Below are 53,849 nucleotides of genomic sequence, written 5' to 3' on the forward strand. Positions count from 1 at the left end.
GTGCCTGCTGCTGCAGATCGAGAACCTAGAAGGCCTGGCCAACCTGGATGCCATCGCTGCCCTTGATGGAGTCGATGGCCTGTTTATCGGCCCGGCCGACCTCTCGGCGTCCATGGGCCATCGCGGCAACCCGGGGCATCCCGAGGTGGTCGCGGCGATCGAGGACGCCATCGCGCGCATCCGCAAAGCCGACAAGGCGGCCGGCATCCTCAGCGCCGACCGCACATTGGCGCAGCGCTATATCGAGCTGGGGGCGAACTTCGTCGCCGTGGGGGTAGATACCACTGTGCTGATGAAGGGCTTGCAGGGGTTGCTGGGGCAGTACAAGGAGGTGGCGGCGCCTACCTCGGGTGGCGGGGTCTACTAACCCCTGTAGCCGCTGCCGAGCCCGCGAGGCTGCGATCGACTGCGCAGCAGGCGCAAAACCTGAGATTCGCGTTGGGTCTGGATAACCGCGTTGGCCCCGTTGCGGCCGCTACGCGACCGATCGCAGCCTCGCAGGCTCGGCAGCGGCTACGGGGCTACGGGCCTCAGCCCTGGCGCGCCGCCAGGCGCCAGACCCGGGCGATGTCCGCGGCCCTGTCGCGCAACAAGCGCGGCGCCTCGGCACAGGCCTGCTCCAGGGTCATGGGGCCGCTGGCCAGGGCAAAGGCCGCATCCACCCCGTGCTCATACATCTGCTCGTAGCCCTCGCCCAGGGTCCCGGCGATCACGATCACCGGCACCTGGTGTTGCTTGGCGATGCGCGCCACGCCAAAGGGGGTCTTGCCGCGCAGGGTCTGGGCGTCGAAGCGACCTTCGCCGGTAATCACCAGGTCCGCGCCCTGCACGGCTTCGGCCAGCCCCACCAGCTCGGCCACCACTTCCACCCCTGGACGAAACCGCGCGCCGAGGAACGCCTTGGCGGCGAACCCCAGGCCACCGGCGGCGCCGCTGCCCGGCTCGTCGCGCACGTCCTTGCCCAGCACCCGCGCGGCCTGGTCGGCGAACTGGCCGAGGGCGCGGTCCAGTTGTTCGACCTGCTGCGGCGACGCGCCCTTCTGCGGGCCGAAAATCGCCGAGGCGCCGTGAGGACCACAGAGCGGGTTGTCGACGTCGGCGGCGATCTCGAAACGCACCTCGGCCAGGCGCGGATCGAGGTGGCTCAGGTCGACCCGCGCGACCCGCGCCAGGGCCAGGCCGCCCAGGGGCAAGGCCTGGCCATCGCGATCCAGCAGGCGCACGCCCAGCGCCTGCAAGGCACCGCTGCCGGCGTCGTTGGTGGCGCTGCCGCCAATGGCCAGGATCACCCGCCGCGCGCCGGCATCCAGGGCCGCGCGGATCAGCTCGCCGGTGCCGAGGGTGCTGCTGGTGCAGGCATCGCGCTGGCCCGGCGGCACCAGTTGCAGGCCACTGGCCTCGGCCATTTCGATGATCGCGGTGTGGCTCTGCGGCAGCCAGCCCCAGCGCGCCTCCACCGGCGCGCCCAGCGGTCCCTGGACCCGGGTGGTGCGCAACTGGCCCTCGCAGGCATCGAGGATCGACTCCACGGTGCCTTCGCCGCCGTCCGCCATCGGGCACTGGATCAGCTGCGCGTCCGGCCACACCCGCGCCAGGCCGTCGGCGATGGCGCTGGCCACGCCAGAGGCACTCAGGCTGTCCTTGAAGGAGTCGGGGGCGATGATGATTTTCATGGGCTATCTCCGGTTCTTATGGCGCCCATGCTGCCAGTTGGCCGCGACCTTGACCCCGGTCCGCTGCACAAGTGCGGGGCGGCTTTATTGTTCATTTTCACAATAGCTGCATCGCACGCGTCTGTAGCCGCTGTCGAGCCCTGGCGAGGCTGCGCACGACCGCGCAGCGGTCGCAGAACCGCGCCACACCGATAGACAGACATACCGCGTCGCCGGGTTTACGGGGCGCTGCCCCGATCGCAGCCTACGGCAGCGGCTACAGGGCCTGGCATTACAACGGGGATGGCTCGGTCTGCGGCAACAGTTGCACCCCCAGGTACAGCGCCAGCATGCCGTCGAGCTTGAGCGGGTCGACGCCGCTGAGTTCGGCGATGCGTTCCATGCGGTAGCGCAGGCTGTTGCGGTGGATGCCCAGTGCGTCGGCACAGGCCTGGCTCTGGCCGTCGTGGTCGCACCAACTGCGCAGGGTCGCCAGCAGCTGGCCATTGGCATCCTTGGCGATAACCTTGCGCAAGGGGTTGAGCAACTCGTCCAGGGCATCGTCATTGCGGTGGCGCCAGAGCATCACCGGCAGGCGGAAACGATTGAGGGTCAGCAAGCGCGACTGGGGCAGCACGTCGCGGCCATAGGCGAGCAGGTCGCCGACCCGCCGGTAGCAACGGCGCAGCCCCGCCAGCCCGTCGGCCTGGCCGCCCACGGCGATACGCAGGATGTTCCAGCCCAGGCTGTCGAGTTTCTCCAGCAGCCGTGGGTTGTCGACGCTCAGGGTCGCCGGCCGGCACCACAGCAACGAGGACTTGGCCGAGCTGACGCACCAGCTGTCCGGGTAACGGGACATCAGCCAGGCACTCAGGGCCTCGACGGTCTGCGCCCCGCCCTCCTGGGATGGGCCCAGTTCGAACAGATAGGGCGTGCGCGGCAGCTGCGGCTTGAGGCCCATCTGCTGCGCCTCATCCACCAGCCGCGGCGAATCCCCGCTGTCGCTGAGCAGCAGCGCCAGCAAGTCGTCGCAACGCTGGCGGCGCCATTGCTGTTCGGCCTGCTGGTGGCGCTGGCCCACCAGCATCTCGGCGGTCATGCGCACCAGCTCGGCATAGGTGCGCAGCAGTTCCGGCTCGCCGGTGATGCCCAGCACGCCGATCAGCCGCTGGTCGTGCAGCAGCGGCAGGTTGATCCCCGGCTGCACGCCCTTGAGGTGCTTGGCGGTCTGCGCGTCGATCTCCACCACCCGGCCGTTGGCCAGCACCAGTTGTGCGCCTTCATGGCGAGTGTTGATGCGCTCGGGCTCGCCGCTGCCAAGGATCAGGCCCTGGCTGTCCATGACGTTGACGTTGTAGGGCAGGATGGCCATCGTCCGGTCGACAATGTCCTGCGCCAGGTCGTGATCGAGTTCGAACATAGCGGCGTGTTCCTAGGAAAGCGGGCTCGGGGCGATGACAAAGGCTTGTTCACCGGCACAGGGGATGCCGGCAAAGCCTGTGCGCCGGCACAAAGACAGCGGCCCATGGGGTGACCGAGACTCTCGGGGCGATCAACGTTAACCTCGCATCGCAAAAAATCATAATAAAGAGAGACACACCATGTCACAGAGCGCCGCTGCCACCCTGGCCACCGATGACGATAAAAACGCCGTCTACAAGCGCATCACCCTGCGCCTGATCCCCTTCATCTTCATCTGCTACCTGTTCAACTACCTGGACCGGGTAAACGTCGGCTTTGCCAAGCTGCAGATGCTCGATGCCCTGAAATTCAGCGAAACCGTCTACGGCCTGGGTGCCGGGATCTTCTTCATCGGCTACGTGCTGTGCGGCGTGCCGAGCAACCTGGCGCTGAACAAGTTCGGCCCGCGGCGCTGGATCGCGCTGATGATGATCGCCTGGGGCACGTTGTCGACCTGCCTGCTGTTCGTCACCACCCCGACCCAGTTCTACAGCCTGCGCCTGCTCACCGGCGCCGCCGAAGCCGGCTTCTTCCCCGGCGTGGTGCTGTACCTCTCGCAGTGGTTCCCGAGCTTTCGCCGCGGGCGCATCATGGCCCTGTTCATGTCGGCGATCCCGGTGTCCGGCCTGCTCGGCAGCCCGTTCTCCGGCTGGATCCTCAACCACTTCGCCGCGGGCCAGGGCGGCATGGCCGGCTGGCAGTGGATGTTCCTGCTGCAGGGCATCCCCACGGTGATCCTCGGCGCCCTGGCGTACTTCCTGCTCAATGACAACTTCGCCCACGCCAAGTGGCTGAGCCCGCAGGAACGCGCGCTGCTGGAAGCCGACCAGGCCGAAGACGCCGCGAGCAAGCCACGCACCAGCGGCGACTCCCTGGCGGCGGTGTTCAAGAACCCGGCCATCTGGGCGTTCGGCCTGATCTACTTCTGCATCCAGAGTGGCGTGTACGCCATCAACTTCTGGCTGCCGTCGATCATCAAGAACCTCGGCTTCAGTGACAACCTGGTGATCGGCTGGCTCAGCGCCATTCCCTATCTGCTGGCGGCGCTGTTCATGCTGATGGTCGGTCGCTCGGCCGACCTGCGCCAGGAACGCCGCTGGCATTTGGTGGTACCGATGCTGATGGGCGCCATCGGCCTGCTGATCGCGGTCAACTTCGCCGCCAACCCGACCCTCGCCATCCTCGGCCTGACCCTCGCCACCATGGGCGCCCTCACCGGCCTGCCGATGTTCTGGCCGGTGCCGACCGCGCTACTCAGCGCCGGCGCCGCCGCGGGGGGCCTGGCGCTGATCAACTCCATGGGCCAGATGGCCGGCTTCCTCAGCCCCTACATCGTCGGCTGGGTCAAGGACAGCACCGGCTCCACCGATGCCGCGCTGTACCTGCTGGCCGGTGTCATCGTCGCGGGTAGCCTGCTGGCGCTGCGCATGACCCGCACGCTGAAACGCTGAGCCATACCTCCGAGCCTGCCTCCGAGCCCGCCCTCTGGCGGGCCCGGCTTCCCGGGACAAACCGCGGGTTTGTCACCGCCTCGCTACAAAAAGCAACAGCCCACCCGAGCACACCCGTGGTATATCGGACAGACATCCGGCCGCGGCAGTTTTCCATTGGCTGGATCGATTGATGACTCCCTCGCAGACCTTACCGAAGGAAGACCCACACGATCATGACCGCGCCCATCTCCCTCGCCCGCCTCAGCGATATCCAAGCCCTCGAACAACAGCAGCCCCTGGCCCGGCGCAATCTTCCCGCCAGCACCTATGAACTGTTGCAACGCTCGGCCAGCCGTTTCGGCGAGCGCACCGCCCTGACCTTCCTGCCCCAGGGCAGCATCCAGGACCAGCCCTGGAACATCGGCTACGCCGAGTTGTTCGCCCAGGTCACCCGTACCGCCAACGCCCTGCACCGGCTGGGCATCCGCCCGGGCAAGGCGGTGTCGTTCCTGTTGCCCAACCTGCCGCAGACCCATTACGTGATCTGGGGCGGCGAGGCCGCCGGGATTGTCAACGCCATCAACCCGCTGCTGGAGCCTGCGCACATCGCCGAACTGGTCCGCGCCTCGCGCACCACGGTGCTGGTGACCCTGGCGCCCTTCCCCGGCACCGACCTCTGGCAAAAGGTCGCCAACCTGCGCGAACGCCTGCCGGAGCTGGAGGCCATAGTCACCATCGACCTGGCCAACCTGCTGCCCGAGCCGCAACGCAGCGCGATCAAGAGTCAGCGCCCGGCGATGCCGGAAGGCGTGCTGGACTTCGACAGCCTGCTGGCCGCCTGCCCCGCCGACCACCTGGAAAGCGGCCGGGTGATCCAGCCGGACGACATTGCCTCGTACTTCCACACCGGCGGCACCACCGGCACGCCGAAACTGGCGCCCCACAGCCACCTCAATGAAGTGGCGATGGCCGAGATCATCGGTCTGCACGGCGACTACGACCAGCGGGACGTGCTGCTCTGCGGGCTGCCGCTGTTCCATGTCAACGGGGTGATGGTCACCGGCCTGTCCGCCTTCCACCGCGGCGCCCAGGTGCTGCTGGCCGGCCCCCAGGGCTACCGCAACCCGACCCTGATCAAGGATTTCTGGCAGTTGGTGGAGCGTTATCGGGTCAGCTGTTTCAGCGGCGTACCGACCATCTATGCGGCCTTGCTGCAAGTGCCCAATGACGGCATCGATGTCTCCAGCCTGCGTTTTGCCGTGTGTGGCGCCGCGCCCATGCCGGTGGAACTGATCCGTCAGTTCGAAGCGCGTTCGGGGCTGAAGATCATCGAAGGCTACGGCCTCACCGAAGGCACCTGTGCCACCAGTTGCAACCCCCAGGACGGCGAGCGCCGCCCCGGTTCCATCGGCCTGCGCCTGCCGTACTGCGAGGTCAAGATCGCCGTGCTCGACAGCGACGGCCATTACCTGCGCGACGCCGCCACCGACGAACCCGGCAACATCTGCCTGCGCGGGCCGACGGTGTTCAAGGGTTATCTGCAGGCCGACAAGAACCAGGGCCTGTGGCTCGACGGCGGCTGGTTCAACACCGGTGACCTGGGGCGCATCGACCGGGATGGCTACATCTGGCTGACCGGGCGCAGCAAGGACCTGATCATCCGCGGCGGCCACAATATCGACCCGCAGATGATCGAAGAAGCCCTGCATCGCCATCCGGCCGTGGCCATGGCCGCGGCGGTGGGCAAGCCGGATATCAAGGCCGGCGAGCTGCCGGTGGTGTACGTCCAGCTCAAGGCCGGCACCAGCGCCGACCCGGCCGAATTGCTGGAGCACGCCGCGCGGCATATCCATGAACGGGCCGCGCTGCCCAAGGACGTCTGGCTGCTCGAGCAGATCCCCTTGACGGCCGTGGGCAAGACCTTCAAGCCGGCCCTGCGCCTGGACGCCATTCGCCGGGTGTTCGAAGACGAGGTGCGCCAGGTTGCCGAGGGCATCCGCGTCGAAGCCGTCAGCGACGATCGCCACGGGCAACGGGTGGACATCCATGTGCCCGGCCTGGACGCCACCCGCCGCGCGGCCCTGGAGCAGCGCCTGAGCGGTTATGCGGTGCGCTACCAGTTGCATTCGGCCTGAATTGCCGGCGGCCCCGGCCATCGGGGTCGCCGCGCTTCAAGGCATTCACCTGTAGCCGCTGCCGCAGGCTGCGTACGACCGCGCAGCGGGCGCCGCTCTCGAGATCGCAGGAGGTCCTGCGGACCTTGCGCAGCCTTCGGCAGCGGCTACATCGTCAGGTGTCGGGCGCCAGCGTGCAGTACACCGCGATACCCGTAGCCGCTGCCGCAGGCTGCGCACGACCGCGCAGCGGGCGCCGCCCTTAAGGCCGCAGCTACAGTCTCAAGCCGGCGCTCCGCCGTCGGCCTTGTAACGGTAATCGGCGTCCAGCTGCCCGCCCGCCGGTGCATCCAGCTCCAGCACCAGGCCACCCGGTATCCGCACGAAAATCTGCCAGGTGCCGTCCTGCGGTACTTGCGCCACCTGATGTGGCAGGCCGCTGGCCTGGGCCCGCTGCAATAGCTGCGCGGCATCCTCCTCGGTCCTGAAAGCGATATGGCTGAGCGCGGTCTCGGCGAAGGTCGGTTGTTCGATCACATGCACCAGCGCCTGCCCGTCCTGGTACAGCCAGCGTCCGGGAAAGGGAAACGGCGGGCGCCGTCCAGCCTGCAGCCCAAGCAGGGCCTGGAATGCCTGCTGCAAGGCATCGCCCTCGGCGGTGTTGAAGGCCAGATGGTCGAAGTGCCAGGTCATGACACACCTCCGCCACCGATGACGGCGGTGCGATCCGGCAAGAACGTACTGAGCGTTTTCATGGGGTCACCCTGGTGCGATGGAAGTGACTGCATATTCTCAGCTTGATAATCGAGGAAAAATCCCGGTAAAACGCAAGGATCTTTAAAGGATTTTTAGCAATGAGCTCGATTCTCGACCTTGAAGTCTTCGTCCGCACCGCCGATTCCGGCAGCATTTCCGCCGCCGCCCGCAGCCTGGAGTTGACCCCCGCCGCCGCCAGCATCGCCCTCAAGCGCCTGGAAACCCGCCTGGGCATGCGCTTGCTGGCGCGTTCGACCCGCAGCATGCGCCTTACCGAAGAAGGCCGGCGCTACCTGGACAGCGTGCGCGTGGCGCTGGCGGCCCTGGCGGAGGGCGAACAGGCGTTGAAGCAACAGAGCCAGGGCCTCAGCGGCGTGCTGCAACTGGCGGCGCCGTCGGACTTCGGGCGCAACCTGCTGCTGCCCTGGCTGGACGACTTCAAGCGCGAACACCCGCATATCCGCCTGCAACTGTTGCTCAACGACCGGCACAGCGACCTGTTCCGCGAGACCGTCGACGTCGCCCTGCGCTTCGGCGTGCCCAGCGATTCCAGCCTGGTGGCCCTGCCGATCCTGCCGCGGCATCACCGGCTGGCCTGCGCCAGCCCCGACTACCTGGCGCGCCACGGCACCCCGCAGACGCCCGCCGAACTGGGCGAGCACAGTGCCCTGATCTATCTGCGCAACGGTCGCCCCTACAACAGCTGGCATTTCAGCCGCGACGGCGAGGTGCAGGAGGTCCAGGTGCGCGGCGACTACCTCAGCGACGACGGTGAAGTGGCGCGGCGCTGGGCCCTGGCCGGCCATGGCATCGCCTACAAGGCCTGGCTGGATGTGGCCAGCGATATCCGCGCCGGGCGCCTGGTACCCCTGCTCAGCGACTGGCAAGGCGAAAGCGTGCCGCTCAACCTGCTGTGCCCGCACCGTTTGCAGGTCTCGGAACGGGTGAAGGTACTGCAACGCTTTTTGCAGGCCCGCTGCCAGTTGCTGGCGGGATAATTCAGATTGCCCCCTACGCCCGTTCTGGTATTTGATGGGCGTCCCATGACCGGTCGCTGGCCGTTGTCGCGCCGGCCTTACCTCACGCACAAGGATTTCGTACATGAGCTATCGCATCCTCGGCCATTCCGGGCTGCACGTGTCCCCCCTGACCCTCGGCACCATGATGTTCGGCGAACAGACCAGCACCGAGGACTCCCTGCGCATCATCGACAAGGCCTGGGACCAGGGCATCAATTTCATCGACACCGCCGACGTCTACACCAGCGGCCGCTCCGAAGAGATCGTCGGCGAAGCCATCGCCAGCCAGCGTGACCAATGGGTGCTGGCGACCAAGGTCGGCTTCGGCCCCGTCGATGGCGTGCCCAACCGCAGCGGCCTGAGCCGCAAGCACATGTTCAATGGCATCGACGCCAGCCTGACCCGCCTGGGCACCGATTACATCGACATCTACTACCTGCACCGCGAAGACCACAACACGCCGCTGGAAGTCACGGTGTCGGCCATCGGCGACCTGCTGCGCCAGGGCAAGATCCGCTACTGGGGCCTGTCCAACTACCGCGGCTGGCGCATCGCCGAGGTGATCCGCGTCGCCGACCGGCTCGGCGTCGACCGGCCGGTGATCAGCCAACCGCTGTACAACATCGTCAACCGCCAGGCCGAGACCGAACAGATCACCGCGGCCCAGGCCTACGGGCTGGGCGTGGTGCCCTACAGCCCGCTGGCCCGTGGCGTGCTCAGCGGCAAGTACGCGCCGGATGTCGCCCCCGACAGCAACAGCCGCGCCGGGCGCCAGGACAAACGCATCCTGGAAACCGAATGGCGCGTCGAGTCGCTGCGCATTGCCCAGCAGATCCAGCAGTACACCCAGGGCCGTGGGGTCGGCATCGTCGAGTTCGCCATCGCCTGGGTGCTGAACAATGCCGCGGTCAGCTCGGCGATCGTCGGCCCGCGCACCGAGGAACAGTGGGACGCCTACACCAAGGCGCTGGACGTGAAGATCAGCGCCGAGGATGAAGCCTTCATCGATTCGCTGGTCACTCCGGGGCATGCCTCGACCCCGGGCTTCAACGACGTCAGCCACTTCGTCTCCGGACGCACGCCGCGCTGACCTCCCCCACAGCGGTGGCCCCTTCCGCGGGCCACCTGCTGCCGCGCTACCCGTCAGTGGCGGCAAACGGGATATTTTCCCGTAACTTGCGATAAATCCGAGTAAACGTCTCGCGCCAAACCCTCTATATTCCCCGCAGTTTTCCCACCATCCCATTTGCCTGGTTCAGGTCACACGAGGACAGCTTGTCTAAAGGTATTGCTCTATCGGTCTTGGCGTCGGTGCTGTTTGCCGTCATGTATTTCTACACCTCCTTGCTGGCCCCGCTGACCGGGGTGGAGATTTTCGGCTGGCGCATGCTGCTTACCGCCCCATGCATGACGGTATTCATGCTGGTGAGCGGCGAATGGCGGCATGTCGGCGCCATCCTCAAGAGACTGCTGGGCCAACCGCTTCTGCTGCTGGCGCTGCCGCTGTCTGCGGCGCTGCTCGGGGTGCAGCTGTGGCTGTTCATGTGGGCGCCGTTGAATGGCTACAGCCTGGATGTGTCGCTGGGGTATTTTTTGCTGCCGCTGACCATGGTCCTGACCGGGCGCATCGTCTATGGCGAACAGCTGTCGCGGCTGCAGAAGATCGCCGCCGGCCTGGCGACCCTGGGGGTGCTCAACGAGTTGTATCAGGTGGGCAGTTTTTCCTGGGCGACGCTCGTGGTGGCCATCGGTTATCCCGTCTATTTCGTGCTGCGCAAACGCCTGGCCGCCGACAACCTGGGCGGCCTGTGGCTCGATATGGCCCTGCTGTTGCCGATCGCGCTGTGGTTCGTGCAAGGCGGCGAGCAGGGTTTTGCCGTGGTCGATCAACACCCCTGGCTCTACCTGCTGATTCCGTTGCTGGGGTTGATCAGTGCTTCGGCGCTGGTGGCCTATATTATCGCCAGCCGTCTGCTGCCCTTCAGCCTGTTCGGCTTGTTGAGCTATGTCGAACCGGTGTTGCTGCTGGCCGTGGCCCTGCTGCTGGGGGAAAGCATCAAGGCCGGGGAATGGCTGACCTACCTGCCGATCTGGCTGGCGGTGCTGGTGCTGGTGTACGAGGGGTTCAAGCACTTGATGCGTCAGCGCAGAAGCTGACGCTAGACCTGTAGCCGCTGCCGCAGGCTGCGATCGGTCTGGGCGGCACTCCGTGCGAAGCGGCCGCGACAGAAGACGCGGCTCCCCACAGATCGCATCAAGGCCGATGGCGAGTCCTGCGGCCTCGTTCGCAGCCTGCGGCAGCGGCTACCGGTCCGCGTTGGGGGTCAGGGTTTGATCTGCTTCAGTTCGTTGAGCAGGGCCAGCAAGGCCTGCATCTTCTCCTCGCCGAACTGCTGCTGGATGCGCTGGTAGTTGATTTCCATGTCGCCGCTCATGGACTCGAAACAGGCCTCGCCCTTTTCCGTCAGGGTGATGAACAGCCGGCGCTGGTCCTCGGGGGATTTGCGTCGGCTGACGTATTCGTCGCGCTCCAGGCGGGTCAGCACGCCGGTCATGCTCGGCGGCAGGATGCAGGCCATTTTCGCCAGTTGATGACTTTCCAGTTCGCCGTTCTGGCGCAGGATGCGGATCACCCGCCACTGCTGCTCGGTCAGGTCGTGCTGGTTGAGGGATGGGCGAAAAAACGCCATGGCCGCTTCGCGGGCCTGGAGCAGGGTCAATGTCAGGGAAGGTCTTGGGTTGGTCATGTGCGGGTCGTTCACAGGGCTGGATGGCGACGCGGAGCGTCACAAAGGCCGAACATTAACACATTCACAATCGCCAACCGACAGGCAAGAAAAAGCCCGGTCGAGAATGCCCCGACCGGGCTCGATTGTCAGGCAGGCCGCGACTTAGTCGGTGGAGAGCACGCCACGACGGACCTGGTCGCGCTCGATCGATTCGAACAGCGCCTTGAAATTGCCTTCGCCGAAACCATCGTCGCCTTTACGCTGGATGAATTCGAAGAACACCGGGCCCATCAGGGTTTCCGAGAAGATCTGCAGCAGCAGGCGCTTGTCGCCCTCTTCCGAGGAGCCGTCCAGCAGGATGCCCCGCGACTGCAGCTCGTTCACCGGCTCACCGTGGTTCGGCAGGCGGCCTTCGAGCATTTCGTAGTAGGTATCCGGTGGCGCGGTCATGAAGCGCATGCCGATCTTCTTCAACTGATCCCAGGTCTTGATCAGGTCGTCGGTGAGGAAGGCCACGTGCTGGATGCCCTCGCCGTTGAACTGCATCAGGAACTCTTCGATCTGCCCGGCGCCCTTGGACGACTCTTCGTTCAGCGGGATGCGGATCATGCCATCGGGCGCGGTCATGGCCTTGGAAGTCAGGCCGGTGTATTCGCCCTTGATGTCGAAGTAACGGATCTCGCGGAAGTTGAACAGCTTCTCGTAGAAGCCGGCCCAGTAAGCCATGCGCCCGCGGTACACGTTGTGGGTCAGGTGGTCGATGATCTTCAGGCCGGCGCCTTTTGGATGACGGTCGACGCCTTCCAGGAACACGAAGTCGATGTCATAGATCGAGCTGCCTTCGCCGAAGCGGTCGATCAGGTACAGCGGCGCGCCGCCGATGCCTTTGATCGCCGGCAGGTTCAGCTCCATCGGGCCGGTTTCGATGTGGATCGGCTGGGCGCCGAGTTCCAGGGCACGCTTGTAGGCCTTTTGCGAATCCTTGACGCGGAACGCCATGCCGCACACCGACGGACCGTGCTCGGCGGCGAAGTACGAAGCGACGCTGTGGGGCTCGTTGTTGAGGATCAGGTTGATCGCACCCTGGCGATACAGGTGCACGTCTTTGGACCTATGGGTCGCGACTTTGCTGAAACCCATGATCTCGAAGATTGGCTCGAGGGTATTGGGGGTCGGCGATGCGAATTCGATGAATTCAAAGCCCATCAGGCCCATCGGGTTTTCGAAGATATCTGCCATGGTTTGGCGCCTCATCATTGCTTTTGGAATTAACGGATCGTCAGTGGCTGGCAATGCTGAGGAAGGCAGGTGGCGCGCAGGAGATGCCCCGCACGCTGCGCGCGAGGAAGTCACCGTAAATCAGTTGAAACCCGAGAATCTTCATGTCGACCCTTGTCTTACCGGCTGGGGGGCGAGGCTTCTGCTGCCAGAAGACTTTATTATTGTATGCGTAACCAGATTCTACACAGCGTAAAACTGTTTGTCCGCACTCTCTATAAAATCCGCTTTTTTTCCAGGCCCGCAAGGGGTTTGTTGCACTGGTAAATGCCCCACAGGATCAGCCCGCCGCCCAGGCACATGGCCAGGCTCAGGCGTTCGTCCAGCAGCAGCGCGCCAAGGATCACCGCGGTCAGCGGATTGAGCGCGATAAACACCCCCGAGCGGGTCGCGCCGATCTTGCGCAGGCCGTCGTAATACCAGATATAAGCCAGGGCCGAACCCAGCACGCCGAGGTACAACAAGCTCAGACCCTGCTCCAGGGTCAGGCTCGCCAGCGCCTCGAGGCGCACCTGGCCGCGCAGGGCCGCGGTGCTCCAGAGCATCGCCGTGCCCAGCAGGATCGAATAGGTCACGGTCTGCAAGGGGCCCAGGGTCTGGTTCAGGGTGCGCGAAAACAACGAATAGACGCCCCAGCCCAGCACGCAGCCGAAAATCAGCAGGTCCCCGCGCCAACTGCCCGGCCCGCTGGACAAGGCCCCAGGATCGCGACTGAGGATCACCACCCCCGCTCCCACCAGGCACAAGGCAATGCCGAACAGTTTGGCGCCACTCAAGCGCTCCTTGAACAGCGCCCAGGATGCCAGGGCGATCACCGCCGGATTGAGGGCGACAATCAACGAGGCACGCGAAGCATTGATCGACTGCAGGCCCTCGAAGAAACACAGGTTGTAGAAAAAGATCCCGAAAAACCCCAGCAGCGCCAGCTGGGCGAACTGCGCCAGGCTCGGGCGCACCAGGGCAATCCGGGCGATCGCCATGAACAGCAGCAAGGCCAGGCTGGCCAGGAGAAAGCGCAGGCTGGCGGCCAGCAAAGGCTCCAGGGTGCCGGCCAACAGGCGCCCGGCGACAAAGGTGCCGCCCCAGATCATGGTGACCGCCGCCAGTTTGCAATACACCGGCCAATCGGAAGGCCCGGCACAGGTTTGATCGACAGTTTTCATAAGGCCCCGAGGCGCGGATAAAGGAAGGTTCGGGTATTCTTCGACTAATGCCCGATCATCGTAAAATGAGCTTTTACTCATGACCCTGAGCCAACTGCAGATCTTCTCCCTGGTGGCCGAGCTGCGCGGTTTCACCAGCGCCGCCAGCCGGCTGGGCATCAGCCAGTCCGCGGTGTCCCACGCGCTCAAGTCCCTGGAGCAGGAGTTGGGGGTCGAGCTGATCCGCCGGCATCAGTCGCTGGTGGAACTCACCGATATCGGCCAGCAATTGTTGCTGCGGGCCCGCGCCATCCTCGGCCTGGCCGCCACCATGGAACAGGAAGCCGCCGACGCCCGCGGCATGAAACGCGGCACCTTGCGCATCGGCTCGTTCGGCCCGACTTCGTCGATGAAACTGCTGCCGGCGATCCTCCAGCGTTACCGCGCGGCTCATCCCGGTATCGAGGTGCACATCGACGAGGGGCCCGACCGCCAGGTACTGCAATGGCTGGAGGAACGGCGCATCGATGTCGGTTTCGTGGTACTGCCCCAGGAACGCTTCGACTGCTTCGCCCTGGTGGAAGACCAGATGGTGGCGCTGATCCCCAGCCAGCATGGGCTGGCCAGCAAGGATTCGGTGAGTCTCGCCGAGCTGTGCGACGACCCGTTCATCCTCACCGAGGCCGGTTCCGCCGAGCTGGTTTCCCGGCTGTTCCTCGCGGCCAGGCTCAGCCCCAACATCCGCTATCGCAGCTCGCAACTGCTCAGCACCCTGGAGACCGTGGCCCGCGGCGAGGCCCTGACCCTGGTCGCACAATTGTCGCTGCCCGAGGCCAGCGACCCGCGCTACCAGATCAAGCCGCTGTCACCTCCCGCCCGGCGCCAGGTAGGGCTGGCGGTGCTGGACCGGCGGCAAGCGTCACCAGCGACCCTGGCCTTTATCGAGCAGGCACGGAGTCTGTATCGCGGTGACTGAGCGCAACCCGGAGGCGCCGTCTATCATGCCCATGGACCGGATGCCGCCGGACCTGCCGCCATACCGCCCAGCGGCTTTTAAGCGTTCTCTGGCCCCCACTTCGCCACAGGTTTTTCCTCCATGCCATTGACCGCCAAAGGCCCGTTGAAACGCTCCACCCGCAACCTGCGAACCCTGCTGATCGGCTTGCTGCCGGTGGTACTGGGCGTGGCGATCCTTTATATGCAGGCCGAGCGCGCGCTGACTCACAGCAGCCAGCAGACTGCCGAGGAAGCGATCCGCCAGTTCGACCTGATGCTCGATAACGCCGACCTCGCCGCCCGGGCACTGATGGCGCAAGTCGGCCAGCCCTGCGACGACTTCCGGCAACTGGCCCTGCGCGAACAGGTGACCCGCCGCCCGTTCGTGCGCTCGACCAATCTGGTGTGGCGCAATGACAATTACTGCAGCTCGCTGCTCGGCCAATCCTCGTTCCTACTGGACCCGGCGGACTATGTCGACGGCAAGTTGTGGTTGATGGACGGCAACCAGGTCACGCCCAACACCGCGCTGCTGGTCTATCGCCTGCAAGAGGGTGAACGCGCGGTCCTGGCCACCATCGACGGCTATCACCTGAGCAACGCCTTGCGCCTGATCAGCCGCTTTGCCGAACTGCAACTGCAAGTCGGCCCCTACTGGCTGGCCGACGATGGCCAGGTCCATGAATCCATCGCTCCGCCGCCCCCGGTCACCCCTTATCAGATGGCCTCTTCGCGCTACCCCTACAGCGTCAACGCGGGGTTCCCCGAAGGCGATATCTGGCTCTACATGAAGTCCCAGTACCCTGCCCTGTTCAGCCTGCTGATCTTCTTCGGGGTGCTGGCGGCGGCCCTTGGCCACTGGCTGCAAAAACGCTCGTCGTCGCCCAGCCATGAACTGCAGCGCGCCCTGGAAGCGGCGGAGTTCGTCCCGTACTTCCAGCCCGTGGTGCGCGGCGACACGAAACAGTGGGCCGGCATCGAAGTGCTGATGCGCTGGAAACATCCCCGGGAAGGCCTGGTGCGTCCGGACCTGTTCATTCCCTTCGCCGAGCACTCCGGCCTGATCGTGCCCATGACCCGTTCGCTGATGCAGCAGACCGCCCTGCTGCTGGCGCCCCACGCCCCGGCCTTCATCGACGACTTTCATATCGGCATCAATATCACCGCCAGCCATTGCCAGGACCTGGAGTTGCTGGAGGACTGCCGGCAGTTTCTCGGCATGTTCCCGCCGGGCAAGGTGAGGCTGGTCCTGGAACTGACCGAACGCGAACTGATAGAACCGACCGCGATCACCCACAGCCTGTTCGAGGAACTGCACAAGTTGGGGGTAATGATCGCCATCGACGACTTCGGTACCGGCCATTCAAGCCTGGGTTACTTGCGCAAGTTCAATGTCGATTACCTGAAGATCGACCAGAGCTTCGTGGCCATGATTGGAGTCGATGCCCTGTCCCGGCACATACTCGATAGCATCATCGAACTCTCGGGCAAACTCGAACTGGGGATAGTCGCCGAGGGCGTGGAAACAGTGGAACAACAGGACTATCTGGCCGCCCATGGCGTCGACTTCCTGCAGGGCTACTTATTCGGCAGGCCAATGCCCGGGGAAGAATTCCTACAAGCACTGGCGCGCCACTAAATAGCCATTTCTCATGAAGATTTATTGAACTCGGTAATTGTTTCGCGCACCAATTTGAATCAGAAGATGACAAATTGCGTGCATCAACAACGACGTGATTTACTTGCGCCAGATTAACTACTACAATTTTTCAAGCCTGTACAAGATTCACAGGTGGGCCATTATAATCGAGTCGTTCTAAGGCTCTTGGCTTATAGCTTTGTTTGCGGTTGGTATCAGCCAAATACACTATTGGAGTAAAGATATTGTCCAGACTCGCTGAATTTCGTGCAGCAGAAAAGGCCCTTCAAGAACAGCTCGCCCAGCTGGAATCCCTGAAGAACGACGCCGGACTCAAGAAAGAAATCGAGTTCGAAGAAAAGCTCCAGGGCCTGATGAAGACCTACGGCAAAAGCCTGCGCGACATTATCGCCATTCTCGATCCTAATCCGGGCAAATCCGCTCTGCCGCTCTCGGGCGCGCCGAAAACCCGTCGTGCACGCGTGGTCAAGGTTTACCAGAACCCGCACACCGGCGAGTTGATCGAAACCAAGGGCGGCAATCACCGTGGCCTTAAAGCCTGGAAAGAACAGTACGGCGCCGCCACTGTAGATTCCTGGCTGCGCGGTTAAGCAACCGATGTATATAAAAGACCCTGCCAATGCAGGGTCTTTACCTTTAAGCCAAGGCTCTTTGTTTCGAAATCGAATAAGTTGCAACCCCTAGATTGCCTGAGCGGCCATAAACACCCAGCCTGAACTGCAGCGACGCACCCAATCCCGCGCTCGACCCTACAACTTTGTACTTAGTTCAAATGCACGAGTCGTGCTGGCCGACGTAGCACAATCGCACCCCGCTAAAGTTTCAGGCTACTTCTCACCCCGCGGATTTCCTCCTGACTTTCGGCATAAACCGCAGCCTGTCCGGCATAAGACAATACATAGGCCTTATCGCCATCGACAGCCGCCACCAGTGTTTGCGACAACACATGACGGCCGTTTTCGGTAATGGTGCAAGTGGTTTCCAGCGCCACCAGACGACTCAATGTCGTGTCATGAATACGCGTGCATACACTTTGATAACCGCTGCGCCCGAAGTCCTTCTGCACCGACTTGCGCATTTCCAGCAAGACCGCCTGCAGATTGACCTGATGTCCGCTTTCAACTTGAGTCATGGTCAACTCCATGACCATCAGCGGCGTGCCGCCGGCATCGTTCTTCACCGCGCGCTGACGGAATACCTTGGCCTGTTGTTCTTGCGCCTGTGGCAACTCTTCGATCTGCCAGCCGCTGGGCCAGGTGATCACCGGGTCCGCCGCCTCGGCCAGGGCCGGAACCAGAAGCCAGGGTGCAAGCAGACACAGGGTTTTGAACGATAAGCGCATGGTCATGAACACGTAAGGGACGAGCCTTGAAGTCTGAGGCTGGCACGAGTATCGAGCAACAGATTCGTAGCTTTGTGTTTGGTGCGCCCTGCCGCTCTTGCGTATTATTGGCCGACCGCAAGGACGCCCGAAGCCCTGCAAGCCAAGGGGCTCATTAGCATGAGTATTCTTGCCCACTTCTTTTCCGGAGGGCCCATGAGCCTGCACGAACTCAATACTTTCCCCGGCGTAACCGCCCAGCCTGACACCGCCACCGCCAACTTCGTGTTCAACCACACCATGCTGCGGGTCAAGGACATCACCAGGTCCCTGGACTTCTACACCCGGGTCCTGGGTTTCTCGCTGGTGGAAAAACGCGACTTCCCCGAAGCCGAATTCAGCCTGTACTTCCTCGCCCTGGTGGACAAGGCGCAGATCCCGGCCGACGCCGCGGCCCGTACCGAGTGGATGAAGTCGATCCCCGGCATCCTCGAGCTGACCCACAACCACGGCACCGAGAACGATGCGGACTTCGCCTATCACAACGGCAACACCGACCCGCGCGGCTTTGGCCATATCTGCATTTCGGTGCCGGATATCGTCGCCGCCTGCGAGCGCTTCGAAGCCCTGGGCTGCGATTTCCAGAAGCGCCTGAACGACGGCCGCATGAAGAGCCTGGCCTTTATCAAGGACCCGGACGGCTACTGGGTTGAAATCATCCAGCCGGCACCGCTGTAACTTGCGCTTCCTGCGGGAGCGGGACGCGCCCACGGTAGGCAGCGACTTGGCTGATCCAGCGCGTCATCCTTGATCGCGAGCAAGCTTCGCTCCTACAGAAGCCACCAACAAAAAACCCCATGAGCCAAGGCTCATGGGGTTTTGTTTTTTCCGCGGTCGGCTCAGGCCGGCGCGGAGGTGCGGATCAGGTGGTCGAAGGCGCTCAGCGAGGCCTTGGCGCCCTCGCCTACCGCGATCACGATCTGCTTGTACGGCACGGTGGTCACGTCACCGGCGGCAAACACGCCGGGCAGCGAAGTCTCGCCACGGGCATCGACAATGATCTCGCCACGAGGCGACAGCTCGACGGTGCCCTTGAGCCAGTCGGTGTTCGGTAGCAGGCCGATCTGCACGAAGATGCCTTCCAGGTCGACGGTGTTGAACTCGCCCGAATCGCGGTCCTTGTACACCAGGCCGGTGACCTTCTGGCCGTCACCCTTGACTTCGCTGGTCAGCGCACTGGTGATCACGTTGACGTTCGCCAGGCTGTACAGCTTGCGTTGCAGCACGGCATCGGCGCGCAACTTGCTGTCGAACTCCAGCAGGGTCACGTGGCTGACGATACCCGCCAGGTCGATGGCCGCTTCGACGCCGGAGTTACCGCCACCGATCACCGCCACGCGCTTGCCCTTGAACAGCGGACCGTCGCAGTGCGGGCAGAAGCACACGCCCTTGGCCTTGTATTCCTGCTCGCCGGGCACACCCATCTCGCGCCAGCGGGCACCGGTGGCCAGGATCAGCGACTTGGCCTTGAGGCTCGCGCCGCTTTCGAAACGCACTTCGTGCAGGCCGCCGACTTCCTTGGCCGGCACCAGCGCACTGGCACGCTGCAGGTTCATGATGTCGACGTCGTACTGGCGAACGTGCTCTTCCAGGGCGCTGGCCAGTTTCGGCCCTTCGGTTTCCTGGACCGAGACAAAGTTCTCGATGGCCATGGTGTCCAGCACCTGGCCGCCGAAACGCTCGGCCGCGACACCGGTACGGATGCCTTTGCGGGCCGCGTAGATCGCCGCCGACGCACCAGCCGGGCCACCGCCGACCACCAGGACGTCGAAGGCGTCCTTGGCACTGATTTTTTCCGCCTGTTTCTCGATGGCCCCGGTGTCGAGCTTGCCGAGGATCTCTTCCAGGCCCATGCGGCCCTGGCCGAAGTTCACGCCATTGAGGTAGACACTGGGGACCGCCATGATCTTGCGATCGTTGACTTCGTCCTGGAACAGCGCGCCGTCGATGGCGACGTGGCGGATGTTCGGGTTCAGCACCGCCATCAGGTTCAGCGCCTGGACCACGTCCGGGCAGTTCTGGCAGGACAGCGAAAAGTAAGTCTCGAAGTTGAACTCGCCTTGGAGGGCGCGGATCTGTTCGATCACTTCGACACTGGCTTTCGAGGGGTGGCCGCCGACTTGCAGCAAGGCCAGCACCAGGGAAGTGAATTCGTGGCCCATGGGGATGCCGGCGAAACGCAGGCTGATGTCGCTTCCCGGGCGATTGATCGAGAACGATGGTTTACGCCCATCGTTACCGTTATCGAGCAAGGTAATCTGGCTGGAAAGACTGGCAACGTCTTTCAGCAATTCGAGCATTTCCTGGGATTTCGCACCGTCGTCGAGAGAGGCAACGATCTCGATCGGCTGGGTGACCCGTTCCAGGTATGACTTCAACTGGGCTTTAAGATTGGCGTCCAACATACGGGCGATTTCCTTTTATTCAGATCGAAAAAAAACGCCCGAGCGAATCTCGCCCGGGCGTTCTTGGGGGCGGTGCAGCTGACTTAGGTGCGGCGGTCCGCCCTGCTGTAGCGAGTCACTGGCTTAGATCTTGCCGACCAGGTCCAGGGAAGGAGCCAGGGTGGCCTCGCCTTCTTTCCACTTGGCTGGGCAGACTTCGCCTGGGTGGGCAGCGACGTATTGAGCGGCCTTGATCTTGCGCAGCAGCTCGGAAGCGTCACGACCAACACCGCCGTCGTTGATTTCAACGATCTTGATCTGGCCTTCAGGGTTGATCACGAAGGTGCCACGGTCAGCCAGACCGGCTTCTTCGATCAGCACGTCGAAGTTGCGGGAGATGGCCAGGGTCGGGTCGCCGATCATGGTGTAGCGGATCTTGCCGATGGCTGGCGAAGTGTTGTGCCAGGCAGCGTGGGCGAAGTGGGTGTCGGTCGAAACGCTGTAGATTTCCACGCCCAGTTTCTGGAATTCGGCGTAGTTGTCTGCCAGGTCTTCCAGCTCGGTTGGGCAAACGAAGGTGAAGTCAGCCGGGTAGAAGAACACGACGGACCATTTGCCTTTCAGGGTGGCGTCCGACACTTCGATGAACTCGCCATTCTTGAAGGCGGTTGCTTTGAACGGTTTGACTTGGCTGTTGATGATAGGCATCGGTGATTCTCCATCAGTGGGTAAAAACTTGGGTTGAAAACTTGATGGGGAGAATCCTAACCAATGCCCCCAGCCAAGGCTCATTGGCAAAGCTGATGCTGCTGATTAGGTTTGGCTATTAGCGCGCAGTATTAATAGAAGAAATGCGTATTTACTCGCCGACCGGCTTCTCCTGGGTCAGGGCCATGCCGAGAAACGGGCTGGCCTCGACGTAACGCATAGCCGACTTGATGTCCTTCCAGCCGACATAGCTCATCAGCGACTTGAGGTCCCAGCCGCTGCGATGGGCCCAGGTGGCAAAACCGCGGCGCAGGGAGTGGCTGGTGTATTGCTCGGCGGCGACCCCGGCGCGCTCCAGCGCCTGGCGCAATAACGGAATCACACTGTTGGCGTGCAGCCCCTCCTCGCCCAGATGGCCCCAGCGGTCGATGCCGCGAAACACCGGCCCACGCACCAGAGCGGCGACGTTGATCCACTCGATATAGGCCTGGACCGGGCACAGCCGGCACAACGCCGGGGTGTGCCAGGTCTTGCCGAGGTTGTCGCGGTCGCTCTTGCTGCGGGGCAGATACAGGCTGATGCCGGCACCCGCCACCGCCTGCACATGCTCGATCCGTAGCCGGCACAACTCGTCGCTGCGAAAGCCGCGCCAGAATCCCAGGAGAATCAGCGCGCTGTCACGCCGCGCCCGCAGCAGCGCCGGCTGATTGTCATCGAGCCGGGCCTGGGTGGCTTCGTGTTCCAGCCAGGCGATTACCTGCTCCAGATGCTGCAACTGCAAAGGCTCGGCCTGTTTCTCCTGCGCCGGGTGCAGCGCACGAATGCCCTTGAACACCTGGCGCACCACCGGGGCCTTGGTCGGGTCGGCGAAACCCTGGCTGTTGTGCCACTGGGCCAGGGCCGAGAGCCGCAGCTTCAGGGTGTTGATCGACAGCTCCCCCGCATACGCCACCAGATAACGCGCCACGCTGTCGCTGGTCGCCGGCAGAAACCCGCCCCAGGTGACCTCGAAATGCTCGATGGCCGCCCGGTAACTGCGTCGGGTGTTGTCGCGGGTCGCGGCGTGCAGATAACGATCCAGATCACTCATGGCTTGCTCGACTCGTCTTGCGTACGGAAATGGCGGGTTGCAGCAGAGCGTTCTGGTCATGACACGGGGTAATACCAGTATATCCCATGTCAATAATTCGAATATTTATCTTTGATTTTATTGTACAATTACACTTTATACATACCACGTAAAAAAGTACGTAATCGTAGGAGATCCCATGGCTCGTGGCGGCGTTAACAAGGCGGTGGTGCAAATCGCCCGCTCGGCAATCCTCGCTCGCGGCGAACACCCCAGCATCGATGCGGTGCGCATCGAAATGGGCAATACCGGCTCGAAAACCACCATTCACCGCTACCTGAAGGAGCTGGAGCAAAGCGAAGCCCGCCGCGCCGCGCCACAGGAAGCCCTGGAAGAAGAACTGACGGAACTGATCCAGCGCATGGCCCAGCGCCTGCGCGAACAGGCTCAGGAGCCCGTGGCGCAGGCCCAGGCGCAAGTGGAGGAAATGAACCAGGAACTGGCGGCGCAGCAGGCCGCGTCCGAGCAGGCACAGGCCCAGTTGCGGCAGCAATTGCAGACCCAGGCTGCAGCCCTGGCCAGCGAAAGCACGCTGCTGCAGGAAACCCGCTCCATCCTGCAGAGCGAACAGACGCGCAATGCCGGACTGAACCAGGCCCTGGCCGACTTCGAATTGCGCCTGAAAGACAAGGACGAGCAGATTCGTTCACTGGAAGAAAAGCACCTGCACGCCCGGGACGCCCTCGAGCATTACCGCAGTGCGGTCAAGGAGCAGCGCGAGCAGGACCAGCGCCGCCATGAAGGCCAGCTGCAGCAAGCGCAACAGGAACTGCGCCAGGCCCAGCAAAGCGCATTGGTGCGCCAGGACGAGATCACCCAACTGCACCGCGACAACGAACGCCTGACCAGCGAGCAACGCGCCACCCAGAAAGAGTTGCGCCAGGCACAGGAGCAGGCACAGAAAACCGACAGCAAGCTTGGCCAGTTGCTGGAGCAATCCACTCGCCTGAACAGCGAACACACCCTCCTCCAGGAACGCCTGCGCGTCGCCTTGCTGGAAAGTCATGAGTTCAAGCAGAACCTGGAGCAGCAGCTGCAGGACAATCGACAACTGGAACTGCGCGCCGCCAAGGCCGAGGCCAGCCTGGAGGCCCTGCAACTGGCTGCCGCCGCGAAGACCGAGGCGCAGCCAGAAACAGAAGAGCAGCGGCCGGAGCCGCCAGAGCAAGCTTAACCGGCGACCGGCGTGCGCATGGTGACGAACTCTTCGGCGGCCGTCGGGTGCACCCCGATGGTTTCGTCGAAGTCACGCTTGGTGGCGCCGGCCTTCAAGGCAATCGCCAGGCCCTGGACGATCTCGCCGGCGTCGGGGCCGACCATATGGCAGCCCAGCACCTTGTCGGTCTCGGCATCCACCACCAGCTTCATCAGCGTGCGCTCCTGGCACTCGGTCAGGGTCAGCTTCATCGGCCGGAAGCGGCTTTCGAAGATCTGCACGTTGTGCCCGGCTTCCCGCGCCTGCTCCTCAGTCAGGCCAACGGTGCCGATATTCGGCAGGCTGAACACCGCGGTCGGGATCATGTTGTAGTCCACCGGACGATACTGTTCCGGCTTGAACAGACGCCGCGCCACAGCCATGCCTTCGGCCAGGGCCACCGGCGTCAACTGCACACGCCCGATCACATCGCCAATCGCCAGGATCGACGGCTCGGCGCTCTGGTACTGCTCATCGACCTCGATGAAGCCACGCTTGTCGAGCTTCACCCCGGTATTTTCCAGCCCCAGGTTGTCGAGCATCGGCCGCCGGCCGGTGGCGTAGAACACGCAATCGGTGGCCAGCTCGCGACCATCCTTGAGCGTGACCTTCAGGCTCCCGTCGGCCTGCTTTTCGATGCGCTCGATATCGGCATTGAACTGCAGGTCGAGCCCACGCTTGGTCAGTTCTTCCTGCAAGTGCTTGCGCACCGCACCGTCGAAGCCACGCAGGAACAGTTCGCCGCGATACAGCAACTTGGTGTCCGCGCCCAGGCCATGGAAGATCCCGGCGAACTCCACCGCGATATAACCGCCGCCCACCACCAGGATGCGTTTGGGCAGTTCCTTGAGGAAAAACGCCTCGTTGGAGCTGATGGCGTGTTCGCGCCCCGGAATGTCCGGGATCTGCGGCCAGCCGCCGGTGGCGATCAGGATGTGCCTGGCTGTGTATCGCTGGCCATTGACCTCCACCTGATGCGGGTCGATCAGCCTGGCGTGGCCTTCGTGCAAGGTCACGCCGCTGTTGAGCAGCAGATTGCGATAGATGCCGTTCAGGCGATTGATCTCGCGATCCTTGTTGGCAATCAGCGTGGCCCAGTCAAAGTCGGCTTCGCCCAGGCTCCAGCCGAAGCCAGCGGACTGCTCGAAGTCTTCGGCGAAGTGGGCGCCGTACACCAGCAGTTTTTTCGGCACGCAGCCGACGTTGACACAGGTACCGCCCAGATAGCGGCTTTCGGCGACCGCGACTTTCGCGCCAAAACCCGCGGCGAACCGCGCCGAACGCACACCGCCGGAACCGGCGCCAATTACATAAAGATCAAAATCGTAGGCCATTTCACTCTCCCAGGCAGGCTGACAGCATAACCGCAGATACGTATCCGGTCAGCGCTAGAGGATTTACATAGGGGCATAAAACGAAAAAGCCACCCGAAGGTGGCTTTTCAGTACAAGGACCAAGCGGGCTATCAGTAAGCCTTGCCAGTCTTGTAGAAGTTCTCGAAGCAGAAGTTGGTCGCGTCGATGTAGCCTTCGGCGCCACCGCAGTCGAAACGCTTGCCCTTGAACTTGTAGGCAATCACGCAGCCGTCCTGGGCCTGCTTCATCAGGGCATCGGTGATCTGGATCTCGCCACCCTTGCCCGGCTCGGTTTCTTCGATCAGCTTGAAGATGTCCGGGGTCATGATGTAGCGACCGATGATCGCCAGGTTCGACGGCGCATCTTCCGGCTTCGGCTTCTCAACCATGTTGCGTACGCGGTACAGGTCGTCGCCGATCAGGTCGCCGGCAATCACCCCGTACTTGCTGGTTTCTTGCGGGTCGACTTCCATGATTGCGACGATAGTGCAGCGGTACTGCTTGTACAGCTTGACCATCTGCTTCAGCACGCCGTCACCTTCGAGGTTGACGCACAGGTCGTCCGCCAGCACCACGGCGAACGGCTCGTCACCGATCAGCGGACGGCCGGTCAGGATCGCGTGACCCAGGCCTTTCATTTCGGTCTGGCGGGTGTAGGAGAACGAGCACTCGTCCAGCAGACGGCGGATACCGACCAGGTATTTTTCCTTGTCGGTGCCCTTGATCTGGTTTTCCAGCTCGTAGCTGATGTCGAAGTGGTCTTCCAGGGCGCGCTTGCCGCGACCGGTGACGATGGAGATTTCGTTCAGACCGGCATCCAGCGCTTCTTCAACGCCGTACTGGATCAGTGGCTTGTTCACCACCGGCAGCATTTCTTTAGGCATGGCTTTAGTCGCTGGCAGGAAGCGAGTACCGTAACCGGCTGCTGGGAACAAGCATTTCTTGATCATATGAGTCCTTAAAAGGGCTGTACGTACGAATTTCGGCGCAGTCTAATCAGGCCGCGTGCGCCTTACAATGGGTCGCAGTGGCTAACCGCTGCCATCTAAGAGAAATATTGCCGCGGATAGTTCCCCACATAGCTCCCCACCTTGTTCTGCACGCTCCGCACATAGTTTCGAACAGGCTTGCAAACATGGCCTTGCAGCATCGTACAGATAGCCCGCGCCGTAAACCGCCATCTGGCTGCAAAGCCTTAATTTTCTGCGTCCCGCCCTTGTCCGCACTCTTACAGGAACTCGTTTACCGCTATCATGGCGCCCTTGAATCCCGCCAACGAGGCAGATAGATGTCGGCAACAAAAAGCGTAAACGGTTACCAGATCAAGCAGTTGAAAGACGGCCAGTGGTGGTTGGTCAGCGCCCAGGGCGAGAACGTCGCGGGACCTTTCGCCAGCGAGGCGATGGCGGTCGAAGTGGCATCGGTGTTCGAGGATTCCGCAGGCCACGCGTCGGCACGTCGCAGTCCCAAGTCCTGAGACGGCCTCTGCACCGAAGAGCCCTGCCCCGCGCAGGGCTTTTTCATGCCGACCTATACCGCAGTGGCGGTTCGCTATAGCATCTCGTCCCAGACGCTCGCCAAGGGTGTCCAGCCCTCCCCCGGGGCTCAAACTTCTCGACGACGACCACACCCATGCACAAACTTCTGGCACTGACTGCGGTACTGGCCCTGAGCGGATGCGCCACCGTTTCCGATACCTACCTGGAAAACGGCGAGCAAGGCCTGAGCATCGATTGCTCCGGCGAAGCCAGCTCCTGGGCCAGCTGCTATGAAAAGGCCGACGCCTCCTGTGCCGGCACCGGCTATCGGATCATTGGTACCGACGGCACGCCGTCGCTCAAGGAAAGCGACAAGACCCTGGGGGCGGACGTTGGCAACTACAAAAGCCGCAGCGTGGTGGTGGTCTGCAAGTAGCAGGCGCACGGCCTACATATGAATCTCGGCAAACTTGATGCCCAGGTTGCGAATGGTTTCGATCAGGTCGTCCAGTCGGTCGAATGACTCGACTTCATCGTTGTCATCCACCAGAAAATAGCTGCGCCCCGCGCTTTTCTTGAAGAATACGATCCATTCCCCGGAATTCGCCGGATTCTGAATCACATGGGTCGCAGAGATATGCCCCTCTGCATGCCTCTCCCGGACTGTTTCGCGCTTCATGCTTTCTCCCAAAAAACGATGCCGCCGAAACCTGGGTTTCGACGGCATCTTTGACAATGGCCGACAGTTTATCGGATGCCCTGGCCAATCAGCACGCCATCTACCGTCTGGCCATACAGATTGACCCCGTCGTTGGCGTGGAACTTGAGCCGGGTCTTCTCGATGGAGCCCTCCACCAGGCGCGGGTCCTGCGGTCGTTCATGGCGGTTGACGAACGCCGCCACGTCCCAAGCCTGCTGGTCGCTCAAGCTGCCGGCCTTGCCCAGGGGCATGTTGTATTTGATAAAGGACGCGGCCGTGTTGATCCGGTGCATGCCCGCGCCCCAGTTATAGGAGTCCTTGCCCCAGAGCGGCGGCATGACATAGTCGGCGCCGACCTTCTGGCCCTGGCCGTTGTCGCCATGGCAAACCGCGCATTGCGCCCGGTATACCTGCTCGCCGCGAGCCAGGTCGTAGCCCTGGGCCGATTGCGGCACCTCGGGGTAACCCCGCCCAGGCAACTCGACAGCGATCGGCGCCTTGCTCGCCAGCCAGTAGGAATACACCGACAAGGCGGTGATCTCGTAGCTGTCGGCGGCCGGCGGCGTGCCGTTCATGCTGAACTGGAAGCAGCCCTGCAAGCGTTCGGCGTAGGTGTTCACCTTGTTGTTCTTCTTACGGTAGGCCGGGTACATCGGATAGGCGCCCCACAGCGGCGCGGAGTTGGCCAGCCGCCCCTGATCCAGGTGGCAGTTGCTGCAATTGAGCCCATTGCCGACGAACTTCGGCGCCAGGCGCTTGGTATCGACGAACAGCGCATAACCGTCACGGACCATCTTGCCGTAGGCATTGTCCGGTAGCTCGCTCTCCGCCGGTGGCTGGAAATACCCGGGATGGGCAGCGTTCACCGCCGGCTCCCGCAACTGTGATTGGTCCTCCATGGCGACCGCGGCGCCATAAGCCTGGGCCGTCAGCAAGGCGAGGGAAAAGCCCAATAGAAGATCACGCTTCATGGCTTGGACTCCTGGTTATCGGCCTTGGCCAACTGACTGCCGACCTTGGCGAAATAATCGGCCACCGCCGTGATTTCCTCGGGGCTCAGGGCTTTGGCGATGTGTCCCATCAGGTCGTTCGGATCGTTGCGGCGCGTGCCGTCGCGCCAGGCATTCAATTGCCCGGCGAGGTACGCCGCGGGTTGCCCGGCCAACGGCGGAAAGGCGTCTCCCACGCCCACGCCACCCGGCCCATGACAGGTCACGCACTCCGGAACCTGCCGCTCCCAGGCGCCGCGCAAGGCCAGCCTCGCCCCCACGCCTTCAGCCAGGGAACTGCGGTTGATCGGCGCTGGCGTCGCAGCCGGCATGGCCGCCAGGGTCTGGCTGACCGCGTCTATCTCGTCATCGCTCAGGGCCTTGGCCAGTGGCTGCATGACCGGGTTGCTGCGCGCACCGCTGCGAAAATCTTCCAGCTGCTTGCGCAGATAACCCGCCGACAATCCTGCCAGGCGCGGAAACCCGGCGGCCGCCAGGCCCAGGCCATCGCCACCATGACAGGCCAGGCACGCCGTGGCGCCGGGCTGCGCTCCACCCTGGGTAAAGACTTTCTGCCCATCCACGGCCTGGGCATTGGCGACAAAAAACAGCATCAGGCTGCTCAGCAGTATTCGATCCACGGGGATCATGGTGAACTCCATTTTTCTAGTTATATTCTTAGGCTTATTTTATATAAGCCTACAAAGAGTAGGCCAATAGACCTTTGGCTACAACGCGAAACCAGCCGGGCCTGCCTTGCCACCGGGCACAAAAAAACCCGCCCTCGCCACGGAAATCCGGGCCAGGGCGGGCTGTTGAAAAATCCCTCGGCTATTAGCCGGAAATGCAGTCCTCCGCCGCCTTGCGGATATCGCCCGGACGCATGGGCACATTGGACATGCTTTCATGCAGCTTGATGCTGCTACCGCCGGAACGCTCCTCGATATCGAATACCGCGGTCGGGCCCGACGAGACTTTCTGCGGAACGATAATGCGCATGCCGTCCTTATGCGGTTCGACCTGCAACTGGCCACGGCTGTCAGCCAGTTTGTCGCTGACGCACTTGGCGTACTCCTGCGGCTTTTTCCCTGAAATCACGTTCAGGGTGGGCAATGTCTGGTTAATATCCGAGACCGTCGCACAGCCACTGATCGCCAAGGCCAGAATCAACACACCCCACTTCATACATTTCCTCCGATAAAGACCGTCCGACCGCAGAAATGGCATTTTTCTCCGGATCAGTCAGATTTATCCTAAATAATCGGCAAATAACTGTTTTAAATTGTCAAAGCCGCCTGCCGCGGCCTGATAAACTGCGCCATCGTTTTGATTTTGTAGCAGAAGCCCTTCTGGAGGCGCCCATGAAATTTATCCACCAGCGCGAGCACCTCAACGAAGACGATATCGTCGTCATCGAATGCTCCCAGGTCTGCAACATCCGCCTGATGAACGACGCCAACTTCCGAAGCTTCAAGAACGGCGGACGTCACACCTATCATGGCGGTGCGTTCGACAAGTTCCCGGCCAAGATCACCGCGCCGAGCACCGGCTTCTGGAATATCACCATCGACACCGTCAACCGCCGGCCCATCAGCGTTACCCGCAAGCCGAACCTGACCCACTCGATCAAGATCATCCGCCGGTCCAGCTCGAAACTGCGCTGAACCCCGCCCCAGCCCGCGACCAACAGGTATCACCGTGGCCCAAACGACCAAGTACGTCATCAAATACAAACTCAACGGCGAGCGCCGTTTCGAGTTCGCCCAGCTGGAAAGCGGCACTCAGGAAGAAGCCAAGGCCGCGCTGGAAGCCCTGCATGGCCAGACCGACGACGTCATCAGCGATGTCAGCGTGAGCAAGGCGCTGTAAGTCCCTGCTCGTAGAGCCTGTGACGAATTCGAGCGCAAGCGGCGGAGTGTGAGCGGCCCGCGCACTTCCCAGAATGGCGGACCTCAGCCTCTACTCCGGGAACCGCCAGCATGTCCGCCCCCTCCCTCGAACAACGTCTTGCCTGCCTGGACTGGGCCTCGATCGAGCAGCAGCTCGACCAGGACGGCAGCGCGGTGATCGACAACCTGCTCAGCGCCGACCAATGTCATGAGCTCGGCAGTCTGTATCCCCACAGCGAGTTGTTTCGTTCGCGGGTGGTCATGGCCAGGCACGGTTTCGGCCGCGGCGAATACCAGTATTTCGCCTACCCCTTGCCGCAACGGGTCGCCGAGTTGCGCGGCCAGTTCTATCCGCGCCTGGTGCCGCTGGCCAATCGCTGGAACCAGCTGATGAATATCCCCGTGCAATATCCGCCCCGGCATGAAGATTTTCTCCAGCGCTGCCACACCGCCGGTCAGCAGCGGCCGACACCCTTGTTGCTGCAATATGGCCCGCAGGATTACAACTGCCTGCACCAGGACTTGTATGGCGACAACGTATTCCCCTTGCAGGTCGCGATCCTCCTGTCCCGTCCCGGGATAGATTTCACTGGCGGTGAATTCGTCATCACCGAACAGCGCCCGCGCATGCAGTCGCGGCCGCAGGTCATCGGTCTGAAGCAGGGTGATGCGCTGATCTTCGCCGTGCATCATCGTCCGGTACCCGGCGTGCGCGGCCATTACCGGGTGACGTTGCGCCATGGCGTCAGCCGCCTGCACAGCGGTCGCCGCCATACGCTAGGAGTGATCTTCCACGATGCCCAGTAATTTCACCGGCGAGCTGTTCGGCGAACCCGAGCTGCAACAGGCCCCGCGCACCGAACAGATCGGCCCGCAGTCCTTTGTGCTTCACGGCTTCGCCCTGCCCTGGGTCGAGCGCCTGCTGCCGGCCCTGCGTGGCGTGCTACGCGCCGCGCCGTTCCGGCAGATGGTCACGCCGGGCGGTTTCACCATGTCGGTGGGCCTGAGCAGTTGCGGCCAGCTGGGCTGGACCACTGACCGCAGTGGCTACCGTTACACCGCCATCGATCCGCAGAGCGGCCAGCCTTGGCCGGCGATGCCCGAGGTGTTGCGCGAACTGGCCCGGGCCGCCGCGACCCAGGCCGGCTTTGCCGGGTTCGAACCGGACGCCTGCCTGATCAATCACTATGTGCCCGGCGCCCGCATGTCCCTGCACCAGGACAAGGACGAGCGCGATTACGATGCACCGATCGTCTCCGTCTCCCTGGGCTTGCCGGCGGTGTTTCAGCTGGGTGGCGAGCGCCGCAGCGACCGCCCGTTGCGGCTGCCGCTGCTGCATGGCGATGTGGTGGTCTGGGGCGGTGTCGACCGTCTGCGTTATCACGGCGTGCTGCCACTCAAGGAAGGCACGCACCCGCTGCTGGGCCCACGGCGCATCAACCTGACCTTTCGCCGGGCCGGTTGATCCCGCGGGAATTCAAGCGCAAGACTCGGAGTGCCAGGCACCCTGCCCTTGGTTAATCTGAGCGACATCCGCCACCGAGTAGAGCCCATGACCATGGTCCAGCCCACCAAGCCCACCACCGCCAGCGATCCACGCTGGCTCGCCGTCCTGGCCCGTGATGCGAGCGCCGATGGCCAGTTCGTCTATGGGGTGAAAACCACCGGGGTCTACTGCCGCCCCAGCAGCCTGTCGCGCCTGCCACGGCCGGAGAATGTCGAATTCTTCGACACCGCGGAGCAAGCCGAAGCCGCCGGTTACCGGCCGAGCAAACGCAGCGCCAGCGACCAGACCCAGGTGGCCGCGCACCATGCCAGCCTGGTGGCCGCCGCGTGCCGGCAGATCGAGTCGGCCGAAACGCTGCCCAGCCTGAAACAGCTGGCCGAGCAAGCCGGCATGAGCAGCTTCCACTTTCACCGGGTGTTCAAGGCCGCCACCGGGCTGACCCCGAAAGGCTACGCCAGCGCCCACCGTTCGCGGCGGGTGCGGCGCCAACTGGAGCACGGCCACTCGGTGACCGACGCGCTGTACGACGCCGGCTTCAATTCCAACAGCCGCTTCTACGAAACCGCCGACCAGTTGCTCGGCATGAAACCCAGCGACTACCGCGCCGGCGGCCTGAACGCCGATATCCGCTTCGCCGTCGGCCAGTGCTCCCTGGGCGCGATCCTGGTCGCCCAGAGCAACCGCGGGGTCTGCGCGATCCTGCTGGGCGACGACCCCAATGCCCTGGTGCAGGATCTGCAGGACAAATTCCCGCGGGCCAACCTGATCGGCGCCGACCAGGGTTTCGAGCAACTGGTGGCCAAGGTGGTGGGGTTTATCGAAGCGCCGGCGCTTGGCCTGGACCTGCCGCTGGACCTGCAAGGCACGGCGTTCCAGGAGCGGGTGTGGCTGGCCCTCAAGGAGATTCCGCCGGGCAGCACCGCCAGCTACGCCGAGATCGCCCAGCGTATCGGCGCGCCGAAGTCCTTTCGCGCCGTGGCCCAGGCCTGTGGGGCCAACAGCCTGGCGGTGGCGATCCCTTGCCACCGGGTGGTGCGCAGCGACGGCAACCTGTCCGGCTACCGCTGGGGCGTGGAGCGCAAGCGTCAGTTGCTCGAACGCGAGAACTCGTCCGAGGCCTGAATGCCGATGTACACCGACACCGATTCCGGCCCGGTGTACACCTCGAAGTCTGTGGCGAAGCGCCGGCGGACCTGCGGGTTGTCCTCGAAGTAAGCCCAGACCAGGCCCCAGGTCTGGATCACCATGTCGGGCATCGGCCCCTTGGCGGAGAACGCCAGGTACTCGCCGCCCTGCACCTGCACCAACGGATAACCGGCGTTGCCTTCGCCCACCGCTACGCCGGCGGTGACATCGAAGTGCCCCGAGGCATCGGACTCGTAGTTGGAGTACACGCCATAGATGAACGAGTCCGACTGCCGGTGACCGATGCTGTCGAACAAGCCTTCGACAAAAAACCGCTCCCACATCGGCCCGATCCGCGCGCTGTCCGCTTGTTGCTCGTCGGCATTGCAGGTGCGTACCTGCAAGCCCGAGACACAGAACGGCTGAACCTCTCGCAGTTTGACATCCATGCTGGGTACTCCTGTCTGGCGTTTATCTGGGTGATCGGCGCGCACGGTATCAGCGATTCACATCCACCACCACGCGCCCGCGCAGCTCGCCGGCCAACAGGCGCGACGCGGCGGCGATGGCTTCACTGAGGCCGATCTCATGGCTGATCAACGGCAGCAGGGCCGGGTCCAGATCGCGGGTGAGGCGCTGCCAGGCCTCGATCCGCCGGGCCTTGGGCTGGGTCACGCTGTTGATCCCGGCCAGGGTCACGCCCCGCAGGATGAAGGGCGCCACCGACGCCGGGAAGTCCATGCCCTGGGCCAGCCCGCAGGCGGCCACGATGCCGTTGGCCTTGGTGCTGGCGCAGGCATTGGCCAGGGTATGGCTGCCCACCGAGTCGATCACCGCCGCCCAACGCTCCTTGGCCAACGGCTTGCCCGCCGCGGACAGGCTGGCGCGGTCGATGACCTCGCTGGCGCCCAGGCGCTTGAGGTAGTCCTGCTCGGCAATGCGCCCCGTGGACGCCACCACCCGATAACCCAGCCGGGCCAGCAAGGCTATGGCGAAGCTGCCGACCCCGCCATTGGCCCCGGTGACCAGCACCTCCCCCTGGCCCGGGGTCAGGCCATGGCGCTCCAGCGCCAGGATACTGAGCATCGCCGTATACCCCGCCGTGCCGATGGCCATGGCCTCGGCCGCGCTGAACGCCTGGGGCAAGGGAATCAGCCAGTCGCCGTCCAGCCGTGCCTTCTGCGCCAGGCCGCCCCAATGCCCTTCACCCACGCCCCAACCGTTGAGCAGCACCGAGTCGCCGGGTTGATAGTCCGGGTGGCTGCTGGACTCGACAATGCCTGCCAGATCGATCCCCGGGACCATGGGAAACTTGCGCACCACCGGGCTGCTGCCGGTGATGGCCAGGCCGTCCTTGAAGTTCAGGGTGCTGTAGGTCACCCGCACCGTCACGTTGCCCTCGGGCAGTTGCTCTTCGCCAATATCACGCAGCGCCGCGCGATAACCGGCGTCGTCTTTCTCGATCAAAATACCCTTGAACATCACTGCCTCCCACCAGGCCCATGGCCGGGCCGTGAACTTGAGTTTCAGGTTACAAAGCTCCCACCTTCCCAGCCCGGACGGGAAAAATCCACGCTCTTTTCGTCGTAGGCCGCCCACGCCCCGCTCCTGCAAGTGATCGTGCCACCCCAGCCAAAGTCGACTGGCCTTGACCAACCCTCTCCTGATACAAACCCCGGATTGCCGTCCTTCTTTTTTTGACGTCGGAGAATCATTCAACATGAGTCAATGGCCTGACACCCGTATTCTCGACCTGCTGGGCATCGAGCTGCCGATCATCCAGGCGCCGATGGCCGGAGCGACCACTACCGCCATGGTGATCGCCGCCGCCCAGGCCGGTGGTCTGGGTTCCCTGCCCTGCGCCATGCTGACGGCCGAGCAGATCCGCCAGGATGTCCAGAGCATCCGCCAGGCGACCCGCGCGCCGCTGAACCTGAATTTCTTCTGCCATCAGAACCCGCTACCCGACCCGGAACGGGAAACCCGCTGGAAAAATACCCTGGAACCCTACTACCGCGAGCTCGGCGTCGATTTCGATGCGCCGACCCCGGTCAGCAGCCGCGCGCCCTTCGACACCGTCAGTTGCGAACTGGTGGAAGAACTGCGCCCGGAAATCGTCAGCTTCCACTTCGGCCTGCCGGAGCCGGCCCTGCTCGCGCGGGTCAAGGCCACCGGGGCGAAGATCCTGTCGTCGGCCAGCACTGTCGATGAAGCCGTCTGGCTGGAACAGCACGGCTGCGATGCGATCATCGCCATGGGCTACGAGGCCGGCGGCCATCGGGCGATCTTCCTCAGCGAAGACCTCAACACTCAGGTCGGCACCATGGCCCTGGTGCCGCAGATCGTCGATGCGGTGCGGGTGCCGGTGATCGCCGCCGGCGGGATCGGCGACGCCCGCGGCATAGTCGCGGCCTTTGCCCTCGGGGCCTCGGCGGTGCAACTGGGCACCGCCTACCTGTTCACCCCGGAAGCCAAGGTCAGTGCCGCCCACCATAAGGCCCTGCGTACCGCCAAGGAGAGCGAAACCGCCCTGACCAATCTGTTCACCGGGCGCCCGGCGCGGGGCATTCTCAACCGGGTGATGCGCGACATCGGCCCGATCAGCCCCCTGGCGCCGGCCTTCCCCCTCGCCGGTGGCGCGCTGATGCCGCTGCGCGCCAAGGACGACGCCGACTTCGCCAGCCTCTGGTCCGGCCAGGCATTGCGCCTCGGGGTCGAACTGCCGACCGCGGAACTGACCCGTACCCTGGCCGCCCAGGCCCTGGCCAAGCTGACCAGCCGCTAAACCCGGCACGCCGCGACTGCGGTCGCGGCGTTTTGCGCACAACCTCCATTTGCCCTCAAGGCCGCGCGACCTTTGCAGTTCCGTTCGCTGGCGATTCGCTATATATTTCCGTATACAGCGTTTCACCCCCCGGTGCCGTCCATTTCCAATACCGCCAACCGCCCAACGTCCCTTCGCCAATGGAGCTGTTCATGAACCGTCGTCTCTCAGGTTTTGCCCCGACCTGCCTTGCCGCCTTGCTCGCCGCCTGCGCTTTGGGCCCGGCCCAGGCCGCTGAAGTGCAGGTGGCGGTCGCCGCCAACTTCACCGCGCCGATCCAGGCCATCGCCGCCGACTTCGAGAAAGACACCGGGCACAAGCTGGTGGCCGCCTATGGCGCTACCGGGCAGTTCTATACCCAGATCAAGAACGGCGCGCCGTTCGAAGTGTTCCTCGCCGCCGACGACAGCACCCCGGAAAAACTCGACAGCGAAGGCGCCACCGTCAAAGGCTCGCGCTTCACCTACGCCATCGGCACCCTGGCGCTGTGGTCGGCCAAGGCTGGCTACGTCGACAGCCAGGGCCAGGTGCTCAAGGCCAACCAGTACCAGCACCTTTCCATTGCCAACCCGAAAGCCGCGCCTTACGGCCTGGCCGCCACCCAGGTATTGGCCAGGCTGGGCCTGAGCGAGCAGGTCAAGGGCAAGCTCGTCGAAGGCCAGAACATCACCCAGACCTATCAGTTCGTCTCCACCGGCAACGCCGAACTGGGCTTTGTCGCCTTGTCGCAGATCTACAAAGACGGCAAAGTCAGCAGCGGCTCGGCCTGGATAGTCCCGGCCGAGATGCACGACCCGATCAAACAAGACGCGGTGATCCTCGACAAGGGCAAGGACAACCCGGCGGCCAAGGCCCTGGTTGACTACCTCAAGGGACCGAAAGCCGCTGCCATCATCCAGTCCTACGGTTACCAACGCTAAATGCCGCTATCGAGTGCCGACTTTTCCGCCATCTGGCTGACCCTGCAACTGGCGTCGCTGACGACCCTGATCCTGCTGATCGTCGGTACGCCGATTGCGTTATGGCTGTCGCGCACGCGCTCGTGGCTGCGGGGGCCGATCGGCGCCATCGTCGCCCTGCCCCTGGTCCTGCCGCCGACGGTGATCGGCTTTTACCTGCTGCTCGCCCTCGGCCCCAACGGCTCCATCGGCCAGCTCACCCAGGCCCTCGGCCTGGGCACCCTGACCTTCAGTTTCAGCGGCCTGGTGATCGGTTCGGTGATCTATTCCATGCCCTTTGTCGTGCAGCCGCTGCAGAACGCCTTTACCGCGATCGGCACCCGTCCGCTGGAAGTGGCGGCGACCTTGCGCGCCAACCCCTGGGACACCTTCTTCAGCGTGATCCTGCCGCTGGCCAGGCCCGGCTTCATCACCGCGGCCATTCTCGGGTTCGCCCACACCGTCGGCGAGTTCGGCGTGGTGCTGATGATCGGCGGCAATATTCCCGAGAAGACCCGGGTGGTCTCGGTGCAGATCTACGACCATGTCGAAGCCCTGGAATACGCCCAGGCCCACTGGCTGGCCGGTGCCATGCTGGTGTTCTCGTTCCTGGTGTTGCTGGCGCTGTACTCCAGCCGCAAAACCCGCGCTGGCTGGAGTTGAATCGTGAGTGCATCGATCCATGTGCGCCTCAAGCGCACCTATAAAGAGTTCAGCCTCGACCTCGACCTGCAGCTGCCAGGCCGTGGCGTCACCGCGTTGTACGGGCACTCCGGCTCCGGCAAGACCACCTGCCTGCGTTGCATCGCCGGCCTGGAACAGGCCGAACAGGGCCTGGTGCGGATCAACGACGAAGTCTGGCAGGACAGCCAGCGCCAACTGTTCGTGGCGCCGCACAAACGCTCCCTGGGTTATGTGTTCCAGGAAGCCAGCCTGTTCGCCCACCTGTCGGTGCAGGCCAACCTGGAGTTCGGCCTCAAGCGCATCCCGCGCGCGCAGCGCCGTGTGGACATGGCCCAGGCCACCGAATTGCTGGGCATCGGCCATCTGCTGCAGCGTCACCCGCACAACCTGTCCGGCGGCGAACGCCAGCGTGTCGGCATTGCCCGCGCGCTGCTCACCAGCCCGCGGCTGCTGCTGATGGACGAACCCTTGGCGGCCCTCGACAGCAAACGCAAAAGCGAGATCCTGCCGTACCTCGAACGCCTGCATGACGAGCTGGAAATCCCGGTGCTGTACGTCAGCCATTCCCAGGATGAAGTGGCGCGCCTGGCCGACCATATCGTCCTGCTGGAAAACGGCCGCGCCCTGGCCAGTGGGCCGATCGGCGAAACACTGGCCCGTCTCGACCTGCCCCTGGCTCTGGGCGACGACGCCGGGGTGGTGATCGAAGGCCAGGTCAGCCACTACGACGCCGGTTACCAGTTGCTCGCCCTGCAACTGCCCGGCAGCCAGCTGCGGGTGCGGGTTGCCCATGCGCCGATGGCCATCGGCAAGCACTTGCGCTTCAAGGTCCAGGCGCGGGACGTCAGCCTCAGCCTGCAAGCGGGCGAGCACAGCAGCATCCTCAACCGCCTGCCGGTGACGGTCAGCGGCGAAATCCCCGCCGACAACACCGCGCATGTCCTGGTGCGCCTGGACGTCGCCGGCAACCCGCTGCTGGCACGGATCACCCGCTATTCCCGCGACCAGCTGGAGCTGCACCCGGGCCAGCAACTCTGGGCCCAGATCAAGGCGGTGGCCGTGCTCGCCTGAGCCGGGCGCCGGGCGCAACCGTTTCTCGCGAGCTGGCTCGCGATAGCCGCGCCGCAGGTTGTCATCCGGTCCTCCCGCGCGTTAGGCTAGCCGCCCTTCCCCGTCACCGGACGATTGCCGACGTGAACAACTAAGCCTTCCAGAAATGTATTCGCGACAAGCCGCCTTGCAGCGCTTGTTGGCCTTTTTCGACATTTTCCGGAGGTGCTGATGACTCACGTCACACGGCTGCCTGCGCTGGTTTCCCTGAACCAGCTGACCTTCCAGTTCGCCCATGGCGAAACCCTGTTCGATTCGCTCGACCTGACATTCGATGCCTTGCCCACCGGCATAGTCGGGCGCAATGGCACCGGCAAGAGCGTGCTCGCGCGCCTGATCGCCGGCGAACTTTCACCGTCCTCGGGCAGCGTCACGCGCTTCGCCCGCGTGGCCTATGTGGCCCAGGAACATCTGGCGCAGGAGGGCCAGAGCGTTGCCCAGGTCGCCGGCATCGCTGAGGCCCTGGCCGCCCTCGGGCGCCTCGCCGCGGGCCAGGCCTCGATGGCCGACCTGGCGCAGGCAGATGAGCGCTGGGACCTTGGCGAACGCCTGCGCCGCCTGCTGGACGAGGCCGGTCTCGACAGGATCGGCCCCAACGATCCGGCCGCCAGCCTCAGCGGTGGGCAACGCGCGCGTATCGCGGTGATCGGCGCCCTGCTCAGCGATGCCCAGTTGCTGATACTCGACGAACCGAGCAACCACCTCGACGAGCCCGGTCGCCAGTGGCTGCTGACGCAGCTTCAACAGTGGCGCGGCGGACTGCTGCTGATCAGCCATGACCGCCAGTTGTTGGCGCAGATGCAGCGCATCGTCGAACTCACGCCCCAGGGCGCGCGAATCTACGGCGGCAACTACGCGGCGTTCCGCGCCCAGCGCGAAGCCGAGCACGGCGCCGCGCGGGCCGCCCTGGAACACGCCCGAACCGAACGCAGTCGCGAACAAAAGCGCCTGCAGCGCGAGCATGACACTATCCAGCGCCACGCCGCCGGCGCCCGACGTTATGCCGACACTGCCAACATAGCCAGCTTTGAACGGATGAAGATAAAGGGCGCCGCCCGGGACATCATGGGCCATGTACGCAACCGCCAGCAGGGCCACAAGGACAGCCTCGATCAGCAGGTCCGCGACGCCTACGCGCGGCTGGTGCCGCAGGCGCCAACCCTGGTGACGCTGCCCGGCACCGCGGTGCCCCAGGGACAACAGGTGTTCTGCCTGACCCGAGCACAACTGCCCTGGCTGCCGCCCGAGGCCGCTGCCAGCTACCTCGACCTGACCGTCACCGGGCCCATGCGCATCGCAGTCAGCGGGCCCAACGGCTGCGGAAAGTCCACGCTGCTGAAGATGCTCGCCGGCGAGATCCAGCCCTTGAGCGGCCAATGCGAAGTGCGGGTGGCCAGCGCCTGCCTTGACCAGCGCCTGTCGCTGCTCGATCCCGAGCGTTCGATCCTCGACCACCTGGGAGCCCTCGACCGGCCACTGCAGGAAGGCCTGCTGCGCAGCCGCCTGGCCTTGCTGCAACTCGACGCCCAGCGCGTGACCCAGCCCTGTGGCCGGCTCAGCGGTGGCGAACGGCTCAAAGCCGCGCTGGCGATTGCCCTGTGGCGCGACACACCGGCCAAGCTATTGCTTCTGGACGAGCCGACCAACCACCTGGACCTGGAATCGGTGGAAGCCTTCGAAAGCGCCCTGCGCGATTTCCCCGGCGCGATGCTGGTGGTGTCCCACGACCGCGAGTTCCTCGCCGCCATGGCGCCCAGCCACTGGCTGCAATGGACGCCAGCCGGCTGGAGACTGGACGAGGAAAACCAATGAACAGGCTTTTGCACGAATTTCAAAGTTGCTTCTATAGTTGCTCTGAGCAGCTATCAACCAGGGAAGCGCCATGGAAGACATTTTTGTCGTAAAGCGCTGCAACAAGATCATCATCCAGGGGCGACGCGCCGGGGAAGCCGCCCACGGCGCGCCGATCGCCGCCCACTGGTACCGCATCGCCGACACCCGCACCGACGGCTTCATCGGCGATGGCTACGACCTGGAAGAGGATGCCGTGCGCGAGTGCCGCCGGCTCAATGCCGCCAGCTGCCGCGCCTGAAACCGTGGACAACCGGGGGCTGCGGCCACTCGCTGGCAATGATGAAATTTCTTTCACTGTGAACCCGCCAAGGCTTCGCTAAAGTGGCTCACGCTTATTGAAGACTCCCGACTGGCCCACCGCTCCCCGGTGGGTCTTTTTTATGGGCGATCGCCAAGGGCCGGGCGGCGCTCTGGCAGAGCATGCCAGGCATAAAAAAGCCCCGCACACGGGCGGGGCTGCGCGATGCGGGTAGCCGTCGCTTACTTGAGCCTGACAGCGGTGCCGGTGACAAACACCACCACCATGCCGCCACGGCCGCTGGGCATGCTGATCTCGTAGTCCAGGCCGAGCACCGCATCCGCGCGCAGATCGCGGGCGCGCTCCTTGATCTCGTCGGTCGCCTGCACCCGGGCTTCTTTCAGCGCCCGCTCCAGGGTCTGGGAACGCCCACCGAAAAAATCGCGCATCCCGGCGAAGACATCCCGCACGACGTTGATCCCCTGCACGGACTCGGCGCTCACGATATCCAGGTACTCGGCGATCTCTCGCCCCGCGATCGCGTGGGTGGTAGTGATAATCACGGCATTCTCCTTTGACCGGCGCGACCCTGCCCTGAACCCGGGCGGGGTCGCAAAAAAACGCGATGGTAACAGACCCTCCGCGGGTGGCGATGGAGAGCATGCCGGACGCGGTTGCCGCAGCGGCCTGCAAGGCGATGCCAAGGGCGAGCCTGTCCGTGATTAAATCCGCCAGCGGATAACCGCTGATCCTTTCCCACCTGGAGTATTCACATGGATGTCATTCAGTCGCGAGCCCCCGAACAATGCGCAGGCATGGAGGATATCCGCCGCGAGATCGATCGCCTCGACCAGGCTGTCATCAAGCTGCTGGGCGAACGTTTCCGGTACGTCTTGGCCGCGTCGAAATTCAAGACCTCGGAAAACGCCGTGCGCGCCCCCGAGCGCTTTCGCGCCATGCTCCTGCAACGCCGGGAATGGGCCCAGGCCGAAGGCCTGAGCGCCGACGCCATCGAAAAGCTCTACAGCGACCTGGTGCAACACTTCATCGAAGAGGAGCTCAAGGGCTGGAAATCCGCCCAGGCCCAGTCACCGGCCTGAGGGCAAAAGAAAACCCGACAGCCAGGGAACAAGCCAGGCTGCCGGGCAGGGTCGTGGATGGGGTTATCGGGTATTGGCCCCTCGCGCAGCCTTCTTGGCCTTCGCCTTGTAGGCCGGCAAGGCTGCCGCGTAGGCCAGGGCCTCCTCCCGGGTGCCAAAGGAACCAAGACGGTCGCCTTTGGTGCAGACCCGCCAGGGGCCGCTGTTGACGCTGACCACGTCATAGCCGTTCATGTGCATCTTGTTCAGCATTGGAACGCTCATAATCGCCTCCCTTTCGGTAGAGATCGGCCGAGGTTGTCGCGAACACCTTACACCCGGTCCGCGCGGGTGGGGGTTCCATCCATCGCCACGGGGCGGGAACGCGCGGCCGGTCTTTCACTTGGGCTTCAGGTTTCCCAGAGGGTCATACGCCCGGGACTTGGGTTCTTTCTCCGGCCTGTTGTCCCTGGGCGCTTTCGCCGGACCTATCGGGTCCACCTGCGGATCGGCCAGATCCGGAGAGTCAGGGTCGAAGCCCAGTTCGTCCTTGCCGGAAGCGTGCTCGGATGAACGCGGGCCCGTTGGCCTGTTCGTACTCATGGATACCTCCCGACCACGATGGAATGTCTTTCAATGAGAGGGCCATTCTCATGCAGGGTGCAAAACAGCTGACGAATGGTAATCGATCAAACAGCGTTTTCTGCCGTGCTTATGGCGTTTTGGCAGGTCTGCCGGAGCCGAATCATGAGCTGCGTTATCAGCCCGTACCCAGGCCTGCGTTTCGTCGCCCTGTCGTTGCTAGGGGCATAGCGCAAGCGCACACTGGCTGCAGCTGACGGATCAGCTCCCCCTCTGCAAAAAGCCCGCCCATGCGGGCTTTTTGTCTATCCGCCCTCCCCGCGTCCCGTCTTTCACGAATACGAATACGACCCGCTGCCCTCGTCGCTCGGCTTTACTTCAACTGATGCACCCAGGCGTCTCTTCATGACGCTTACCATCGGGAGCCCTGCCATGAACAAAACACTTATCGTCATGACCGTTCTGCTGTCAGCCGTCGCCGGCTGCACCAGCGACGCTCATGTCTACCGCAATCAGCCGCTGGTGGCGAAGGTCGAGACCGGCATGACCCAGGAACAAGTCCGGCAGATCGGCGGCGAACCTGTGGCCGTCACCCCTCGCACCGTGGAACTCGGCACCTGCTTCGACTATGTGTTGACCCAGGCCGGCCATAACCAGCCGTTCAATGTCAGCTTCGACGGCAATGGCAAAGTCGACCACAAAAGCTTCCTCACCTGCGCCGAATGGAGCCACGCCCAGCAGAAAGCCAGGGCGCCAGGCAGCGGCACGGAAGACATGGGTGGCGGCTATTAAGCAGCGCTGGCCAGAATTGGCGGCGATTGCGGGTGGGCATGGCCAGATGAAATTTCTTTCACTGTGAGCCGAGCGCCAGGCGGGTAGATTCCACCCTGCTCATTCAACTATTGGCCCGCTCCCCGCGGGCTTTTTTTTGCCTTGCAGGAGGCCCTTGAGGAAGGAGCCAAAGTGGCATCGAGTGGCGGGAAGGCTCGCTGAAGGCAAATTCCAGGCAAAAAAAAGCCCAAGTAGCTGATGGACACTTGGGGCTAAAAATGCATAAACCGTGGTAGGTGAACGCGGGGCTATCTTAACGTCCCGAAGAACATGTAACAATATATTTTGAGGTTATTTTTACCCTAAATATTTTCTAAGCCCTTAAATAACCACATGTTTTTTCTGGCAATGGCCGATTCGTCACCTTGTTGGCGCCAGCAAAAAAGCGCCACCGCCCTTATTTTCACATGACTACGCCTGCGTGAACCGCTTGCCCGCCATCAGGCATACAGGATCACGCACTCCGAAAACGAGGAAAACTCACCGGCTTCCACTGGCCCGTTGGCGCTGACCAACCTTGCCGCGAAGGACAGCCTGAAACCCGGTGCCACCGGGTATTCGGCACGCCCTTCATGGCCCAGAAGCACGACTTTTCCCTCGCTGTCCAGCAGTTGAACGCCCACATTGCGTGCGGAGCCAGCCTCTTCATAGTCATTCATCAAGATCACACCATCGCTGGTGATGCCATCAAAGTAGACCTGGACCTTGCTCGCCCCCTTGAGCCTGTCTTCGTTCAGCTCGACGCTGAAAAACTGCGGAAGGCTGCCACCCGCCTGAAGCACATCAAGGCTCGATGTACCCAGTTCGACCACCTGCTCCATGCCGCTGGAGCGCCGACGTGAGACGCCTGGAATACCACTCGCCCCCAGGCCATTATCAGGATCGATCGTCCACGCGGGTGCGGTAACCCTGGCGCGAAAATCAAAGAACTTACCAACATTTTGAGTGGGCATTATTTATTCCTTTAATTGAATGCAAACATGCGATCGGTTCAGTCCGGAGCAGCCACCCAGGCCGCTCTCCCTGCCTGTCGCCATGCACTTTTTCAATGGGCGAAACGCAGCCGGCTCGATAGTCGATGCCAGTCAAAAAAGCGCACACGGCGAACGCTGAAACCTTAGAACGGCGCCAAATCGGCGTCCCTAGGACACTTCCGAAACGCTCCACTCAATTATCAGATCGCGCTGGAATGTTGCTGAAGAGGTGGCTCGGCAAAATCTCCGCCAAGGCGGTTATCCGTACTTGAGCCAACGAAAAACAGGAGGCACTGGAATCGAACCAGCATCAGGATGTTGGGGGAGTGCCGGACGCCGCATGTCAGGCAAAAAGCCCGGTCTTGCACCGGGCTTGCTGGTGGGCCGGCCCGGAATCAGTCCAGGGCGTCGTGCAGGACTTCGTAGATGATGCCTGTCGCGATGGCGACCAGGATCAAATCAGTGCCGGCCTGTTGCCACTCATAGCCGTCATAGTGCGGTAGGCGGCCGAGCATCCGGCCATCGAGTTTTTTCGCGATGCCCGGCGGCAGTGGCTTGCCTCGGGCCAGGTTTTTCTGGATGCCCGGCGGCAGGGCCGGCCCGGGTGACCAGTAGTCACGACTGTCGCCAATGATCACGCGAACACCGCCGACATCGACTTGAGGGCCGTCATACCTCCCGCCCTGCTTGTAGTCCTGGGATTTGTTGCCTTTATTGCCATGTCCGCCCTGATTGCCATGGGGGTTGCCCTTGCCGTTCCCTGGGTCCGCATACAAGGCAGTCGAGCCGAATAAAAACGCGGCGCTTGCTAAAACAGCTACAACCGAACGAGTCGTCATCTCTGCAATCCTCTGCATGAATCCAGCCGTGGTGCCATTCGTCATGACACCCGAACTATAGACATCCGATTGCGTCTTAGTTCATGCAAACCTCTCCTTATCTATGGAAGCGATCATGCTTTTAAAGAAAAAAAATCTCGTGACTGCCGTGACCTGTGTACTGATGCTGGCTGCAGCTCCTCTGCTCCCCATGACGTCCGCTTATGCCAAGGACGGTGGCGGCCATGGTGGCGGAAATGGCGGTGGCAACGGCGGGGGGCATGGCGGTGGTAACAGTGGTGGTCATGGTGGCCAGGCAGGTGGTCACTCGGGAGGGGTCAGCAGCAAGGGCCATAACGGCGGCCTGAAAAGCGACCCAGCCGGCAAATCGGTTCGCAATCTTGGAGAAAATGGCAACCATTACGGCAGCATTCGTAATGACAGCAACGGCCATGGCTCGACCACTTCCGGCGTGGCTCACTCCAAAGATACCCGCGGGCTGTCAAAAGCCACCGCGATCTCGGACACCACGCCCGGGGACCACAACTCGAAAGGCCTGGGCAAAGCCAGCGTCTCCTCGAGCAAGAATGATCGATAGACCCAGCCTCATGCTCTCCAGCTGAATCGGTTTCAACACCCTCGGTTGGTCAGCATCGCCCCGCATGAAAAGCCCGGCCCAGCGCCGGGCTTTTTAGTACCTGCCTGTGCCCGGCGGCACCCTCTTCTGCCCTCATGGCTCGGGCACAGATGAAACTATCTTTAAGTAACCTTCATGAAGCGAAGCGCCTGAGTGCCTACCCTTGCGGGACCGACAAAGTGAACTACAGGAGTAACCCACGATGTTTTCCCATGAAGGTCTCGGTCTGATGTCCATCTTCATTGTCCTGCTGCTGTGCGTGCTGGCGATGTTCATTCATCCTGTGCACGCACTCTGGAGCTGGGTTCAAAGGCGTAGACGCAGGTTGTCGGTAGAAAACGCGGGGCGTGAAGGCAAGCCCTATTCTTTGCGCTGAACAGGCACCCATCCAACGAGGCCCGGCCATGTCCGGGCTTCTGCCTTCTTGCTTCTACAGAACCGCTCTGGCTCAGAGTCGCGCCCTTGGTTGGCGCCGGTCGATCGCAACCGCGATCGCCGCCAGCAGGATCGCCAGGGCGTAGGCAAAGAGCCCCAGGTTGACGCCCAGGATCAACTTCTCCGAACCATCGGTGAGCACCATCGACCCACCGTAAGACTGCCGAAGCCCGTAAGCCAGCAAGAAGCCACCCGTGACGAACACCGTCAGCAGGCTGGACAGGCGAAGATTGCCCTTCAACCACACCAGCCACAGGCTGAATGCGCCGATCGCCGTATTGGTGAACAGCTGCCAGACCTCATGCAACCGGGCGTGCGGCTCCCAGGCCGGGTTGAAAACATGGGTCTGATTGATCTCCAGCACCGGTACCACAACGGCGTAGAAGATTATCCCGATCGTCACGAGCAGCTTTGCTATCACCTGGAATCTCCTTGTGAGCGCGGCAAAACGTCAGTGCTTCAGCAGCCTATAAGGACACGCAAACGAATAAAGATCACGTTCGATATGCGCCAAAAGTCAGGGGAAAATGACGGTCCGGACACAGCCAATGGGTACCGCTCGTCCAGACCGGGGTGCCCTGCCCCGTTCCTCATCTACACCTTTAACCATGGACTTCCGGTCGTATTCATCCGACCTCTTCAGCGCCGCTCTTGGATATGGATAGAGAGGATCGGGCAGCCGGCATTCGATTCGATGGCACACGAAGCGCCATGCGAAACCGCAGTACCTCAAGCTTCGGGCTTCATTTCTCAAGGAACGGAAAAATGATCACGAACTGCACGAACTGGCATGCCTGGCTGGACACCATGCCACCCAAACCGGACGAGCTTCATGTCGTTGGAGACGTTGAAGTTGCCAACCCAGGGGTCAAGGCCTATCTGACGGTACGAGTCCCGCAGGGTATCAACCCGGCAATACTCCTGCTGGATCTGCACCTGTACCAAAGACCAGGGCAATGGATTCAGACAATCACCTGCACGCAAGTCAGGTTCACCCGGGTGCTGCCGCCCAACGCCACGCTCTACACCGCTGTAGAAATCTTCCACAACGGCGAACGAATCGCGTACATCGACGAAATCCCACACATCTCCTGACTGATCCGTACTGAATCAGTGGAGCCTTGATATCCGACTGCGACCGCCTGATCCTCGATCAGTCGGTCGCCTCCCCCGCCGCACTCCTGCATCTTTTAATATGTCGGCTCTTGAACTGGCCAGCGCCTGCTTCTAGCCTGCAACCCGTTGTCAGGAAAAGCGCAAGAGAAATGATCAGAAGATTTGAACAGCAAGATATGGATGCCGTGCTGGACATCTGGCTGCAGGCTTCGCTGAAAGCCCACAATTTTATCGACGCCTCATTCTGGCAGTCGCAAGTCGACAACATGCGCAACCTGTACCTCCCGGCGTCAGAGACCTATGTCATCGAGCGACAATCCAAAGTGCGGGGTTTCTATTCGCTGCACGACGACCAGTTGGCCGCCCTCTTTGTTGCACCTGAATTCCAGGCCAAGGGGATTGGCAAGCAACTGCTCGCCCATGCCAGGGCACAGCGTCCCGTGTTGAGCCTGGCGGTGTACAAGGACAATACGGCCAGCTGCGGCTTTTACCTGGCACAAGGCTTTGTCGTGACCCACGAGCAGACGGATGAGCAAACGGGGCAGCAGGAATACCTTATGAGCAGCCCCCCGCTCTGATCCATGTAGCCCGTCACGGTATATCCAGCCCTGGCTTTTTATTGCCCTCCAAAAAATCCAAAAGCCCAGCGTACGAGCTGGGCTTTGCATGGCCAAAAACTGAATCAATGAGGCTGACGCTGCCTCTGCAACTCTGCCTTTAACCAGCTGCTTGCCGGTTGCGAGCCCGTAGGACAGCGCACCTCATAAGCCTTGCCACTCATGCTGCTTTTAGTGGCCGCGAGGTCGATAAAGTCCTCCGCGCTGCTCACCATGTTCTTGCCCTCGAGGTAATTCAGTTTTTTCTCCAGGTGCTGTCGTGCCTGGGGGGCTGGATACTCGGTGCCATTACGCACGAACTGGCACTGGCTGTGCTCGACAAAGTCCAGCAAGCCCTTTATCTCCCGGGCTGCCTGAGGCGTCGTTTGCGCCTGCGCGTTACTCGCCATTGCCAAGACCCCCAAACCAGCCGCCATCAGCCATCGAGCCCGTTCACCGGTAAAAATTCGCATCCTTCGTCCTTGTCTTGAAACTGAGCAATATTGTCGGATCTGGCCGAGTATCACCCGGCACCAGGTCGGTCAAACTTCGATAGGGAAAGTCGGCTGAACTTCCTGCTTCATATCCGCGTTTTCTGTCGCGGCCTCAAGTTTGGCCAGGAAGGCTGGGTTCAATTTGGCTTCAAGCAGATTGACCTGCTCTACCGCCCTCTTTTGCTCAACCCTCTTGGCAAGTTCTGCATAAGACAGTCTGGGTGCCGCGTTTTGAATAGTTATCACTGAAGCTCTTCCTTGGTTCATCCGTCCAGCCCACCAGAGGCTCGGCGGCAAGTGTATCCCCTGTTCTGCGCCCGTCCCAACTCATCCGGCCAGCGCTTGAGCATATCGGTACTCAATATCTTCTTTTTATCGATACCTGGCGCATCCGGGCCTGGAAAGCCACGCCGCTCAAGCGCAGCCCTAAGCTGCCGCGCATGACTGTCCATGCCCAGGTCTGGCGGTGTTTTCACCCTGCCATAGACCAATGGTGCCGCCAGTCGTCGTCGCAGCGTTGACGCTCTATTCCTTAAGGCGCGCAATGGCCCCCTAAAAATGATCGCCTTGGGGCCTTTCCAGATGGCAAAGATCATAGTGCTGGCCGGTGACTTCCCCCAGGGTGACGCGGAGTATCTGCGCGGAACCATCACGCTCAAGACCCCCAATAAACCGCTAATGGGGAAAAGCTTTCTCGTCTCCGAGTTCAAGGAACTCATCGTCGAAAATACCGATTCGAACAAGAATATAAAGAGCGCCATAGGCCTTGGAGTGGTGGGTGCCATGTTTCTTGGGCCGGTCGGAGCCGTCGCCGGCTATCTTCTGGCGGGTCACAATACCGAAGTGACATTTCTGGCCACCTTGAAGGATGGCCAGACACTGCTCGCTGCAACCGATAACGAGACCTACCAAGACATCTCGGCACGTTTCAATAGAAAAAACCCTCCTGACAAACGCGATAAAACCGAGCCTTGACGCCCGGTTCAGCACTTTTCTTTTAGTCCGTCTGGGAAATCAGACAGTCGCTTACTGCCGCAAGTAGGCGAACATGTGCTGCACATAGTCGGCTTTACCGAGTGGCACGCCGTTATGTCGCAGGATGTTGTAGGCCGTGACGAGGTGAAAGTAGAACTGTGGTGTCACCCAGTTCACCGCGTACTCATTACCAGTCATACAGACTGCTGCGTTTTGCCAGCCAGCAGAACCGTCCCCTGCGCAACCGGCAAATATTGACCAATGGCCGGATGGAGGATTGAGAACCGCGCGATGAATGCGCAGGAATGGAAAAACAACAAGGCTGACCGGATTGAGCGGCCATTCACAGTCAGCCTTGTCGTTGGGACAGCTTCAACCCGGGAAGCGGCGGATTACCATTGGCCCGAGAAGATGCAGGTCAGTGCTTCGATACCGCTGAACTTCCACAGCGAGTCGTTACAGTCTCTGGCGAATGCGTGGGCGTTCGAGGCGGTGAGGGCCAAAACCACTGCGCAGGAGTAGACGATTTTCTTGAATGACATGGTGAATCTCCTTTTTCGTATCGGCACTTTCTTGTGAGAGCCACCCCGACGAGGATGGTCATCCGCACTATATGCCCGGCCTCGGCAGCAGACGATTAGGGCTGGTGTGCTAATGGCGAATACGCATCACCCCAGGCCATCGACAAATTGCGCAGGGCTCCCGCTTTGCAGACAAAAGCCAGAAACAGATTAGTCATAGCAGCTGTACTGATACTCGAATGGAAAAAACACCGTATCGACCACCAAGGAAAACGGCGCATCGATCAGTAAAAAGGGAATCAGCTTTCCATGGGAGGTGCCTACCAACCACCAGTCCAGGCGCACGCCCTTGTAGGGGCAAGGGTGGTCATAGTCCATCCGCATCGCCACCGCGGCGCAGCCGCTCAGGCAATTGACCAACACCAACAGAATCACTTTCCGAAACACCTAATGTCCTTATTACATCCATCTGCAGAGCTGCGTAGACGTCTCTGCAATACGCCAGTGACTTTTGCCCAATGGCAATGACAGAGAAATACATCCGCCAGCAGAAAGGCAAGAAAGCCTCTCCAACCGCGTAAATCGCAGGCCGGATTTGAATGTGCGGACCGGAAACGAACAAGGGTTTGCATCAGCTTTCGCCAGCAAACCCTTGAAATAGATGGTGCCCGAAGCCGGAATCGAACCGGCACGCCCTTACGAGCGGGGGATTTTAAGTCCCATGCGTCTACCAGTTTCGCCATTCGGGCGGTAGCGCGGTGTTGCAGTCTGAAAGGCTTGAGCCGTTTCAGCGCCTTGCGGCAAGGGGGTGAAATATATACATCCCCTCCCTCTGAAGCAAGTTCGTTGGCGTCAAATTCGAGACTGAGTATCGAGCCTGCCCATAAACAAAAAGCTCCGTAAATCATAGATCTACAGAGCTGTTTCTATCGGTGGGGGCTACGGCCGAAGTCGAACCGGCGCAAACGAAGACTGCATGCCACTGATAAAAACAGGCCGGCAGGTTAGCACAGTGAAAACATCGTAACCAACTGATTTTAAAAGACTTGCAGCCGAATGGACGGAGCAGTCGGATCGCCTAGGTGCCGCTCCCGACGCCTTCCACCGCGCGCGCATAAGCGACCGTCGCCACCTCTATCAGAGTCTTGCGCTCTTCCCCGTCGATAATCCCCTTGGCCTTGAAGTTGTCGACAAGCCGCAGCAGTTCGTCGTACTGCTCCTGCGCATCCATCCGGACTTCAGGGTTCGTCAGCAAGTCATGGAAGGCGGAAAACGCCTGCACTTTCGCGTCATCGTACATGGCCGACTCTCCAGGAATGTGTATTCGGTAGAGGGCGCAATGTCTCAATGGGTTCGTCGTGTACGACGTACGGTGTAACCCAACTGACTTGGGGATCGTGGGATGGCTAAAGCTACGGGCCAGCAGAGTCGAAGAAACAGGCCTGCGGCTGCTTCAGCCTGAATAGGCGCCCACCCTGACCAGCTGTTGGCCGTTCAGCAATCCATCGTAAACACACCTGGCCGGGCAAGCGGGACCACTCTATCCAGAGCGGCCGTGCATGTCTCGAAGACAATTCTGAAGAAACCTGAACGGCTTGAGGATGCTTTCTTGTAGTCAATAAAAAAGCCCGTAGATCATTAATCTACGGGCTTTTCAGTTTGGAGGCCGAGGTCGGAATCGAACCGGCGTAGGCGGATTTGTAATCCGCTAATAAACCAATCAATTCAACTATTCACTCCTCCACCTCAAATTCTATTCACGATACAACCTAAATTGTCTGAGCCTCTTCAAATCTTTCAATATCCAAAATCGCACGCCGAATAGATCTATAGTCCGTAGCTGGCACATCAACAAAACCTGATTCACCCTCTAATTTTGACGCCTCAAAAAGTCCTTTGGGCGCCTTAACGGTGTTCATAAGATCCACATAGCAACCATAATCAATACCATACACATCGTACCTCACACCCGGAGTTTCATTACTGGAAACTCCTTTCTTTACAATATGAAGTATTCTTGCATCAAATAGCATTTCAATAATTGGATGCTTCGCATCGCTTCTCATCAAGAATGCTTTAGCCTGCCGATGCGCAATAACTTCATCAATGATCCAACGTAGAAGCGCAGTAGCTTTGCTGTCTCTTAACGCTTGCTCTTTTCCTTGTTGGAACCACCTTTTTGCGGCAACTCGTATATTTGGAATAGATATTGGGTCATCCAGAGCTAGCTGCGCAGACATAATCAATATATTAATTGCGTCTCGGGGAACCCCCTCTGCGGCGCGCACAAACTCACCGAACGTATTAGAGCTCTGAGTAAACATACGGCGCAATAGATCCTGACTAGGTTTTGTCGAATCCAAGTACCCCTCAGGCAGCTCTGACTTCAGATGCTTATAAATAAGATTTTCAAAAAACTCACTTGCTTTTGCCTGATCATTATCAAACACCATAAAGTCATCAAGATTGGTATTAGCAGTCATATCAGCGCCAACTTCAACACCAATATAGGAAGTCGCTCCATCTGCCACCCTAAAATTGGTACGCTGTTCGATAGCTCCGATTTTCACCGTAATTAATGGAACAGTCATCAAGCTACGACGTATCAAGTCAGCCAAAAAGGGCTGAAGATCCAAAGGAATCTCACTCCACTCATCCAAGAGCACCCAAACTCGTTTACCTTGCAAACTTTTACAGAGACTTAGAAGACAACGATTTAGCGTACCAAAATGAACTCGATGCTTTTCCCCCCCCGTCTGAGTCCTTTTATAATTGACTTGCTCCTCAAGCGCGTCTCCGATATTCAAACTGAGCTGTGCTTCTGGAATCTTTTTAATGCCAGCTGTTAGCGCCGCTCCTTTCGTGCGGGTGCTTTTCCCTTGCGCCCCACTTTCCGAGGTAACCACCCCTGACACCACTACCTGAGATGCAGCCTCAAGGTAATTATCTAGCAAAGGAAAAACAATACTGCCATCGAATACATCATCTTGCTCCACCACTGTATTTAGCATTTGCTCATGTACAGCTTGCAAAGTATCGACTAGCAACCTTGTCGCTCGCTCAGCCAAGGGTATATTAGGATCAGAATATAAGCCTCCGCTGGAACCTATAAGCCTCATATCCAAATATAGAGGAAGATCACCAGCATCATCTCTATCACTAGCTAAATATTCCAAAGCATGGGTCTTTCCAGTTCCCCGACGCCCATAAAGTATCTGATGATCCTCAGTTTGTAGAAGTGTAAGCAGTGGATCCACATCCACAAATGTCTGTATAAGATGATCTCTAGTACTTCTCTCAGCACGAAGCTTAAGCTTCATCACTGCGGTATTAATTGGAGATGCCATTTCCGCGTCCTTTCACTTAGCAATCTTCTGATCTTACTAAAACTCAATAGACGTTCATAGTAGATAGCAACATTTATGGCCAAAATTCACGCATTCTATATAGCCTGCTGCACAGCAGGCCCTCCCAGACTTACTACGCTGACACCTGAGATGCTATTTACACCCATTCCACACAGAAGCTGAAGAGGTCCATGAATCTGATCCACTTCATGCCCAGCATCCTATCGATGCGTTTAAAGCTTCCAAAACGAAATTGACCTGAAAATTGGCTAGGACAAAACATAGAAGCGCTTGAGTATTCTCCTTGAGGACGCCGACAAACAATCCAACCTAGCAGTTGGAACATCAAGCGAGAAACCACGTTAGGACCTAGAGCCAGATCAGAGATGCAGATGCTGCTCAACCGCTAGGATTAGAGCCGCGAGATTGCTTGGAATATGTCAGCAGGCTGCTTGGATATTTGCCCAAAGGGTCACAAATCGGAAGTATCACAATGCTGGAGAAGTCGTAGAACCGACTCGATAACCATGAACGGAAATGATGCTTTCCTCCAGCCAATAAAAAAGCCCGTAGATTATTGATCTACGGGCTTTTCAGTTTGGAGGCCGAGGTCGGAATCGAACCGGCGTAGGCGGATTTGCAATCCAGATAAAATATCAATATTTTCAGTCACTTAATCAGGAATCCGTTCCGCAAGTACCGTTTTCTAAAAAGGCTGGAGCCCATGCCCTACGAGGGCCCTAATTTTGATTGCGGAACTGGTTTGTAAACTCTTCTAGCGGTTCAGCCCCCAATGAGAGTCGCCGCTCTGCAAGTTTCTAGCTCAACCCCGGCCCAGGAGCCGGCCAGCTCAATCGATCCGATGATGGATTGGACACATTCTTCTTAAGGCCCTCAAGAATAAAGGACCGCAGACCAACCAAAAGCCCCATGTACCAATTTTGTACCAATCAAAGCCACAGCTATACGTGCACATCACTAGTCTAAAGCTAGTAAACACCGCGAGTACGCACGATCACATTGCTAGCCCTACCCGCTTTCCTCACTATCAACCGAATCCTCTTATATTTTGTAACAGTGATTTCGACCATTGCGCTAGGCGTATCCTGGCGCTTACAGATTCCCGCTTACCCTAAATTGCACCCCGATACCCCGCCTCCCTCTGAGCCGTCGTTGCGAGCTTTGAAAAGCCGGGGCGTACGGCCAGCACTGGTGGGGCCTGCTATCCTACGAAGGGCTCTAGGAAATGATCGAAAAAATTGAAGAAACGAAATTTCCAAAAAATAGAAACCTGACTATAGTAATTTTGACCAACTTCGGTCGAACAAGGAAGTCAACGACATGTCTAATACCAAAATTACGATAAATGCGCTTTCGGCAATAAATCTGACGAATCTTTCAGAAAGCGGCAGCGGGGCAATACCTGTAAATTTGGCAGCCGGTCAGTACGCAGTCACGCTATCGGAAGATACAATGCAATTTAGGCCGAACCTTTATATACATCAGGTCATTCTTTTCAATACGACCTCGCACAAGGATGGAAGCTGTGAAAAATGGTACTCTACGGTTAACACGTCGGAAGGAACGACAATTAAAGTTGACGGTAACAAGCCAGTTTATGTTTTTATCGTAGATCATTACAGTGTCCACGATAACTCTGGAAGTGCGACGGTAACGTTCACTCCCGTTTAATACGGAATAAATCGAAAAGGGGGG

The 53,849-nt window shown here is 61.3% G+C and carries 62 protein-coding genes, 1 tRNA gene and 1 pseudogene (1 of these 64 cut by a window edge); 32 read left to right on the forward strand and 32 right to left on the reverse strand.

The genetic code is table 11. The features are described 5' to 3' along the window. Positions 1–367, forward strand: partial view of a 4-hydroxy-2-oxoheptanedioate aldolase gene (hpaI, locus tag AC07VU_RS25125; RefSeq protein WP_274303439.1) — the final stretch only. 434 nt of this gene lie to the left of the window's left edge; only the last 367 of its 801 coding nucleotides appear in the window; its start codon lies off the left edge, out of view; its stop codon occupies positions 365–367. 163 nt (positions 368–530) lie between these two features. Here hpaI and AC07VU_RS25130 read toward each other — a convergent pair whose 3' ends face one another. Both AC07VU_RS25130 and AC07VU_RS25135 read right to left on the reverse strand, forming a co-directional pair. Continuing rightward, positions 531–1,673, reverse strand: a complete 1,143-nt coding sequence (locus AC07VU_RS25130) for a glycerate kinase (RefSeq protein WP_087090579.1) — start codon at positions 1,671–1,673, stop codon at positions 531–533. A gap of 271 nt (positions 1,674–1,944) precedes the next feature. Further along, complete coding sequence (locus AC07VU_RS25135) at positions 1,945–3,072, reverse strand: sugar diacid recognition domain-containing protein (RefSeq protein ID WP_092420231.1); 1,128 nt, start codon at positions 3,070–3,072, stop codon at positions 1,945–1,947. A gap of 181 nt (positions 3,073–3,253) precedes the next feature. Between AC07VU_RS25135 and AC07VU_RS25140 the strand changes: the two genes are divergently transcribed. Next, a complete protein-coding gene (locus AC07VU_RS25140) occupies positions 3,254–4,564 on the forward strand; it encodes an MFS transporter (protein WP_277588975.1) in 1,311 nt (436 codons plus the stop codon). Between the two features lie 215 nt (positions 4,565–4,779). Beyond that, positions 4,780–6,681: an acyl-CoA synthetase gene (locus tag AC07VU_RS25145; protein WP_457276561.1), complete on the forward strand. Its 1,902-nt coding sequence runs from the start codon at positions 4,780–4,782 to the stop codon at positions 6,679–6,681. Positions 6,682–6,942: 261 nt separating this feature from the next. Here the strand turns inward: AC07VU_RS25145 and AC07VU_RS25150 are convergent, their stop codons facing one another. Beyond that, complete coding sequence (locus AC07VU_RS25150) at positions 6,943–7,353, reverse strand: VOC family protein (RefSeq protein ID WP_457276562.1); 411 nt, start codon at positions 7,351–7,353, stop codon at positions 6,943–6,945. 161 nt (positions 7,354–7,514) lie between these two features. Here AC07VU_RS25150 and AC07VU_RS25155 point away from each other — a divergent pair, with 161 nt between their 5' ends. The 3 genes from AC07VU_RS25155 (at position 7,515) to rarD (ending at position 10,592) form a co-directional block, all read left to right on the forward strand. Continuing rightward, positions 7,515–8,414 (forward strand): LysR family transcriptional regulator, encoded by a 900-nt coding sequence (locus tag AC07VU_RS25155; RefSeq protein ID WP_277588977.1) that lies wholly within the window; start codon positions 7,515–7,517, stop codon positions 8,412–8,414. A 103-nt stretch (positions 8,415–8,517) separates the two neighbouring features. Continuing rightward, positions 8,518–9,525 (forward strand): aldo/keto reductase, encoded by a 1,008-nt coding sequence (locus AC07VU_RS25160; protein WP_274303448.1) that lies wholly within the window; start codon positions 8,518–8,520, stop codon positions 9,523–9,525. 185 nt (positions 9,526–9,710) lie between these two features. Next, the gene (gene rarD, locus AC07VU_RS25165) at positions 9,711–10,592 is read left to right on the forward strand and encodes an EamA family transporter RarD (protein WP_009044210.1); all 882 of its coding nucleotides are present in this window, start codon (positions 9,711–9,713) and stop codon (positions 10,590–10,592) included. A gap of 167 nt (positions 10,593–10,759) precedes the next feature. Here the strand turns inward: rarD and hpaR are convergent, their stop codons facing one another. The 3 genes from hpaR to AC07VU_RS25180 form a co-directional block, all read right to left on the reverse strand. Continuing rightward, positions 10,760–11,182 carry a homoprotocatechuate degradation operon regulator HpaR gene (gene hpaR, locus AC07VU_RS25170; protein WP_007921772.1) on the reverse strand — a complete coding sequence of 141 codons (423 nt, stop codon included), beginning with the start codon at positions 11,180–11,182 and terminating at the stop codon, positions 10,760–10,762. 144 nt (positions 11,183–11,326) lie between these two features. Further along, positions 11,327–12,403 carry a 4-hydroxyphenylpyruvate dioxygenase gene (gene hppD, locus AC07VU_RS25175; protein ID WP_007921770.1) on the reverse strand — a complete coding sequence of 359 codons (1,077 nt, stop codon included), beginning with the start codon at positions 12,401–12,403 and terminating at the stop codon, positions 11,327–11,329. Between the two features lie 254 nt (positions 12,404–12,657). Then, the gene (locus AC07VU_RS25180; RefSeq protein ID WP_457276563.1) at positions 12,658–13,605 is read right to left on the reverse strand and encodes a DMT family transporter; all 948 of its coding nucleotides are present in this window, start codon (positions 13,603–13,605) and stop codon (positions 12,658–12,660) included. A gap of 79 nt (positions 13,606–13,684) precedes the next feature. Here AC07VU_RS25180 and AC07VU_RS25185 point away from each other — a divergent pair, with 79 nt between their 5' ends. The 3 genes from AC07VU_RS25185 to AC07VU_RS25195 all read left to right on the forward strand — a co-directional run bounded on the left by AC07VU_RS25185 (position 13,685) and on the right by AC07VU_RS25195 (position 16,830). Next, complete coding sequence (locus AC07VU_RS25185) at positions 13,685–14,560, forward strand: LysR family transcriptional regulator (protein WP_274303452.1); 876 nt, start codon at positions 13,685–13,687, stop codon at positions 14,558–14,560. A gap of 120 nt (positions 14,561–14,680) precedes the next feature. Next, complete coding sequence (locus AC07VU_RS25190; RefSeq protein ID WP_274303453.1) at positions 14,681–16,219, forward strand: EAL domain-containing protein; 1,539 nt, start codon at positions 14,681–14,683, stop codon at positions 16,217–16,219. Between the two features lie 245 nt (positions 16,220–16,464). Next, a complete protein-coding gene (locus tag AC07VU_RS25195) occupies positions 16,465–16,830 on the forward strand; it encodes a histone-like nucleoid-structuring protein, MvaT/MvaU family (RefSeq protein ID WP_007921761.1) in 366 nt (121 codons plus the stop codon). Positions 16,831–17,054: 224 nt separating this feature from the next. On the opposite strand, the gene AC07VU_RS25200 is transcribed toward AC07VU_RS25195, so the two are convergent. Beyond that, positions 17,055–17,582 carry a DUF4946 domain-containing protein gene (locus AC07VU_RS25200; protein ID WP_277590012.1) on the reverse strand — a complete coding sequence of 176 codons (528 nt, stop codon included), beginning with the start codon at positions 17,580–17,582 and terminating at the stop codon, positions 17,055–17,057. A 195-nt stretch (positions 17,583–17,777) separates the two neighbouring features. On the opposite strand from AC07VU_RS25200, the gene gloA reads away from it, so the two are divergent. Continuing rightward, the gene (gloA, locus tag AC07VU_RS25205; protein WP_007921757.1) at positions 17,778–18,299 is read left to right on the forward strand and encodes a lactoylglutathione lyase; all 522 of its coding nucleotides are present in this window, start codon (positions 17,778–17,780) and stop codon (positions 18,297–18,299) included. A gap of 161 nt (positions 18,300–18,460) precedes the next feature. Here the strand turns inward: gloA and ahpF are convergent, their stop codons facing one another. From ahpF to AC07VU_RS25220, 3 genes are all read right to left on the reverse strand, one after another. Beyond that, positions 18,461–20,026, reverse strand: a complete 1,566-nt coding sequence (ahpF, locus tag AC07VU_RS25210; RefSeq protein ID WP_495030683.1) for an alkyl hydroperoxide reductase subunit F — start codon at positions 20,024–20,026, stop codon at positions 18,461–18,463. Between the two features lie 123 nt (positions 20,027–20,149). Next, on the reverse strand, positions 20,150–20,713 hold the full coding sequence (gene ahpC / locus AC07VU_RS25215) for an alkyl hydroperoxide reductase subunit C (RefSeq protein ID WP_007921754.1): 564 nt from the start codon (positions 20,711–20,713) through the stop codon (positions 20,150–20,152). 151 nt (positions 20,714–20,864) lie between these two features. Then, positions 20,865–21,803 (reverse strand): site-specific integrase, encoded by a 939-nt coding sequence (locus AC07VU_RS25220; protein WP_495030684.1) that lies wholly within the window; start codon positions 21,801–21,803, stop codon positions 20,865–20,867. A gap of 178 nt (positions 21,804–21,981) precedes the next feature. Here AC07VU_RS25220 and AC07VU_RS25225 point away from each other — a divergent pair, with 178 nt between their 5' ends. Then, the gene (locus tag AC07VU_RS25225; RefSeq protein ID WP_053261494.1) at positions 21,982–23,016 is read left to right on the forward strand and encodes a DNA-binding protein; all 1,035 of its coding nucleotides are present in this window, start codon (positions 21,982–21,984) and stop codon (positions 23,014–23,016) included. On the opposite strand, the gene gorA is transcribed toward AC07VU_RS25225, so the two are convergent. Together gorA and galU are read right to left on the reverse strand one after the other, a co-directional pair. Then, complete coding sequence (gene gorA / locus AC07VU_RS25230; protein ID WP_495030685.1) at positions 23,013–24,371, reverse strand: glutathione-disulfide reductase; 1,359 nt, start codon at positions 24,369–24,371, stop codon at positions 23,013–23,015. The genes AC07VU_RS25225 and gorA overlap by 4 nt on opposite strands. 131 nt (positions 24,372–24,502) lie before the next feature. Next, positions 24,503–25,342: a UTP--glucose-1-phosphate uridylyltransferase GalU gene (galU, locus tag AC07VU_RS25235; RefSeq protein ID WP_007921743.1), complete on the reverse strand. Its 840-nt coding sequence runs from the start codon at positions 25,340–25,342 to the stop codon at positions 24,503–24,505. A gap of 338 nt (positions 25,343–25,680) precedes the next feature. Here galU and AC07VU_RS25240 point away from each other — a divergent pair, with 338 nt between their 5' ends. Together AC07VU_RS25240 and AC07VU_RS25245 are read left to right on the forward strand one after the other, a co-directional pair. Continuing rightward, positions 25,681–25,869 carry a hypothetical protein gene (locus AC07VU_RS25240; RefSeq protein WP_007921742.1) on the forward strand — a complete coding sequence of 63 codons (189 nt, stop codon included), beginning with the start codon at positions 25,681–25,683 and terminating at the stop codon, positions 25,867–25,869. Positions 25,870–26,024: 155 nt separating this feature from the next. Next, positions 26,025–26,306 carry a hypothetical protein gene (locus AC07VU_RS25245; RefSeq protein WP_007921741.1) on the forward strand — a complete coding sequence of 94 codons (282 nt, stop codon included), beginning with the start codon at positions 26,025–26,027 and terminating at the stop codon, positions 26,304–26,306. Between the two features lie 12 nt (positions 26,307–26,318). Here AC07VU_RS25245 and AC07VU_RS25250 read toward each other — a convergent pair whose 3' ends face one another. The 4 genes from AC07VU_RS25250 to AC07VU_RS25265 all read right to left on the reverse strand — a co-directional run bounded on the left by AC07VU_RS25250 (position 26,319) and on the right by AC07VU_RS25265 (position 28,744). Then, complete coding sequence (locus AC07VU_RS25250; RefSeq protein ID WP_007921740.1) at positions 26,319–26,549, reverse strand: hypothetical protein; 231 nt, start codon at positions 26,547–26,549, stop codon at positions 26,319–26,321. A gap of 68 nt (positions 26,550–26,617) precedes the next feature. Continuing rightward, positions 26,618–27,541, reverse strand: a complete 924-nt coding sequence (locus tag AC07VU_RS25255) for a c-type cytochrome (RefSeq protein WP_277588984.1) — start codon at positions 27,539–27,541, stop codon at positions 26,618–26,620. Then, positions 27,538–28,209: a c-type cytochrome gene (locus AC07VU_RS25260; protein WP_007921737.1), complete on the reverse strand. Its 672-nt coding sequence runs from the start codon at positions 28,207–28,209 to the stop codon at positions 27,538–27,540. Before AC07VU_RS25260 ends, AC07VU_RS25255 begins: the two co-directional genes overlap by 4 nt. 184 nt (positions 28,210–28,393) lie before the next feature. Beyond that, a complete protein-coding gene (locus AC07VU_RS25265) occupies positions 28,394–28,744 on the reverse strand; it encodes a hypothetical protein (protein ID WP_053261499.1) in 351 nt (116 codons plus the stop codon). A gap of 176 nt (positions 28,745–28,920) precedes the next feature. Here AC07VU_RS25265 and AC07VU_RS25270 point away from each other — a divergent pair, with 176 nt between their 5' ends. The 5 genes from AC07VU_RS25270 to ada all read left to right on the forward strand — a co-directional run bounded on the left by AC07VU_RS25270 (position 28,921) and on the right by ada (position 32,077). After that, entirely contained in the window at positions 28,921–29,223 is a 303-nt protein-coding gene (locus AC07VU_RS25270; RefSeq protein ID WP_007921735.1) for a DUF1883 domain-containing protein, read from the forward strand. 34 nt (positions 29,224–29,257) lie between these two features. Next, the gene (locus AC07VU_RS25275; RefSeq protein ID WP_007921734.1) at positions 29,258–29,428 is read left to right on the forward strand and encodes a hypothetical protein; all 171 of its coding nucleotides are present in this window, start codon (positions 29,258–29,260) and stop codon (positions 29,426–29,428) included. A 110-nt stretch (positions 29,429–29,538) separates the two neighbouring features. Beyond that, on the forward strand, positions 29,539–30,255 hold the full coding sequence (locus tag AC07VU_RS25280; RefSeq protein ID WP_053261500.1) for a 2OG-Fe(II) oxygenase: 717 nt from the start codon (positions 29,539–29,541) through the stop codon (positions 30,253–30,255). Then, positions 30,245–30,913 (forward strand): DNA oxidative demethylase AlkB, encoded by a 669-nt coding sequence (gene alkB / locus AC07VU_RS25285; protein WP_277588986.1) that lies wholly within the window; start codon positions 30,245–30,247, stop codon positions 30,911–30,913. Before AC07VU_RS25280 ends, alkB begins: the two co-directional genes overlap by 11 nt. 87 nt (positions 30,914–31,000) lie before the next feature. Next, on the forward strand, positions 31,001–32,077 hold the full coding sequence (gene ada / locus AC07VU_RS25290; protein ID WP_495030686.1) for a bifunctional DNA-binding transcriptional regulator/O6-methylguanine-DNA methyltransferase Ada: 1,077 nt from the start codon (positions 31,001–31,003) through the stop codon (positions 32,075–32,077). Here the strand turns inward: ada and AC07VU_RS25295 are convergent. Continuing rightward, positions 32,041–32,529, reverse strand: a complete 489-nt coding sequence (locus AC07VU_RS25295) for a GyrI-like domain-containing protein (protein WP_495030687.1) — start codon at positions 32,527–32,529, stop codon at positions 32,041–32,043. The genes ada and AC07VU_RS25295 overlap by 37 nt on opposite strands. Positions 32,530–32,578: 49 nt before the next feature. Then, positions 32,579–33,562, reverse strand: a complete 984-nt coding sequence (acuI, locus tag AC07VU_RS25300; protein WP_495030688.1) for an acrylyl-CoA reductase (NADPH) — start codon at positions 33,560–33,562, stop codon at positions 32,579–32,581. Positions 33,563–33,800: 238 nt separating this feature from the next. Between acuI and AC07VU_RS25305 the strand changes: the two genes are divergently transcribed. From AC07VU_RS25305 to AC07VU_RS25330, 6 genes are all read left to right on the forward strand, one after another. Further along, a complete protein-coding gene (locus AC07VU_RS25305; protein WP_495030689.1) occupies positions 33,801–34,865 on the forward strand; it encodes an NAD(P)H-dependent flavin oxidoreductase in 1,065 nt (354 codons plus the stop codon). A 191-nt stretch (positions 34,866–35,056) separates the two neighbouring features. Then, a complete protein-coding gene (modA, locus tag AC07VU_RS25310; protein ID WP_495030690.1) occupies positions 35,057–35,824 on the forward strand; it encodes a molybdate ABC transporter substrate-binding protein in 768 nt (255 codons plus the stop codon). After that, positions 35,825–36,505 (forward strand): molybdate ABC transporter permease subunit, encoded by a 681-nt coding sequence (modB, locus tag AC07VU_RS25315; protein WP_123411458.1) that lies wholly within the window; start codon positions 35,825–35,827, stop codon positions 36,503–36,505. A gap of 3 nt (positions 36,506–36,508) precedes the next feature. Next, positions 36,509–37,597 (forward strand): molybdenum ABC transporter ATP-binding protein, encoded by a 1,089-nt coding sequence (gene modC / locus AC07VU_RS25320; protein ID WP_274303480.1) that lies wholly within the window; start codon positions 36,509–36,511, stop codon positions 37,595–37,597. A 210-nt stretch (positions 37,598–37,807) separates the two neighbouring features. Next, positions 37,808–39,448 carry an ABC-F family ATP-binding cassette domain-containing protein gene (locus tag AC07VU_RS25325; RefSeq protein ID WP_274303481.1) on the forward strand — a complete coding sequence of 547 codons (1,641 nt, stop codon included), beginning with the start codon at positions 37,808–37,810 and terminating at the stop codon, positions 39,446–39,448. Positions 39,449–39,518: 70 nt separating this feature from the next. Continuing rightward, entirely contained in the window at positions 39,519–39,728 is a 210-nt protein-coding gene (locus tag AC07VU_RS25330) for a hypothetical protein (RefSeq protein WP_053261509.1), read from the forward strand. A 242-nt stretch (positions 39,729–39,970) separates the two neighbouring features. Here the strand turns inward: AC07VU_RS25330 and AC07VU_RS25335 are convergent, their stop codons facing one another. Continuing rightward, on the reverse strand, positions 39,971–40,291 hold the full coding sequence (locus AC07VU_RS25335) for a YbjQ family protein (RefSeq protein WP_007921708.1): 321 nt from the start codon (positions 40,289–40,291) through the stop codon (positions 39,971–39,973). 210 nt (positions 40,292–40,501) lie between these two features. On the opposite strand from AC07VU_RS25335, the gene AC07VU_RS25340 reads away from it, so the two are divergent. Beyond that, the gene (locus AC07VU_RS25340) at positions 40,502–40,828 is read left to right on the forward strand and encodes an isochorismate lyase (RefSeq protein WP_495030691.1); all 327 of its coding nucleotides are present in this window, start codon (positions 40,502–40,504) and stop codon (positions 40,826–40,828) included. Between the two features lie 63 nt (positions 40,829–40,891). On the opposite strand, the gene AC07VU_RS25345 is transcribed toward AC07VU_RS25340, so the two are convergent. Both AC07VU_RS25345 and AC07VU_RS25350 read right to left on the reverse strand, forming a co-directional pair. Continuing rightward, complete coding sequence (locus AC07VU_RS25345; RefSeq protein WP_007921704.1) at positions 40,892–41,092, reverse strand: hypothetical protein; 201 nt, start codon at positions 41,090–41,092, stop codon at positions 40,892–40,894. A gap of 114 nt (positions 41,093–41,206) precedes the next feature. After that, on the reverse strand, positions 41,207–41,410 hold the full coding sequence (locus AC07VU_RS25350) for a DUF6021 family protein (RefSeq protein ID WP_007921703.1): 204 nt from the start codon (positions 41,408–41,410) through the stop codon (positions 41,207–41,209). Positions 41,411–41,821: 411 nt separating this feature from the next. Here AC07VU_RS25350 and osmE point away from each other — a divergent pair, with 411 nt between their 5' ends. Then, a complete protein-coding gene (gene osmE / locus AC07VU_RS25355) occupies positions 41,822–42,181 on the forward strand; it encodes an osmotically-inducible lipoprotein OsmE (RefSeq protein WP_495030692.1) in 360 nt (119 codons plus the stop codon). Positions 42,182–42,660: 479 nt separating this feature from the next. Here osmE and AC07VU_RS25360 read toward each other — a convergent pair whose 3' ends face one another. Beyond that, positions 42,661–43,173: a fimbrial protein gene (locus tag AC07VU_RS25360; RefSeq protein WP_495030693.1), complete on the reverse strand. Its 513-nt coding sequence runs from the start codon at positions 43,171–43,173 to the stop codon at positions 42,661–42,663. Positions 43,174–43,589: 416 nt separating this feature from the next. Beyond that, positions 43,590–44,033 carry an anti-virulence regulator CigR family protein gene (locus AC07VU_RS25365; protein ID WP_007921700.1) on the reverse strand — a complete coding sequence of 148 codons (444 nt, stop codon included), beginning with the start codon at positions 44,031–44,033 and terminating at the stop codon, positions 43,590–43,592. 115 nt (positions 44,034–44,148) lie between these two features. Between AC07VU_RS25365 and AC07VU_RS25370 the strand changes: the two genes are divergently transcribed. Both AC07VU_RS25370 and AC07VU_RS25375 read left to right on the forward strand, forming a co-directional pair. Further along, positions 44,149–44,610, forward strand: a complete 462-nt coding sequence (locus AC07VU_RS25370; RefSeq protein WP_009044241.1) for a hypothetical protein — start codon at positions 44,149–44,151, stop codon at positions 44,608–44,610. A 241-nt stretch (positions 44,611–44,851) separates the two neighbouring features. After that, positions 44,852–45,025: a hypothetical protein gene (locus AC07VU_RS25375; protein WP_495030694.1), complete on the forward strand. Its 174-nt coding sequence runs from the start codon at positions 44,852–44,854 to the stop codon at positions 45,023–45,025. 72 nt (positions 45,026–45,097) lie between these two features. Here AC07VU_RS25375 and AC07VU_RS25380 read toward each other — a convergent pair whose 3' ends face one another. Continuing rightward, positions 45,098–45,505 (reverse strand): hypothetical protein, encoded by a 408-nt coding sequence (locus AC07VU_RS25380; protein ID WP_274303499.1) that lies wholly within the window; start codon positions 45,503–45,505, stop codon positions 45,098–45,100. A gap of 344 nt (positions 45,506–45,849) precedes the next feature. Here AC07VU_RS25380 and AC07VU_RS25385 point away from each other — a divergent pair, with 344 nt between their 5' ends. Then, entirely contained in the window at positions 45,850–46,179 is a 330-nt protein-coding gene (locus tag AC07VU_RS25385; RefSeq protein WP_150051761.1) for a hypothetical protein, read from the forward strand. Positions 46,180–46,349: 170 nt separating this feature from the next. Then, positions 46,350–46,778, forward strand: a complete 429-nt coding sequence (locus AC07VU_RS25390; RefSeq protein ID WP_274303501.1) for an N-acetyltransferase — start codon at positions 46,350–46,352, stop codon at positions 46,776–46,778. Between the two features lie 104 nt (positions 46,779–46,882). Here the strand turns inward: AC07VU_RS25390 and AC07VU_RS25395 are convergent, their stop codons facing one another. Next, complete coding sequence (locus AC07VU_RS25395; RefSeq protein ID WP_495030695.1) at positions 46,883–47,269, reverse strand: YfeK family protein; 387 nt, start codon at positions 47,267–47,269, stop codon at positions 46,883–46,885. Between the two features lie 69 nt (positions 47,270–47,338). Beyond that, positions 47,339–47,536, reverse strand: coding sequence for a hypothetical protein (locus tag AC07VU_RS25400; RefSeq protein ID WP_274303505.1), 198 nt, complete (start codon positions 47,534–47,536; stop codon positions 47,339–47,341). A 336-nt stretch (positions 47,537–47,872) separates the two neighbouring features. Here AC07VU_RS25400 and AC07VU_RS25405 point away from each other — a divergent pair, with 336 nt between their 5' ends. Continuing rightward, the gene (locus AC07VU_RS25405) at positions 47,873–48,265 is read left to right on the forward strand and encodes a hypothetical protein (protein WP_274303507.1); all 393 of its coding nucleotides are present in this window, start codon (positions 47,873–47,875) and stop codon (positions 48,263–48,265) included. Positions 48,266–48,316: 51 nt separating this feature from the next. Here the strand turns inward: AC07VU_RS25405 and AC07VU_RS25410 are convergent. From AC07VU_RS25410 to AC07VU_RS25435, 6 genes and pseudogenes are all read right to left on the reverse strand, one after another. Next, positions 48,317–48,478, reverse strand: a pseudogene (locus AC07VU_RS25410) (DUF1993 family protein); the annotation flags it as partial. 179 nt (positions 48,479–48,657) lie between these two features. Next, entirely contained in the window at positions 48,658–48,807 is a 150-nt protein-coding gene (locus AC07VU_RS25415) for a hypothetical protein (protein WP_164487464.1), read from the reverse strand. A 189-nt stretch (positions 48,808–48,996) separates the two neighbouring features. Beyond that, positions 48,997–49,233 carry a YceK/YidQ family lipoprotein gene (locus AC07VU_RS25420; protein ID WP_053261516.1) on the reverse strand — a complete coding sequence of 79 codons (237 nt, stop codon included), beginning with the start codon at positions 49,231–49,233 and terminating at the stop codon, positions 48,997–48,999. A 215-nt stretch (positions 49,234–49,448) separates the two neighbouring features. Further along, a tRNA-Leu gene (locus AC07VU_RS25425) sits at positions 49,449–49,535 on the reverse strand. A gap of 329 nt (positions 49,536–49,864) precedes the next feature. Then, positions 49,865–50,086, reverse strand: coding sequence for a hypothetical protein (locus tag AC07VU_RS25430; protein ID WP_009044248.1), 222 nt, complete (start codon positions 50,084–50,086; stop codon positions 49,865–49,867). 469 nt (positions 50,087–50,555) lie between these two features. After that, a complete protein-coding gene (locus AC07VU_RS25435) occupies positions 50,556–52,133 on the reverse strand; it encodes an ORC-CDC6 family AAA ATPase (protein ID WP_124313768.1) in 1,578 nt (525 codons plus the stop codon). 1,341 nt (positions 52,134–53,474) lie between these two features. Between AC07VU_RS25435 and AC07VU_RS25440 the strand changes: the two genes are divergently transcribed. After that, on the forward strand, positions 53,475–53,825 hold the full coding sequence (locus tag AC07VU_RS25440; RefSeq protein WP_124313769.1) for a hypothetical protein: 351 nt from the start codon (positions 53,475–53,477) through the stop codon (positions 53,823–53,825). Positions 53,826–53,849 lie beyond the last annotated feature (24 nt).

It is taken from the genome of Pseudomonas sp. GW821-FHT02B10, assembly GCF_059421865.1.

Bases quoted from the DNA above. Each gene is read 5' to 3' on its own strand.
- AC07VU_RS25240 (WP_007921742.1), top strand. From the start codon at position 25,681: ATGTCGGCAACAAAAAGCGTAAACGGTTACCAGATCAAGCAGTTGAAA.
- AC07VU_RS25395 (WP_495030695.1), bottom strand. From the start codon at position 47,269: ATGCGAATTTTTACCGGTGAACGGGCTCGATGGCTGATGGCGGCTGGT.
- AC07VU_RS25140 (WP_277588975.1), top strand. From the start codon at position 3,254: ATGTCACAGAGCGCCGCTGCCACCCTGGCCACCGATGACGATAAAAAC.
- gorA (WP_495030685.1), bottom strand. From the start codon at position 24,371: ATGGCCTACGATTTTGATCTTTATGTAATTGGCGCCGGTTCCGGCGGT.
- modB (WP_123411458.1), top strand. From the start codon at position 35,825: ATGCCGCTATCGAGTGCCGACTTTTCCGCCATCTGGCTGACCCTGCAA.
- AC07VU_RS25365 (WP_007921700.1), bottom strand. From the start codon at position 44,033: ATGACGACTCGTTCGGTTGTAGCTGTTTTAGCAAGCGCCGCGTTTTTA.
- AC07VU_RS25135 (WP_092420231.1), bottom strand. From the start codon at position 3,072: ATGTTCGAACTCGATCACGACCTGGCGCAGGACATTGTCGACCGGACG.
- AC07VU_RS25130 (WP_087090579.1), bottom strand. From the start codon at position 1,673: ATGAAAATCATCATCGCCCCCGACTCCTTCAAGGACAGCCTGAGTGCC.
- AC07VU_RS25185 (WP_274303452.1), top strand. From the start codon at position 13,685: ATGACCCTGAGCCAACTGCAGATCTTCTCCCTGGTGGCCGAGCTGCGC.
- AC07VU_RS25265 (WP_053261499.1), bottom strand. From the start codon at position 28,744: ATGAAGTGGGGTGTGTTGATTCTGGCCTTGGCGATCAGTGGCTGTGCG.
- hpaR (WP_007921772.1), bottom strand. From the start codon at position 11,182: ATGACCAACCCAAGACCTTCCCTGACATTGACCCTGCTCCAGGCCCGC.
- modA (WP_495030690.1), top strand. From the start codon at position 35,057: ATGAACCGTCGTCTCTCAGGTTTTGCCCCGACCTGCCTTGCCGCCTTG.
- AC07VU_RS25345 (WP_007921704.1), bottom strand. From the start codon at position 41,092: ATGAGCGTTCCAATGCTGAACAAGATGCACATGAACGGCTATGACGTG.
- AC07VU_RS25255 (WP_277588984.1), bottom strand. From the start codon at position 27,541: ATGAAGCGTGATCTTCTATTGGGCTTTTCCCTCGCCTTGCTGACGGCC.
- ahpC (WP_007921754.1), bottom strand. From the start codon at position 20,713: ATGCCTATCATCAACAGCCAAGTCAAACCGTTCAAAGCAACCGCCTTC.
- AC07VU_RS25260 (WP_007921737.1), bottom strand. From the start codon at position 28,209: ATGATCCCCGTGGATCGAATACTGCTGAGCAGCCTGATGCTGTTTTTT.
- AC07VU_RS25225 (WP_053261494.1), top strand. From the start codon at position 21,982: ATGGCTCGTGGCGGCGTTAACAAGGCGGTGGTGCAAATCGCCCGCTCG.
- AC07VU_RS25330 (WP_053261509.1), top strand. From the start codon at position 39,519: ATGGAAGACATTTTTGTCGTAAAGCGCTGCAACAAGATCATCATCCAG.
- AC07VU_RS25295 (WP_495030687.1), bottom strand. From the start codon at position 32,529: ATGGATGTCAAACTGCGAGAGGTTCAGCCGTTCTGTGTCTCGGGCTTG.
- AC07VU_RS25250 (WP_007921740.1), bottom strand. From the start codon at position 26,549: ATGAAGCGCGAAACAGTCCGGGAGAGGCATGCAGAGGGGCATATCTCT.
- alkB (WP_277588986.1), top strand. From the start codon at position 30,245: ATGCCCAGTAATTTCACCGGCGAGCTGTTCGGCGAACCCGAGCTGCAA.
- AC07VU_RS25375 (WP_495030694.1), top strand. From the start codon at position 44,852: ATGTTTTCCCATGAAGGTCTCGGTCTGATGTCCATCTTCATTGTCCTG.
- ada (WP_495030686.1), top strand. From the start codon at position 31,001: ATGACCATGGTCCAGCCCACCAAGCCCACCACCGCCAGCGATCCACGC.
- AC07VU_RS25190 (WP_274303453.1), top strand. From the start codon at position 14,681: ATGCCATTGACCGCCAAAGGCCCGTTGAAACGCTCCACCCGCAACCTG.
- AC07VU_RS25350 (WP_007921703.1), bottom strand. From the start codon at position 41,410: ATGAGTACGAACAGGCCAACGGGCCCGCGTTCATCCGAGCACGCTTCC.
- gloA (WP_007921757.1), top strand. From the start codon at position 17,778: ATGAGCCTGCACGAACTCAATACTTTCCCCGGCGTAACCGCCCAGCCT.
- AC07VU_RS25385 (WP_150051761.1), top strand. From the start codon at position 45,850: ATGATCACGAACTGCACGAACTGGCATGCCTGGCTGGACACCATGCCA.
- AC07VU_RS25270 (WP_007921735.1), top strand. From the start codon at position 28,921: ATGAAATTTATCCACCAGCGCGAGCACCTCAACGAAGACGATATCGTC.
- AC07VU_RS25360 (WP_495030693.1), bottom strand. From the start codon at position 43,173: ATGCCCACTCAAAATGTTGGTAAGTTCTTTGATTTTCGCGCCAGGGTT.
- AC07VU_RS25415 (WP_164487464.1), bottom strand. From the start codon at position 48,807: ATGTCATTCAAGAAAATCGTCTACTCCTGCGCAGTGGTTTTGGCCCTC.
- AC07VU_RS25150 (WP_457276562.1), bottom strand. From the start codon at position 7,353: ATGACCTGGCACTTCGACCATCTGGCCTTCAACACCGCCGAGGGCGAT.
- AC07VU_RS25340 (WP_495030691.1), top strand. From the start codon at position 40,502: ATGGATGTCATTCAGTCGCGAGCCCCCGAACAATGCGCAGGCATGGAG.
- AC07VU_RS25305 (WP_495030689.1), top strand. From the start codon at position 33,801: ATGAGTCAATGGCCTGACACCCGTATTCTCGACCTGCTGGGCATCGAG.
- ahpF (WP_495030683.1), bottom strand. From the start codon at position 20,026: ATGTTGGACGCCAATCTTAAAGCCCAGTTGAAGTCATACCTGGAACGG.
- acuI (WP_495030688.1), bottom strand. From the start codon at position 33,562: ATGTTCAAGGGTATTTTGATCGAGAAAGACGACGCCGGTTATCGCGCG.
- AC07VU_RS25220 (WP_495030684.1), bottom strand. From the start codon at position 21,803: ATGAGTGATCTGGATCGTTATCTGCACGCCGCGACCCGCGACAACACC.
- AC07VU_RS25280 (WP_053261500.1), top strand. From the start codon at position 29,539: ATGTCCGCCCCCTCCCTCGAACAACGTCTTGCCTGCCTGGACTGGGCC.
- AC07VU_RS25180 (WP_457276563.1), bottom strand. From the start codon at position 13,605: ATGAAAACTGTCGATCAAACCTGTGCCGGGCCTTCCGATTGGCCGGTG.
- AC07VU_RS25245 (WP_007921741.1), top strand. From the start codon at position 26,025: ATGCACAAACTTCTGGCACTGACTGCGGTACTGGCCCTGAGCGGATGC.
- AC07VU_RS25440 (WP_124313769.1), top strand. From the start codon at position 53,475: ATGTCTAATACCAAAATTACGATAAATGCGCTTTCGGCAATAAATCTG.
- AC07VU_RS25405 (WP_274303507.1), top strand. From the start codon at position 47,873: ATGGCAAAGATCATAGTGCTGGCCGGTGACTTCCCCCAGGGTGACGCG.
- AC07VU_RS25430 (WP_009044248.1), bottom strand. From the start codon at position 50,086: ATGTACGATGACGCGAAAGTGCAGGCGTTTTCCGCCTTCCATGACTTG.
- AC07VU_RS25160 (WP_274303448.1), top strand. From the start codon at position 8,518: ATGAGCTATCGCATCCTCGGCCATTCCGGGCTGCACGTGTCCCCCCTG.
- osmE (WP_495030692.1), top strand. From the start codon at position 41,822: ATGAACAAAACACTTATCGTCATGACCGTTCTGCTGTCAGCCGTCGCC.
- AC07VU_RS25145 (WP_457276561.1), top strand. From the start codon at position 4,780: ATGACCGCGCCCATCTCCCTCGCCCGCCTCAGCGATATCCAAGCCCTC.
- AC07VU_RS25435 (WP_124313768.1), bottom strand. From the start codon at position 52,133: ATGGCATCTCCAATTAATACCGCAGTGATGAAGCTTAAGCTTCGTGCT.
- galU (WP_007921743.1), bottom strand. From the start codon at position 25,342: ATGATCAAGAAATGCTTGTTCCCAGCAGCCGGTTACGGTACTCGCTTC.
- hppD (WP_007921770.1), bottom strand. From the start codon at position 12,403: ATGGCAGATATCTTCGAAAACCCGATGGGCCTGATGGGCTTTGAATTC.
- AC07VU_RS25325 (WP_274303481.1), top strand. From the start codon at position 37,808: ATGACTCACGTCACACGGCTGCCTGCGCTGGTTTCCCTGAACCAGCTG.
- AC07VU_RS25200 (WP_277590012.1), bottom strand. From the start codon at position 17,582: ATGCGCTTATCGTTCAAAACCCTGTGTCTGCTTGCACCCTGGCTTCTG.
- AC07VU_RS25155 (WP_277588977.1), top strand. From the start codon at position 7,515: ATGAGCTCGATTCTCGACCTTGAAGTCTTCGTCCGCACCGCCGATTCC.
- AC07VU_RS25390 (WP_274303501.1), top strand. From the start codon at position 46,350: ATGATCAGAAGATTTGAACAGCAAGATATGGATGCCGTGCTGGACATC.
- AC07VU_RS25370 (WP_009044241.1), top strand. From the start codon at position 44,149: ATGCTTTTAAAGAAAAAAAATCTCGTGACTGCCGTGACCTGTGTACTG.